32 protein-coding genes and 1 tRNA gene are annotated in these 45,535 nt (G+C 50.8%); 17 read left to right on the forward strand and 16 right to left on the reverse strand.

Going from position 1 to position 45,535, the window contains the following annotated elements; genetic code table 11:
• The first annotated feature begins 286 nt into the window (after nt 1-286).
• From phnX to AB1656_16840, 4 genes are all read left to right on the forward strand, one after another.
• Complete coding sequence (phnX, locus tag AB1656_16825; protein MEW6237050.1) at nt 287-1,117, forward strand: phosphonoacetaldehyde hydrolase; 831 nt, start codon at nt 287-289, stop codon at nt 1,115-1,117.
• A 181-nt stretch (nt 1,118-1,298) separates the two neighbouring features.
• Entirely contained in the window at nt 1,299-2,057 is a 759-nt protein-coding gene (locus AB1656_16830) for an HAD family hydrolase (GenBank protein ID MEW6237051.1), read from the forward strand.
• 135 nt (nt 2,058-2,192) lie between these two features.
• Entirely contained in the window at nt 2,193-3,122 is a 930-nt protein-coding gene (locus AB1656_16835) for an NAD(P)-dependent oxidoreductase (protein ID MEW6237052.1), read from the forward strand.
• Between the two features lie 236 nt (nt 3,123-3,358).
• On the forward strand, nt 3,359-4,354 hold the full coding sequence (locus tag AB1656_16840; GenBank protein MEW6237053.1) for a glycosyltransferase family 2 protein: 996 nt from the start codon (nt 3,359-3,361) through the stop codon (nt 4,352-4,354).
• 187 nt (nt 4,355-4,541) lie between these two features.
• Here AB1656_16840 and AB1656_16845 read toward each other — a convergent pair whose 3' ends face one another.
• A complete protein-coding gene (locus AB1656_16845) occupies nt 4,542-6,065 on the reverse strand; it encodes a hypothetical protein (protein MEW6237054.1) in 1,524 nt (507 codons plus the stop codon).
• Nucleotides 6,066-6,230: 165 nt separating this feature from the next.
• On the opposite strand from AB1656_16845, the gene AB1656_16850 reads away from it, so the two are divergent.
• The 3 genes from AB1656_16850 to AB1656_16860 all read left to right on the forward strand — a co-directional run bounded on the left by AB1656_16850 (nt 6,231) and on the right by AB1656_16860 (nt 9,331).
• The gene (locus AB1656_16850; protein MEW6237055.1) at nt 6,231-7,331 is read left to right on the forward strand and encodes a hypothetical protein; all 1,101 of its coding nucleotides are present in this window, start codon (nt 6,231-6,233) and stop codon (nt 7,329-7,331) included.
• Nucleotides 7,332-7,416: 85 nt separating this feature from the next.
• Nucleotides 7,417-7,908, forward strand: coding sequence for a response regulator (locus AB1656_16855; protein MEW6237056.1), 492 nt, complete (start codon nt 7,417-7,419; stop codon nt 7,906-7,908).
• Nucleotides 7,909-8,053: 145 nt separating this feature from the next.
• Nucleotides 8,054-9,331, forward strand: a complete 1,278-nt coding sequence (locus tag AB1656_16860) for a hypothetical protein (GenBank protein ID MEW6237057.1) — start codon at nt 8,054-8,056, stop codon at nt 9,329-9,331.
• Here AB1656_16860 and AB1656_16865 read toward each other — a convergent pair.
• The 7 genes from AB1656_16865 to AB1656_16895 all read right to left on the reverse strand — a co-directional run bounded on the left by AB1656_16865 (nt 9,319) and on the right by AB1656_16895 (nt 21,209).
• Nucleotides 9,319-9,555, reverse strand: coding sequence for a hypothetical protein (locus AB1656_16865; protein ID MEW6237058.1), 237 nt, complete (start codon nt 9,553-9,555; stop codon nt 9,319-9,321). The two genes, AB1656_16860 and AB1656_16865, sit on opposite strands and share 13 nt — an antisense overlap.
• 216 nt (nt 9,556-9,771) lie before the next feature.
• Entirely contained in the window at nt 9,772-10,614 is an 843-nt protein-coding gene (locus AB1656_16870) for a hypothetical protein (protein ID MEW6237059.1), read from the reverse strand.
• 665 nt (nt 10,615-11,279) lie between these two features.
• A complete protein-coding gene (locus AB1656_16875) occupies nt 11,280-12,707 on the reverse strand; it encodes a hypothetical protein (GenBank protein MEW6237060.1) in 1,428 nt (475 codons plus the stop codon).
• A gap of 294 nt (nt 12,708-13,001) precedes the next feature.
• On the reverse strand, nt 13,002-15,665 hold the full coding sequence (locus AB1656_16880) for a valine--tRNA ligase (protein MEW6237061.1): 2,664 nt from the start codon (nt 15,663-15,665) through the stop codon (nt 13,002-13,004).
• Between the two features lie 247 nt (nt 15,666-15,912).
• Entirely contained in the window at nt 15,913-16,104 is a 192-nt protein-coding gene (rpsU, locus tag AB1656_16885) for a 30S ribosomal protein S21 (protein ID MEW6237062.1), read from the reverse strand.
• A 147-nt stretch (nt 16,105-16,251) separates the two neighbouring features.
• A complete protein-coding gene (locus AB1656_16890; protein ID MEW6237063.1) occupies nt 16,252-18,366 on the reverse strand; it encodes a carboxypeptidase regulatory-like domain-containing protein in 2,115 nt (704 codons plus the stop codon).
• A gap of 341 nt (nt 18,367-18,707) precedes the next feature.
• Nucleotides 18,708-21,209, reverse strand: coding sequence for a DUF4962 domain-containing protein (locus tag AB1656_16895; GenBank protein ID MEW6237064.1), 2,502 nt, complete (start codon nt 21,207-21,209; stop codon nt 18,708-18,710).
• A gap of 497 nt (nt 21,210-21,706) precedes the next feature.
• On the opposite strand from AB1656_16895, the gene AB1656_16900 reads away from it, so the two are divergent.
• From AB1656_16900 to AB1656_16930, 7 genes are all read left to right on the forward strand, one after another.
• Nucleotides 21,707-23,245, forward strand: coding sequence for a hypothetical protein (locus AB1656_16900; GenBank protein ID MEW6237065.1), 1,539 nt, complete (start codon nt 21,707-21,709; stop codon nt 23,243-23,245).
• 111 nt (nt 23,246-23,356) lie between these two features.
• Nucleotides 23,357-23,935, forward strand: coding sequence for a prepilin-type N-terminal cleavage/methylation domain-containing protein (locus AB1656_16905; protein MEW6237066.1), 579 nt, complete (start codon nt 23,357-23,359; stop codon nt 23,933-23,935).
• Between the two features lie 119 nt (nt 23,936-24,054).
• Complete coding sequence (locus AB1656_16910) at nt 24,055-24,393, forward strand: hypothetical protein (protein MEW6237067.1); 339 nt, start codon at nt 24,055-24,057, stop codon at nt 24,391-24,393.
• 162 nt (nt 24,394-24,555) lie between these two features.
• Nucleotides 24,556-25,299 carry a ThuA domain-containing protein gene (locus tag AB1656_16915; GenBank protein MEW6237068.1) on the forward strand — a complete coding sequence of 248 codons (744 nt, stop codon included), beginning with the start codon at nt 24,556-24,558 and terminating at the stop codon, nt 25,297-25,299.
• Nucleotides 25,300-25,308: 9 nt separating this feature from the next.
• Nucleotides 25,309-27,141, forward strand: coding sequence for a hypothetical protein (locus AB1656_16920; GenBank protein MEW6237069.1), 1,833 nt, complete (start codon nt 25,309-25,311; stop codon nt 27,139-27,141).
• 69 nt (nt 27,142-27,210) lie between these two features.
• Nucleotides 27,211-28,950 carry a FapA family protein gene (locus tag AB1656_16925; protein ID MEW6237070.1) on the forward strand — a complete coding sequence of 580 codons (1,740 nt, stop codon included), beginning with the start codon at nt 27,211-27,213 and terminating at the stop codon, nt 28,948-28,950.
• Complete coding sequence (locus AB1656_16930) at nt 28,947-30,713, forward strand: tetratricopeptide repeat protein (protein MEW6237071.1); 1,767 nt, start codon at nt 28,947-28,949, stop codon at nt 30,711-30,713. Before AB1656_16925 ends, AB1656_16930 begins: the two co-directional genes overlap by 4 nt.
• 10 nt (nt 30,714-30,723) lie before the next feature.
• Here AB1656_16930 and guaB read toward each other — a convergent pair whose 3' ends face one another.
• On the reverse strand, nt 30,724-32,205 hold the full coding sequence (guaB, locus tag AB1656_16935) for an IMP dehydrogenase (protein MEW6237072.1): 1,482 nt from the start codon (nt 32,203-32,205) through the stop codon (nt 30,724-30,726).
• Between the two features lie 309 nt (nt 32,206-32,514).
• Nucleotides 32,515-34,764 carry a hypothetical protein gene (locus AB1656_16940; GenBank protein MEW6237073.1) on the reverse strand — a complete coding sequence of 750 codons (2,250 nt, stop codon included), beginning with the start codon at nt 34,762-34,764 and terminating at the stop codon, nt 32,515-32,517.
• A 683-nt stretch (nt 34,765-35,447) separates the two neighbouring features.
• On the opposite strand from AB1656_16940, the gene AB1656_16945 reads away from it, so the two are divergent.
• A complete protein-coding gene (locus AB1656_16945; protein ID MEW6237074.1) occupies nt 35,448-37,280 on the forward strand; it encodes a hypothetical protein in 1,833 nt (610 codons plus the stop codon).
• A 223-nt stretch (nt 37,281-37,503) separates the two neighbouring features.
• Here AB1656_16945 and AB1656_16950 read toward each other — a convergent pair whose 3' ends face one another.
• Nucleotides 37,504-38,748 carry an ATP-binding protein gene (locus AB1656_16950; protein ID MEW6237075.1) on the reverse strand — a complete coding sequence of 415 codons (1,245 nt, stop codon included), beginning with the start codon at nt 38,746-38,748 and terminating at the stop codon, nt 37,504-37,506.
• Nucleotides 38,749-39,100: 352 nt separating this feature from the next.
• Between AB1656_16950 and AB1656_16955 the strand changes: the two genes are divergently transcribed.
• Both AB1656_16955 and AB1656_16960 read left to right on the forward strand, forming a co-directional pair.
• Nucleotides 39,101-40,609: an AMP-binding protein gene (locus AB1656_16955; protein MEW6237076.1), complete on the forward strand. Its 1,509-nt coding sequence runs from the start codon at nt 39,101-39,103 to the stop codon at nt 40,607-40,609.
• Nucleotides 40,610-40,757: 148 nt separating this feature from the next.
• Nucleotides 40,758-40,831: transfer RNA gene (locus AB1656_16960), tRNA-Arg, on the forward strand.
• Between the two features lie 201 nt (nt 40,832-41,032).
• On the opposite strand, the gene AB1656_16965 is transcribed toward AB1656_16960, so the two are convergent.
• The 5 genes from AB1656_16965 to AB1656_16985 all read right to left on the reverse strand — a co-directional run bounded on the left by AB1656_16965 (nt 41,033) and on the right by AB1656_16985 (nt 45,308).
• Nucleotides 41,033-41,488, reverse strand: coding sequence for a terminase small subunit (locus AB1656_16965; protein MEW6237077.1), 456 nt, complete (start codon nt 41,486-41,488; stop codon nt 41,033-41,035).
• A 66-nt stretch (nt 41,489-41,554) separates the two neighbouring features.
• Complete coding sequence (locus AB1656_16970; GenBank protein ID MEW6237078.1) at nt 41,555-41,755, reverse strand: hypothetical protein; 201 nt, start codon at nt 41,753-41,755, stop codon at nt 41,555-41,557.
• Between the two features lie 56 nt (nt 41,756-41,811).
• Entirely contained in the window at nt 41,812-42,072 is a 261-nt protein-coding gene (locus AB1656_16975) for a hypothetical protein (GenBank protein ID MEW6237079.1), read from the reverse strand.
• Between the two features lie 361 nt (nt 42,073-42,433).
• Complete coding sequence (locus AB1656_16980) at nt 42,434-44,767, reverse strand: DUF3987 domain-containing protein (GenBank protein ID MEW6237080.1); 2,334 nt, start codon at nt 44,765-44,767, stop codon at nt 42,434-42,436.
• Between the two features lie 304 nt (nt 44,768-45,071).
• Nucleotides 45,072-45,308: a DNA-binding protein gene (locus AB1656_16985; protein MEW6237081.1), complete on the reverse strand. Its 237-nt coding sequence runs from the start codon at nt 45,306-45,308 to the stop codon at nt 45,072-45,074.
• Between the last annotated feature and the right edge of the window lie 227 nt (nt 45,309-45,535).

Below are 45,535 nucleotides of genomic sequence, written 5' to 3' on the forward strand. Positions count from 1 at the left end.
GAGGTTCGCGCAAAATATGGACTGCCAGAATTAGAGTTCATTGGACAGAAGCGTCTCTGACTCATCTTAAGGATATCCATAACTATAGAGCCTCTTGCAAAAACTCTATAATTCCTCCCCCAAGCCTGGGGGAGGTTAGGAGGGGGGTTGCCTTAAGTCTAACAAAATCAACCCCCCTCTAACTCCCCCCAAACTAGGGGGGAGAATTGAAAAGAAAATTAAACCATTTTTGCAAGAACCTCAAATGTAATGGTGATATATTCAATCAAATATAGAGGAGACCAGTATGGAATTTTATTTTCAACGTTCTTATCGCGGACCAGTAAAAGCCGTGTTATTGGACTGGGCGGGCACGACGATGGATTACGGCTGCTTCGCCCCTGCGGTGGTTTTCATCGAAGTGTACAAACGCGCGGGGATCGACATCACCATCGAACAGGCGCGCGAGCCGATGGGGGCGCATAAGCGAGTGCATATTAAGGAGATTTCGCAAATCGACGCCGTGGCTAAGAAATGGCGAGAGAAATACGGGCGGGCTTGCACGGAAGAGGACATCGACAAGATGTTTGCGGATTTCATTCCCTTGCAGTTGAAATGTCTGGCGGATTACGCGGACTTGATTCCGGGAACGCTGGAAGCCGTCGCGGATTTCCGGAAACGCGGTTTGAAAATCGGCTCTACCACTGGCTACACCCAAGAAATGATGGATTTGCTGCAAGCAGAAGCCAAGAAGCGCGGTTACGTACCCGACGCCACCGTTTGCGCGACGCAGGTTCCGGCTGGGCGCCCTTCTCCTTGGATGTGCGTCAAGAACGCGATGGATATGCAAATCTATCCTTTCGAATCCTGCGTCAAAGTGGGCGATACGATTCCGGACATTTACGAAGGGCTGAATGCAGGAATGTGGTCGATCGGATTGGCCATGACCGGCAACGAATTGGGATTGACGGAAGCCGAGATCAAAGCGTTGGATCCTAAAGTACTGGAAAGAAAACGGAAACGCGCCTACGATCGCATGGCGCAAGCAGGAGCGCATTACGTCGTCGATTCCATATCTGACGTTCCGCCGTTGATCGATGCGATCAATGCGCGATTGGCGCGCGGCGAACGCCCTTGAGGGGAAGCGTGGAAGAGGCTTCCAGCCTCTTGAGTGGAGATAGAAAGAGCCAAGATGGCTCTTCTACTTTTCAACCCCTGTCTTGCGCGGCGGGGGTTGTTTCTTTTGGGGAATGTGAGTACATATTTTCGTTATTCTTACCGATAAAAACATACTTGAAAAAACGCTGGAAAAGGAAACTATGAAGCCATCCATCAAAGCTATCACATTCGATCTTTGGGACACTGTCTTCGCTGACGACACGGACGAGCCGAAACGCATGCAGGCGGGAAGGCCGACAAAATTGATCGAACGCCGCAACCTGGTCCATCAATTCTTGCAAAAGCATGAACCGATATCGTGGGACTTAGTGAACGCCGCCTATAACGCAGCCGACGCCGCCTTCAGCAAAGTCTGGCATGAGATGTCCTATACCTGGACGGTGCGGGAACGGCTCTCCGTCGTATTGAAGGGAGTGAAGCGGGAATTGCCCGAAGCGGAATTGGCGGAACTAATCCGTTTGCATGAAGATATGGAATTGGAATTTCGCCCCGATTTTGCGCCGGGCGTCCATGACGCCATCGCCGAATTGAAGAAGAAATACAAACTGGGCGTAATTTCAGACGCCATATTCAGCCCCGGGCGGGCGCTGCGCCAGCTGTTGGAAGGGGGAAATCTGCTGCACTATTTCGACGCCTTCGTATTTTCGGACGAGGCTGGATGCTCGAAACCAAATCCCGCCATGTTCGAAAAAGCGGCGGCGGGATTGGGCGTACAGTTGAACGAAATCGTCCATATCGGCGACCGCGAGCAGAACGACGTTGACGGCCCCCACGCCGTAGGCGCCCGCGCCGTTTTGTTTACGGCCATCAAGGATCGGGGAAGCGCCAATAGCAAAGCAGACGCCGTCTGCGGCGATTACGCCGAATTGGCGAAGACTATCCAATCACTCAATCATTAAACGGTTGGGTGGCAAAGGCAAGACGCAGTGTTTGATTTTGAATTTTAGATTTTGGATTTTGAATTAAAAACGTTCTTTGGGAGGTTTTTTTAAAATTAAGAATTAAGAATTGAAAATTAAGAATTGATAAATCCAATGGCCATTTCCAATAGTACGAATCCAGACTTCCCATCTCCTTCGCCCCTGCGTATTCTCGTAACCGGGGCTTCCGGCTTCGTTGGGCTGCCTACCACGCAGGCGTTGATCCGCCGGGGGCATCGCGTCATCGCCGCCGCGCATATTCTTATGCCCGATCTTCCCGCCCATCCCCAATTGCAATGGATCAAATGGGACGCGACGGAAGAGCCTCTTCCTCAAATAGAATGGGACGGTTTGGATGCAATCTTGCATCTGGCTATCCCTTGCGGCCATTTCGCTTTTCCCGATGCAGTTCCCGCTCTCTTCGAAACTACGGTCGCTTCCGTGCATCGGCTTTATCAAGAAGCCTATAGGCGCGGCGTCCAGCGGGTATTGATCGCCTCCACCGGCGATGTTCTGGGTTCGCGGGAACAGCCGGCGGCGGAAGACGATTTTCTCTACCAGCCGGATACGTTTTACGGAACGGCGAAAGCCTGCGCCGAACTTTTCGCCCGTTTTTATCAATCCCATCTTACTTCTTCCATCCTGCGCTTCTATCATCCTTACGGTCCCGGCGGCGACCGCTTTCTTATCAACCAGATGATTCGTTGGATCGCGGAAGGGCGCGAGATCGCCGTCGAAGGCGCGGAGGGGATTCGGCTCAATCCGGTTTGGGTGGAGGATTTGGCGCAGGGCGTTTGTCTCGCCGTGGAAAAAGGAATGAGCGGCATATTTCATTTTGGCGGCCCGGATTATTTATCCCTGCGCCAATTGGCCGACATGATCGGATCGATCATGAATAAAAAACCGATTATAACGAGCAAAGATGTTCCCTGCATTCAAAGGCACGCGGGAGCGTTTGCGGAGACCTCCCGCCTTTTGGACTATCATCCCCAAACCTCGATCCGCGCCGGTTTGGAAAAATTGATCGAACTCAAGATGAAGTAACTCATGTTACGCAGGTAGGTTATTTTTCAAGGAATTTGCCGTTTTTACAATTCCTCTCCCAAGATTGGGAGAGGTTAGGTGAGGGTTGATTTGATTGAACTTAACACCCATCACCCTACCCCTCTCCCAGAGGTTGAGGGAATGGAAATGCGTAACGTGAGTAAAGTAATATGGGTAGATCAAAAGCAAAAACAACCTTGCCCTCGCCGCCCAGACGCCTTTAATAGAGGATAAAAATGCCCGAACTCACCGTCATCGTTCCCACGTATAACGAAGAAAAAAACCTGCCGGTTCTCTACGAGCGCTTGCAGCCGATTCTGGATTCGTTAAACCTGCCGTGGGAATGGCTGGTCGTCGACGATCATTCTTCCGATGGAACCTACGCCGCGATATCCGCGCTCGCCGGGAAGCATGACAACATCCGCGCCGTGCGCCTTTCCCGCAACTGCGGTTCGTTCGTCGCCATCCAGTGCGGATTCGAGCGCGCGCGGGGTCGCGCCGTCATCGTCTTGGCCGCCGATCTGCAAGACCCGCCGGAAACCATCCCGCGCCTGGTAGAGGAATGGAAGCAAGGCGCGCAAGTCGTTTGGGCCGCCCGCAACCGCCGGTTGGGCGAAAAATCCAGCACCATTCTTTTCTCGCGCCTCTATTATTGGATCATGCGCCGCTTCGTCGGCCTGCGCCAAATGCCCGCGATGGGCGCCGATTTCTTTCTGCTCGATCAATGCGTCGTGCGTGCGTTGCGCCGCGTGAAAGAGATCAACGTCAGCCTGCTGCCTTTGATCTCCTGGATCGGCTATCAACAAAAAACCATCTACTACGATAAGCAGCCTCGCCTGCATGGGCATTCGCATTGGAACTTGGAGAAAAAGTTGAAACTCCTGGTCGATTCCATCACCTCGTTCACCTACCTTCCCATCCGTCTCATGTCCTGCCTCGGATTTTTAATTTCGTTTCTCGGCATCCTTTACGCCGCCGTCATCATATTGAATCCCATAATCGGACGTCCCGTCCCCGGCTGGTCGTCTTTAATGGTCGTGATATTAGTGTTGGGAGGAATGCAAATGTTGATGATGGGCGTGTTGGGCGAATACCTCTGGCGCGCTTTGGACGAGGCGAGAGGCCGCCCCAAATATTTCATCGAAAGCGCCATCGACGCCGCCCTTCCCGAACCGGAAAAAACGCCGGGCGGCGAAGAGGGTAATTTGTCTGAATCACGATTCCCAGGATGAAAGGATTCTCAGGATAAGGAATTAGATTCTTGCAAAAATTGTATAATTTTCTTTTCAATTCTCCCCCCAAGCTTGGGGGGAGTTAGAGGGGGGTTGAATTTGTTAGACTTATCTCAACCCCCTCCTAACCTCCCCCAAGCTTGGGGGAGGAATAATATAGTTTTGCAAGAGGCTCAAGGAATTGGATTTAATTTCTTTTTGGAATCACAAAGACGTAATGTTCGACGAACAACGTTCGATAATTCCCATAGAGATTTTTAAAAAAATCCTTTTGGGATAAATACTCGAAATTTCCCTTGTCCGACCAAACCAAAACAGGTTTCGACTTTCTCGTCTCCTCCGTAATTTCCTTTAAAAAACGTTCTTCCTCCACAGACGCCGAGGGATCACCTTTCTCGTAAAGATGCTGGATCAAACTGGGCGGCCATAGCGTGAAGTATCGGCAAACGGGGCGGCGGTTTAGTTCCGTCAACACGGAAAAGCCCGGCTCCACCAGGCGCACGGCGTTGAAGACGGCGTCGCCGGGGCGGCTATAGGTTTCCAACACTTGGCGCGTCTCGCCGCTTATCGGCTGCCAGGAATAGCCCGGTAGCCGCAGCAGCCAATAGCCCGCTAGAAAGAGACAAAGCGCAGCGGGAGCGAGAAGCAGCGCGGAAACGATTCGTCGGCGCGCCGCGGAAGCGGAAAGCCATTGCGCTATCATCTCCACCAGCCCAACGGATAGCATCGCCGCGCCATATAAAGCTGGAATCAGGTGATAATGAAATCCCTTCTTCTGCTGCAAAAACATCGCCAGCGACGCGCCTGCGAATAGAGACAAGGCATAAACGGCGTTTTTATAGCGCGGCCGCCAACAATAAGCCGCCGTAAGGGTCGCGATAACGATGAAAGCAATCCCCAAGAATAGATAATCGCTCAACATATTGGCGTAGGTTACGTTATAGGCTTCGTAACCCTTTATCGTCAGCGGGATATAGCGATGAAAAAAACTATCGAACACGTCTTGCGGCAAGAACAGAAAATGCAGCGCATATGCCCCGGCGCAAGCAGCGGCAGTGAGATTCTGCGCTGTAATGAATTTGCGGCTGCGCAGCATAAAGAAGCCTTCGGTCATCGCCATCGCTAAAAGAAAATGCGGCTTGACGCAGGCGAAAATCGCGGCGGCGGCCGTCAAGGAATAACATAATGGCGGCGAAATTTTTCTGCCTTCGCTTTGAGCGAATCGAAAACAGAAATAAGGAAGATAAGCCAGGATGAAGAGATGTTCCCGCTGGCCAAAATCGCAGCGCAAGTAACTGTATAAGACGCTGGCGGCGAGCATGGCGGCGATCGCCTCTACGGTTCGCCGGGGTATGGCGTCGGAGGCGCGGAGAATGCGGCTTACGAGCGATGCCGATAAAGATACAAAGCCAAGAACGAGAATTTGAAACACGGGGAAAATGTGCAGGTGAAGAAGCTGCGCCGCGCCAGCCGGAACGATATTCAAATACATGATCAGCGGAGGATTGATATCCACGAAGTCGATATATGGCTTTTTCCCCTCGAGCAAATTCATGCCGCATTGCAAAAAGATGGCGCAGTCCTGATTCACGCGGTAAGGCAGACAGAGAATGCTGAGGAACAAAAGGAGGAGAATAAAATATCGCAGAGAAAGATAAAACGCGCCGATTTTATCCTTGGAATACAAATCGCGAAAACCGCCGAAGATCAAAGCGCCTCCCCTTTCCTATTGGGATTTATTATAATGATTCTTGTTAAACGGCTTGTTGTTTTCAAGAAAAACGAAAAGGGCGATTCGCCCATTTCGCAGGCCACCTTATCATTATTGAAGATAACGCGCTAGATGGACTTTGGAATCGAACGAGGAGGCGGAATCATGCGCCGGATCTTTTTCTGTTCATTCGTATCGTTCCTACTTATCTCTCCCGTCTGGACATCTCCCGTCTTTCAGAAAGGCATGTCCTACCCCGCGTGGAGTTGGAACGTCCTCTCATTGACGAAATCATCCCAATCCATCGCCGCCATGCGCGAAATCGGCGTGGAATGGGCGGCGCTCTGCGTCTTCTGGTTCCAGGACAACGAAAATTCCTCCGTTATTACGGAAGACCCGAACCGCTATTCCGCTTCGCGTCCCTCAACCGTCAAAGCGATCGCCGATCTCCATGCGGCGGGAATCAAAGTACTCCTCAAGCCGATGGTGGGTTTGCGCAACGGTGAATGGTGCGGAACGATAAAACCCAGCGACGCCTGGTTCGACGCCTACGAAGCCTATATCGCCGATTGGGCGAAATTCGCGGCAGACAACGGCGTGGAGATATTTTGCATCGGCTGCGAGTTCGTCGAAGCCGCCCGCTACAAAACCTGGGCGCCGTATTGGCGGCGCATCGCCGATTCCGTGCGCGCCGTCTATCCCGGACCTATCACCTACGCTTCCAATCACGGCAACGAACAAAACATTTACTGGTGGGACGCTGTGGACTATATCGGCATCGACGCTTATTACGCGCTCTCCAGCCAGGATAATCCCACGCTTGCGGAATTGACGTCGGCGTGGAAAAAACAAGCGGACAAGATCGAATCCTGGCGCAACCGCGTATGGCCGGATCGCCCGGTTCTCTTTACCGAGATCGGCTATCGCAGTTTCGACGGCGCTAGCCGCCAACCGTGGGACTGGCAGCAAGACGATCCCGCCAAAGTCGACCTGCAAGAACAAGTGGATTGCTACTCCGCCGCATTGGAGGTTCTGACGGCGCGGGATTGGTTCTATGGCTTTTATTGGTGGAATTGGGAGACCAATCCCAACGCGGGCGGCCCGAGCGATACGGGCTACACTCCCCAAAACAAGCCAGTTCAAGCTCTGCTATCCGATTGGTACCGCAACCGTTTGATGGGAGGCCGCTTCTCCGGTATTCCCTCGGAGTTTTTTTACGAGCCGGCGCAGAAGCAGCGGACGGGGGGAGGCAAGGGAAAGGGATAGGAAAGCCGGCAAAATTATAAGAAAATGACATCCATGTTCAATATAAAGGCGTATCCAAAAACGATAAGACGGAGGAGCTTGCAGCATGTCCAAAGCGATCCGGCTGCTTCTAGTCGATGACGAAACAAAATTTCTTCACACTCTAGCGAAACGGCTCGAAATGCGCGGATTCGAAGTTCATCAGGCGGAAAATGGACGGCTAGCCATCGAAGCCGCCCGTCAAAACCGTTTCGATCTGGCGTTGCTCGATTTAAAAATGTCCGGCATGTGGGGGGATGAGGTTTTAAAAATCCTGAAAAAAGAACAAAAGGATTTGGAGATCGTCATTCTAACCGGTCATGGTTCGCAGGGTTTCGCGGAGGAATGCGCCCGGCTCGGCGCTTTCCGCTATCTTCCTAAACCTTTCGAATTGGAGGAACTCCTTCTGGTTTTCAAAGACGCATATAAAACCAGATTAAAAAAGAAATACGCTTTGGATTCTCATCGGATTGAGCGGATCGAACAACTCGACGACAGCTCGCCGCCGATGGATATCCTCCAATCTCTTCATGAGATCGAATCTCATGATGAGGCGTAATTACGCTTCCATAAATCGTCGCGAAACGATAAACGACGAGAAAATCGTACGCCGTATCGTTTACATGGTATACCACTCATGGTAAATCCATAGGGAACAAAAAAACAATTTCGATGTCTTTGAAAGAGGGGAGGCGTCCAAAAGCATGATTCGATCATCCGGCGCAACCAAACAAGTATACGATTTACTTCTCACTAATAGCGAAAGAAGCCTAATTTTGGATAAGGCATCTCTTTCGGATGAGATGGACAAGAAAATCCGCTTCGCCGCGCCGTCGGACGGCCAAACCGTAATCCGGCTCCCTCTGGACGATCTCGACGAATTGGCGGGCTGCATCGCCATCGAGGCTAACCATTGCCAGGATAAACGGATAAAAAAACGCTGGGATAAAATTTTTTCTAAAATCCAGGATATTCTCGACGAGCAGTTCGCAGAAGAACATTCTCCTCCAAAAGGAGAACAATCGCTGAAAGACGAATTAGCCTATCAAGACCTGAGCCGTATTTTCCCGCCGGAGACGGCGAAAGCCATCGTCGATCTCCTTCGAAGCGGACAATGCAAAGATGAAGATGAATTCAAGCAAAGAGTCGGGGAAATCATCGATGCGCAAAACCGGAAGCCGTTGCCGGAAGCGGGCGGCCTTTCGCCCCACCAAGTCTATCTATTAATCCACGCCGATTGGGATTCGCCCGACGGCCCCATTCGATTCAACGACGATTTACGTTTGGAAGATCTGCAAGATGCGCCGATCTTCCAAGACGCCCGCCTATTGCTTTCAGCTATTCAAGAAGAAGGGGGAAACGTAAAAGCCACGTCGTCGGGAAATCTGAACCGGCAGTTCGTTTCCCAAATGCTCGAACGGTTGGATTTGCCGCCGGAATTTCTCGACGATCTCCATCGTTATAATAAAGTTATCAACGAGAGGGACGTTTTTCCGCTGCATATCCCAAGGCTTCTTCTCACTTTTTCGGGAATCTTAAGAAAAAGCAAATCTATCTTCAATATTACCCATAAAGGAAAGAAATATCTGGCGGACGATCAAGCGGGGAAACTTTACTTAAAGCTTTTTATAGCCCATTTCCATAAATTCAATTTAGCCTATCGCGATCGTTTGGCGCCCAACGAACCGCTGCAACATACGATCGCTTATTCCCTGTGGAGGATACCCCAAGAGGCGAAGGACTGGATCGATACGGACGAACTAGCGCCCAAGATCGTACTGCCCATCGTAAGAGAACATGCTCCCGTCTATGAATTTTTCGATCATTTTTACAGCCAAATCAGCAGCCGAATTCTATACTCTTTGAAAGATTTCGGCTTATTGGAAAGGCGGGAGATTCCTACGGACGATAAAAACATCTTTACGTACGATGTGCGAATGACGCCTCTTTACGATAAATTCATTCATTTTCATATCCCTTGATTCATGCGGAGACGCTTCGCCCAGGAGAATTCATCCGTGACCGACGCTGGATTGAAACGATCCGTCTTATTCGCCGCCGCCTGCGCCTGAGAATTCTCGTCCGCTGCGTTGAAGTATTTCGCCAGATCGTCCAGTGCCTTATTCACGGCCTCGGCGTCGTTGGATTTCTCCACGGCGTTGAGCGCCAAGTCGCGAAAATCGGGGGAGATGGGGGATTCGAACATTTACGCCGCTTTTGACCTTCTCCTACAAATTTGGAAAAACATTCTAATATTTTTCCCAGTTTTTATCTGTCGATAAAAAAGACCTTACACTTCTAAGTCGATACATCCGCACCTAGCCTACTAAAAAAACAATGGGGCGAGTTTTTCACCCCATCTTTTTCTTCTTAATTTAACAATTTCGATAACTCAACCTACTCGCCATTCTTCGTTCTAGGTTTATCTCTCCATCGGCCTCAATATGCTATTGGTACTATTGTTAATTCTCGGTCCCGGCGGAACGCCAGTTCCTGGACGACTTTCCATTGATTCCGGAGGAAGCGGCATTGGGGGAAAAACGATTTGAAAGTCGCAATTCTTCAATTCGGGATACTGCTTGATTAAATGTTCTTTCGAGTAATTGAACACCCATTTATTCAGATCCGTACTCCACTGCGCATTGCGATCTGGTTTCAGTTCGTCCGATAAAACAATATCCGCTAGTTTTCTCTCCTCAAGGATTACGCGATGCCCTTTTAGGCTTTTTTCTATCATGGCTTCTTTATCGTCGGGAAACATTCTTATCATCTCATCGATACGTTCCTGAGTGGATTGAGTCGCTAATATTTCTATGTAAGAATCTATCGATCCATATTCCGATAAAAAGTGTTCGGCCGCTTGTTTAGCCGTCATCGTTCCATGCAAAACATTTTCTGAAGCCGCTATCATCGCGATTCCAAATTTTTGAGTTTCATCAAGGAATTTAGGAGTTATAGTTGGACCGATTTCTTTGCGCAAATAATTTCTGATTTCATCAGTTGTAACGCGAATATTATGATTAGCGATTAAGTATCGTTTTACCTCTGTTAGTATACTTAGAATGAAATCTAAATCTAGCTTATACCCAGCATTATTATCATTTTGTTGTGTATATTCATAATGATGGATATTATCTTCGCTTTCTATGCGGTTCGGATCGTTTTGATCCGTTATCGGTTTATTGTTGTCTGTTATAAACAATACAATTACAACAACTAAAAGTAGGAGAACAAGGATTAATATAGTTTTCCTCTTTGTATTCATGGTTATCCCTTTAAAATTATAGATTAATTACGCAATCGGCTCCTGCGGTAGCGGCTGAGCCGATATGGCCATCAGCTAACCGAATGACAACCGAAACACTGTCAAAAAATACTTCACTGGGTAAAGGTCCGCATGCAAATATTGTCGGAACCCCAGATACTGAATATGTGCCTGGCGAACCAATCCCGCCTCCAGTATATTGCGGAATTGCCGATGGACCAAACCAACTAGTAAGAGTACCTGACGTACGTAAAGTTAAGTATACTCCCCATCCACATACTGCTTCCTGACCGGATGGCGATATTGATCCAAAACAGTTGTCGCTTTGTGGACGAAATTCAGCAAATCCATCGCTGCATCTATGATATTTTATTGAATAGCTTACTGAAAAAGATCTTAATCCAATTCCTTCTACAAAAAAATAAGCTGTTGCAGTGGTTTGACAGTTATTCGTATACTGAGTGCATGTGACAGTAGGCAATGGAGTAAACGTCGGTGTAGGCGTGGGATTCGCTCCCGTCGCATACGCCATCATACGAGGATTATCGTCAACCTGCATCATAAAAATCCAGGCAATCATTATTCCTAACAATATCACAACGGAAAAGAAGGAAATCACTTCCCGTTTGTCTTAAGATAATTTTGCTATAATATTCTTTTCTCTTCTATGGAGATTTCCGCGAATTGGCTAATAACTTAAGGATTTCGTCCTTCAGTTCAAGGGTAATTTCACGGCAGCGGATTACCGCGCCTTTGGCGTCTTTTGGTACTAGGTTCAGGACTTCGGAAATATAGTTGAGCGCGATATACGGCTGCTTTTTACTGAATGCGATTTCCGCCAAACTATGATATGTCCAAGGGCGGATTTCGGGAAATGGCGATTGTTCCAAAATTCTAAGCAGAATTTGTTCCGCTTCGTCGACTTTTTTATCGTGACTGGAGATGTAGCGCGCCCAGTTCATCGCGCAGTCGGCGCCTGCCAAAGTTTGAGGAAAGTAATTATCCATAACGATCTTGCAGATTTCAGCGGCTTTATCCAATTCTCCGCCCCAAGCAAAACTTTGATGGTGCATATCGTAGAGTCCGGCGATGTCGCTGTCAGAGAACTGCGCCTTGATCTCTTCGTTCATAATCATGTCGCTGTTTAGCAACTGCTTGGTTATTACTTGCGCCTTAGATAGGTCGTGATGCACATCCATTGCCAGATCGCGAACGGCTCGCATGGCGCGATGGTAAATATACTTCCAATCGCCGGCGTTGCGCTTCATGAATTCGGCGAAATCCTCCCCTGCCGCAATCGAATCGCCCATTCCAAACCTGTCATAGGTAAGATAGAGCGGAACATTGCGGTATTCGTCCAGGCTCTTGTCTTCCCGCGTCTCGCGTCCCTGCGCCAACTCGGCGTCAGCCTCTTGCAGCGCGTTTACGGCTTCGGCGTAACTCCCATCGTTCGCCAAACAGAGCGCTTGCGCGATCTTCTGCGCTTGCGGATGCTTGGCGGATGGTTGTAATTGAGGATAGACCAACTCCATCGCCTTTGCTCCGGCGTTGTCTTTCTTCATCATATTCAACAGCGTGATGAAGATGAAAAAGTCCTCCTGCTCGCCGCGGTAGAACGCATACGGCTCTTCGGCGACGACGCGGCGGTATTCGAGTGTGCAGGCGTCGGCCAGTTCTCCGCTTTCGATCAGGCTTTCGGAATAGCGCAGCAGTGCGTTTTTCCAATGGCGAGCGATGCCGTCGTTGAAGATGGCAATGGCTTCGCCGCCGCGTCCTAGCCGCTTGAGAAACTTGGCCTTGGTCAAGGATGCCTGGCTGAAGAGGTAGGAATTCGCGTCCACATTCCCCAGCAGCGCTTCTACCGACGCCAGCGCTTGGGAATTCTCGTCCGGCGTGTTGGAATATTTCACTAGATCGTCCAGCGCCTTATTTACGGCCTCGGCGTCGTTGGATTTTTCTACGGCGTTGCGCGCCCATTCGCGAAAATCGGCGGAAATGGGGCCTTCGTACATTTGCGCCGCTTTCGCTAATCCCCCATAGATCAAGAGAGGCAAAAGCGAACCGGCAAGCAGAAATCGTTGAACCATTCTCATGTCTAACGCCTCTTGTCCGAATAGGATATTATTTAGATAATAATAATGAAGAAAAAAAAAATAAAACAAGCCTTATCGGCAATATTATTAAAAATATTTTTAATAATAATTGGGAGAAATGATGGGGAAAAGAATAATGGCTACGCTTCGCTTTGAGCCTATTCTGCAATTTGTATATTCGGTAGAGTGAACTAATATGCGTCGAGGGAGTAAATAGGGTGGGCTACGCTTCACTTTTAGCCCACCCTACTTGCTTGCTACTTGCTTATGCAATCCTAAATCCGCGAAGAAAATTTATTCCACTTCCGCGAGCAGCGCCAGCTGCTTCGTCAGCCTTTCGCAATCCGATTTTTCTCTCTCGAATCGTTCGCGCTCCTGATCGACGACTTCTTTGGGCGCTTTATCGGCGAAATTGGCGTTGGAGAGTTTTTTCTCGCGGCTGGCGACGCTTTTATTCAACTGTTCGATCTGTTTCTTTAAGCGCTCCATCTCTTTCTGCTGCACTTCATCCGGCCAATGGACGCGGATTTCGCAGCCGTCTACGATACCGATGGACGACGCGGGATGGGGCTTGAGATCGCGGGACGCCGTAAGATCGGAATGGACTTTGCACAAGGGAACAATATGGGGATAGTAGTGGCGCAAGAAGCGCTCGTCTTCGCCGTTCTGCGTCTTGAACTCCACCTTAGCCACGGTCGAAGGCGGGAAATTCAACTCGCCGCGTATATTGCGAATCGTGTAAACCACTTGCTGAAACTTATTCGCTTCCGCTTCCAGCGCGGCGTCGATTTTCCGTTCGTCCGCTTGCGGATAGGCCGCGCAGGAGACGCTGATCGTTTCTTCTTTGGGGACGCCCAAACCTTTGAGGATTTGCCATAGTTCTTCGGTAATGAACGGCATGAACGGATGCAGCAGACGCAGTGCGTTTTCCAGAACCTGCAATGCTATACGCTTCACAACTCGCTTGGCTTCGGCGTCTTCGCCGTAAAGGCGGGGTTTAATCAACTCCAAGTACCAATCGCAGTACTCGTGCCATACGAATTGATACAGCGCTTCGGACGATTCGTTGAATTTATATTCCTCCATCCCCTTGCGGGCGGCGGCGGCGGCGCGCTGCAATCGTGAGAGAATCCAACGGTCCGCCCATTCCAGGCGTTCTTCCGGAATAGCGGAAGGAAGCGTTTCGCCCTCCTCCAAAGAGGCTAGGATGAGGCGGGCGGCGTTCCAGATTTTGTTGGTGAAATTGCGATAGCCTTCGATGCGCTCTTCCGCCAGGTTGATATTGCGTCCCTGGGCGGCCATGATGGCGAGGGTGAAGCGCACCGAATCGACGCCATACTTATCGATCACGTCGATGGGATCGATGGCGTTGCCCAGCGATTTGGACATCTTCTTACCTTGCGCGTCGCGTACTAAAGCGGTGATGTATACGTCGCTGAAGGGAACTTCTTTCATAATATACAATCCCATCATGATCATGCGCGCCACCCAAAAATAGATGATGTCGTGGGCGGTTACCAGCACGCTGGTGGGATAGAATTTTTCCAAATCGGGCGTTTTGTCCGGCCAGCCCATCGTGGAAAACGGCCACAATGCGGAAGAAAACCATGTGTCGAGCACGTCTTCGTCCTGGCGGATGTGCGGGCTGTCGCAATGGGAGCAAATCGTTGGATCTTTGCGGGAGACAGTGAGCTCGCCGCAATTGCCGCAATACCAGACTGGCAGACGATGCCCCCACCAAATCTGGCGCGAGACCGGCCAGTCGCGCACGTTTTCCACCCAAGAGAAGTACGTATTCTCCCACGACTTGGGGATAAACTTGGTGCGGCCTTCGCGCACGGCTTGCAGCGGTTTTTCCATTAATGGCTTCATTCTCACGAACCACTGTTCTGATAAATACGGCTCCACGACAGTGTCGCAGCGGTAGCAGCCGCCGATGCGGTGCTGGATTTCTTCGGTTTTTTCCAACAATCCCTGCATCTTCAAATCTTGAATGACGCGCTTGCGGGCTTCGTAGCGGTCGAGACCGGCATAAGGGCCGCCGTTGGCGTTGATGGTGGCGTCTTCGTTAAAAATATTGATTTCTTCCAAATGATGCCGTTTGCCGACTTCGAAGTCGTTGATGTCGTGACCGGGAGTAATCTTTAGCGCTCCTGTTCCAAACTCGCGGTCGACATAGGCGTCGGCGATAATGGGAATGACGCGCTTCAGCAAGGGAAGTTCAACTTTTTTGCCAATGAGAAAGCGATAGCGCTCGTCTTCGGGATGCACGGCCACGGCCGTATCGCCCAACAGGGTTTCGGGGCGGGTTGTCGCGATGGAAAGAGCGCCGGAACCGTCCGCCAATTTATACTTGATATAATAAAAAGCCCCGTTGGCGTCGGAATAATCCACTTCGTCGTCGGATAGGGTGGTATGGCAACGGGGGCACCAGTTGACGAGATACTTTCCCCGATAAAGATAGCCGTCTTCGTATAGGCGGACGAAAACCTCGCGCACGGCGCGGGAACAGCCTTCGTCCATCGTGAACCGCGCGCGGGACCAGTCGCAGGACGAACCGAGATATTTCAACTGATGGATAATGGCGTCGCCGTATTCCTGCTTCCAGGTCCAGATGCGCTCCAACAGTTTTTCCCGGCCCAAATCGTGCCGAGTCAATCCTTCCTTGGCCAGTTGCTTCTCCACGACGTTTTGGGTAGCGATGCCCGCATGATCGGTGCCTGGCATCCACAGGACTTCTTCTCCCTCCATCCGTTTCCAGCGGCAGACGATGTCTTGAAGCGAGTTATTCAACGCATGGCCGATATGGAGTTTTCCCGTTACGTTGGGAGGTGGAATGACGATAGAAAAGGCTTTCTTTCCGCTATGGGGATTCGCTTTGAATAAGCCGTTCTCTTCCCAAAACTTATACCATTTTTCCCGCGAAGCCGAAGCGTCGTACCGTTTTTCGATTTCCATAATCGCATTGATCCTTAAAAATCATTCTAATTTTTGACCGCTTGATAGGGATATGGCGGGCGCTAAGCAAGCAAGATCGTTCTTGAAAAGAGAGTATAACGGCGCTTGTCCTAATCCGCAAAGCCCCCTTCTCCCCGACTCGCCCACCCAAAAGAAAAAGGGAAGAACATCTGGCGTTCCTCCCTTTATTACGTTTCGGGAATCGTACCCCATTCCCTGATTCTCTAGTGAGGGCAGGCGAAAACGGTTAGAATCTCATTTTATTTTTCTTAAGCCGTTTGACAGCCTTAAGATGTTTTTTCCGCTTGCGAACGCTGGGTTTTTCGTAATAAGCGTTTTTGCGGATGTCTTGAGGAATGCTTTCTTTGATGCATTTCCGCTTGAAACGCTTCAGCGCCGTCTGAATATCTTCTTCATCTTTGACTTCGACTGCTACCAAGTTTATCACAACCTTTTCTTTTAAGATTTTAACTAATGGATAATGGCGTATGAACAGCCGCCTGCACTCATCCAGAGAAACTTAATTATAGTAATCCCAGTATAATCCGTCAATCCTGCTTAGGCGGCGTGGCGCCTTAAATCCAAATCACCGCCGCCGGGGTGACATAGGGCGATTCGGCCCATTGGCGTCCTGTCCCGCTCCCCCAGTCCGGAAAGATAGCGTATAGGGCGTATTGCTGAATCGCTGGCGGTCGATGGTTCTCAGGTTGTTGTCGAGTTGAACGTGATAGCTGGTATTCGGCTTTAAAATGACGTTCATGACGATCCGCGTTCCCGATCCGTTGGGGATGAATTGAAACAAAGGCTGGGAATCGGCGTTAGGCCGGAAGCGAAGCGCCCGCTCGAAACTTACGGGATCGACGGGGGAGTTGGTCTCAAGCATCATATTCTGCTCCAGGCCGAGAATGACGCCATTGGTTCCCTCTTCGGGGAAAGTGCGCACGATGAGCGGGCCGTCCGTGGTGAAGGAGAAAGTAAACGGCTGCGCTAGAGATACTTTTTTGGGCGTTTGCGCATTCATCGTCAGCGTGATGGTATAACGCGTCTTCAAGCGTATGGGCATAGGCGCGTCCTGATAGAGCCGTAGATGCAGGATGTCGGAATTGGAGATTTCGCTCTCGCGATCGAAAAAGGCGTCGAAAGAGACGGGAGGATCGATAAGAACGGCGCTTTTCACCGACTCGCCTTCCATCCGTTCGCTGAAACGGACGACGATGTCGATAAAACGATCGACAGGAATGCGGCGGGCGCCGTCGCGGGGAAACGTATCGACTACATAGGGCGGTTCGATGTCTCTTTTCAAAACCACGGGATCGAGTTGCATAGTCTTTCCCGCTAATACCAGAACGCCTTCCAGATATTCGTTCTTATACTCTCCCTTCGAGAAAATAATCGTATAAGCGCCGAAGGGGACTTCCGTAAATCGGTATTCGCCATCCTTTCCCGTAACGGCGGTGAAAGCGGTTCCCTGGATGGCGACCGTAATTCCCCCGTGATCCGACGCGTCTTCCAATAGCGCCGATCCTTCTATAATGCCTTTTCCCTTCTCTTCCGGCTCATTGGAAAGAGCGAGTACTAAATCCTCCGCTTGCGCAACTCTTGACGGCTGGATGCTCACGTTCGACAGCGTCCCGTCGGCATAGCCGGGGTGTTTCGCCGTCAGCGAATACTCTCCGGCGGGAATCCCCACGAACATATAACGCCCATTGGCGTCGGTGGATACGGAAAGAGAAATTCCCGTCAGCGCGACAATGGTATTGGAATGATCGGTTCCGCCGCTGAGGTACACCCTTCCCTGAAGAACGCCAATGCCAGCAGGAGAGAATTCCCGCTGCAAACTGACGAAGCCCACCGACTGCGCCGCCGTCGCTGGAGAAGGGACGGCGTTGAAAAGGGTTTCCGGCAAAAAGCCGGTGCAGGTTAGAATCAGGCTGCGGGCGACGGCGTCCATTCCCGTAATCTTAAATTCGCCGGAGGCGTCGGTGATGGCGTATTTTTCGGGTATATCTTCCAACGCCGCCTTGATTCCCGCATGGCTGGATTCGCCATCGAGAAACGCGACGCCTTTAATAACGTAATCTCCCAGCATCGGCGGTTCGGGAATGGGAGTGGGAAGAGAAACGGCAGACGATAAAACGATGGGTGGGACATGGGTTTCGGCGCCAGCGTTCACTTCCACGCCATCCTTATAAACCGGAAGTAGATTCTCCTTGACCGCCACTAATCTATATTTTGCCGGAGGGATATTCTCGATGTGATACAAACCGGTCGTATTGGTCGTAACCGAAAACGGAGTCCCTTCCAAAATGACCAAAATCCCCTCATGAATCGATTCGCCTTGCAGCGTAACGAAACCCGTGATCTGCCCTGCGGGAACGATTTTCTCCATGAGCGTCAACGAGCCGATGGAGACTTTAGACCTTGCGGGAATATCCACATTTCCCCGATGCTCGACATACCCCTCGTTTTCAATGAGGTAGGTATAGGCGCCCGGCGGGATTCCCGTTATGACGAAAGCGCCGGATTGGCCGGTTATGGCGCGGAATTGGGTTCCGGGAAGAATCACCTGCACGCCTTCACAGTCAGCGCGATTTTCCAACTGAACTACGCCCTCGAGCGATCCGGGCATAGGGCCGGAACAATGGCTCAGAGACGCAACCGCCAGGAGTAAGGGAAATATTAGGCGAATCGGACGTTTCATGGATCAACCACGGATGAAAATGTCTTTCCTTATCATAACGGAAGACGCATAGGAAAAGGAATAGTTTTAAAAAGAAATTCTTACTCCTATTTAAATCGTAAGATGGATCGCATCGTTCACCTCATCAACATAATAACTCATGTTACGCATGATGAAAAACAAGATGGAGATGTTTTCGTATCGTATTGAATCACGAAAACGCGAAATGAAAAAGAAAAAACACGAAAAAGAAATCCCTTCCTTAACCCGCCGTTGAAACGGCAGGCTATTACCGTTTGCCCCTTTAAAGGGGCATTTGTTAATAGCCCTGCCTTTCAAGGCTGGGATGATCTTTCGTTCACCTACTCTTTTTTCTCTTCTTTCAAATCGCTGGAAGAAACAAACAAGATTTCCCGGTCATATTTATCGAGTAATGTTTTTTCGAAAGCGCGGTAATATTTCGCTTCCACGGCCAGCGCGCTGCTTTCCCTTGCTTCTCCCTTTTTTTCTATTATCAGCAAAATTTTCGCGTCGTTTTCGATCTTCGACATAGTGTATTTTTCGCCGCCGGGATTCAAGACGAGGCCCAACCGGAAATCGATATCCGAAAAACCGTAAAGATGCTGATTTCCGCGCTGCATGGCGTCCAGCAGCATATTTTTTTCTTTTCCCGCCGGATAGGCTTTCATATAGGTTATGAAAGTCATTTCCTTTTGTTTTTCCGTCGTCTCCGCTTTCAAATGCCACTGTTTCAGATCCATTCCTATCGGAGGAGGATCGAATTCCGATGTTTGCGTAATCTTCAAATCGCTAGGCGTGGCAAAGGCGATGAGTACGGAACTTTCGCCGTTGTTGGCGACGATCTCCTTGGGATTTTTGATAAGAAATTCTTCCTTAGCATGGAGATAAAATTGAAATGTCGCCGGTTCCGGCGCTTCCAGTTCGTCTACCATAACGATCGCGTCCGGTTTGACAAAGAATACGCGCCGGACGAATTTATTCAGCCTGCCGCCATACGATTCCGTCGCGTCTCCCGCCAGGTAATCCACATCCTCGCCCAAACGTTCTTGGAAAATTTTCCCGCGCGCCCGCGAATTGTGTTTGATTTGTCCAACATCATCGACCGTTATGGAATTGTCCGATTTCGTCTCCCACATCCATTGCGTATGATGGGGGCTGCCATGCCAATCGCGATGTCCCGACCAGAGCAAAACCGGCTTGCCGAAGACGCTGAGGACAAACGAATTTTGGGCGTTGAATCCGTGGCTCTGTCTGCCGAAAGGACTGCTTTTGAAGAGAAAATGAACGTCCGATGCGGATTGCGCCAGGTTGGAATGCAGCGATGCGACGCCCACGCCGTGGAAAATTTTAGAAGAAGGGAGATCGTCCGGGGCTTTCGCCGTGACATTAGGAAGATTGGCGCGCAACAAAACCTGATAATCCGGCTTATCGCCGGACGACCGATCCCCAGCTTGTTCCGCATACCACATCCAATAAGGATTCCCCGTCTGCCGGGCCAAGGCGTTCATCAGGCGAGCGTCGGAAGCGGGAAAGTGCATATCGGAACCGTCGGAAAAGCCGCCGAACGATGATCCGGGAGGATTTACGTAGAGAGGAAAATCTCCCGCATGGCTAAAGTACGGCTTCTTGAATCCATCGATGCCAAATCCCGCCCGCAGAATATCCATCCACCAGGTGATCCGGTTGATGTAAGATCCCCAATATGCCGTTCCTTCATGCCATCCGCCGTCGTCGTCGTTCCATACGGGGTAGACGTTGAAGAAGATATCCATCGCGTATTGCAACCACTCTTGCGCTTCGGGAATATCGTCGATGAAAGCGATAGCCGTCTCGCCCATGAAATGCCAAGCGCGGTTGGCGTGGCTTTCGTAAGGGCGGACGGTTTGATGGCGGGAATCTCGTAGATAATGGTAAACCTCTTCCCCTCGGATTTTCATACACTGGACGATTTTCTCCCGATCCTGCGGCGTTAATGCGTTATAAGCCCATGTAAAAGCGCGGGGGATGCGGCTGAGGATGGGCATTCCGCATTCATCGTTATATCGGTAAGAAGTCGTCCCATTCGGCGGCCAGGAACAGACCGCCAGCATCCATTCCCGCGCTCGGACGCCATATTTCTCTTCCCCCGAAAGAAGATAGGCGAAGGCGAGGTTGGCGGCGTGTTCCACCGCCCTTACGGTAATGCCGGTATTCTTGCGCCATAGGTCGATATCCTCTTTGCTGTCGCTGAAGCGGCGGCCTTCGGGATATGGCGCAGGTTCATCGACGGTTATAGGCGTTTCCAACATCCGATCTGCTTGTTGGATAAAATCGTTCCATAACTGGGGTTTTTGGCTGGCGATGTTTTCCCGAAACGGCTTTGCTTCTTCGGGCCGCAGAAACAACTTGGGATGTTGCTTGGGCAGCCGCCGCAAAAGAGTAGTCAGAGCCGGTTGGGGTAACTCAACGGCGTCTTCCGCCAGAGTAAAAGAGCGTACTAAGCTCCATCCGGCGATGGTTCCATCTTCAGCGACATAGGCGTATCGCCAATACCATCGGCCTGGATCCAATGCCGCCGCGGGACAATGAACATTAAGCAGCAGGCTCGTTTTATCGTATTCCACAATAGAAAAATCATTGCGGCTGGAGCATTGCAGGATGTACGAAACCGCCTCCTTTTCGGGAAGCCAGACGAATCCCGGCGGATTCACTTTGACAACGGCGCCGTCTTCGGGGAAATAAGCGACTTCTCCCGCTTCCGGAGAGCGATTCGAGACAGCGGCGGTTTCGCTGGCCGAGGAAGCCGAAATTGCGCCTATAAAGCATAAAAAAATAGGAATCGAATGACGCAGCGTTCTTTTCATTCCCCTAAAACCTCCAACCCTTTACTCTGTGATGGAATCAAAGAGTAGAAGAGGCTTCCAGCTTCTTGATCGGCGAAAAAAAGAGCCAAAAAGAGCCAGGATGGCTCTTCTACTTTGAATAGGCTAATGGCATAACAGGGGCGTTGTCAACGAACTTAAGGCGTAAAACCAGCACGTTCTATGGAATTCCTCCATCCACCTCTATAAAAACCGTTTCCCTTGCCATAATAATCCAAATCAATAATGATCTTATAAGAGGCTCTTGCAAAATTAATAAAATCCGCTTTTAATTCTCCCCCCAAGTTTGGGGGGAGTTAGAGGGGGGTTGATTTTATTAGACTTAAAACAACCCCCTCCTGACCTCCCTCAGGCTTGGGGGAGGAATAATAGCGTTTTGCAAGAGGCTCATAATTCAATCCATTTTCGCCGACAATTCCTCATTATTCGCGGCAAGCGGCGGCTTAATGGTATTTGCGATTTGGAAAATTCCTTCGGCTATGCGAAATAACCATCCTATCCTGCGGAAAATTGCTTTATCAATCTTGTTGATGGGATTATTTGCCCTGACATGGTTTCTTCGTTCCTGGAATTTGGGCATAGGCGACGGTCAATTCTGCTGCAAGATGACTGTGGGCGAACAGATGTTCGCCATCTCTCTCTCCCGATCCACGCTTTCGCTAGTTCTTTACCGTTGGCTCTTCTTTATATTGAATTCCCTATGGGGATGGTGGGTGGAAGATTGCATCGCACTTTCTTCGTGCCTGGCGGGCGTTCTCTTTTTCTGGGCTTTGTTCCGGCTGGCGCGGGCGTCTACTTCTTCGATCTTCGAACAAACTGTATTGTTTCTTTTCCCCTCTACGTCTTTAATTTTTCAGATATTCTGCGGGCATATCGAATTCTACTCCTGGACCTGCGCGCTCTTGATGTTGAGCGCTTATTGGAGCTGGCGCTCGATTCACGACGGCATGAATCCCTTCTGGGCGAGCGCAGCGATAGCCTTGTCAGCGGGCTTTCATCTGAGCGGCGTTTTTTATTTTCCCGCTCTGCTGATAATCCCTTTTCTTTCCCGGCGGCAAGAGGGCGAGCGACTTTCTATCCGGCGGGACGAATGGGAACGAATCGCAGTTTATTTAGCGCTTTTCCTAGCGATCGCTCTATTCCATCGGCAATTCATGTATTACCGCATCGCCTTTCTTCTCGCCATTCCGATCTATTTCCGCTTTATTCCCCAATCCTGGAAAGATTACTTGAAGCCGGGGCTGCCCGTGCTTATACCGTGGCTGGCGCTTTACTCGTTGCGAGCGTTTTTCGGTTTGCGTTCGGAGCCGATATTCGAACATTTGCCGCCGGTTAACGGCCCTTACGATCCGGGAGTGTATCTTTACGAGTTCTTCTCGTGGGGGCATCTCCACGATAAGTTGATGTTTCATTTATGGCTGGCCCCATTCGGCGCAGCGTTATGGATTTATTTTCTGCTATTTTACCGGCGGGCGATTTTCCAGGATCGATGGCTTTCCTTTCTCGCCAATTTTTGCTTTTGGTCATTGGTGTGGAGCATCCTTTTTTACAACCAACTGAGGGATTGCGATTGGTATCTGGCATCCGTCAAAGCCGTTCCGCCCCGCGATTGGGATTTGTTCGCCACGATGTCGATTCCGCTCAACCTCTTCGCCGCTTTCGCCTGCGTCAGGCTTCTGAGGCCGATTCTACTGCGCGCGCTCATGCCATTGATGATCACCGTTCAACTATTTCTTTCGCTTCCCATCGTCATCGACGATTCGGGCCTATTGACGGATCGCGGCTATGTCGATTTGAAATTCGATACGGGCGACCGTCAGGCCAATGTCCATGTACGCCAGTTGAAAATCGGGGTAACGCCCGTCGAGCAGAAAAACATACGGGCGGGATGGGCGGAAATCATTGTCATTCCCGTGGAAAAAGGCTATTCCTCCTGGACGATCGCCAAGGACTTGCGTCCGGGAGAAGAATATTTATTCGAAAAGACGCTAGAAAAAATCAAATCGGCGCCTCATTGAAGTTCAATCGAGACGGCTATTTTTTCCGGTACTAACTAGGTATACTAACGCCATCCAAACAATGATTTCATATGTCATATCCATCCATTACTTGTCAAAGGATGATCTGTCATGCGTCTGTCTCGTCGGGAGGGTTTTACCTTAATCGAGTTGCTTATCGTTGTAGCCATCATCGGCATTCTGGCGGCGATCGCGGTCCCCAATTTTCTCAACGCTCAGTTGCGCGCCAAAATCGCCCGCATTCATGCGGATATGAAAGCAACTTCCACGGCCTTGGAACAATACATGCTGGATTGGAATTCGTACGTGGAAGACCACGATTGGCCTTCCGATGTTTCTCAACGCGGTTTGTTTCGTCTTACTACCCCTACGCCTTACTTATCCGCGCTTCCCGCCGATCCCTTTGAATCCCACTCCCTGCAAAATGCGGAAAAAAATCCTACTTTCGAATTCGGTTCGGGCAATGCAACCAGTTCCAGCAAAGCCTGGCCGAATCAAGCTTATCTCATCATTTCTACAGGCCCGGACTTGATGGAAGAAGTAACGAACAACGACCAATTTCCCTTTGGAACCATCATTCCCCAATACGATATGAGCAACGGCCTGAAAAGTTCCGGCGATATAGTGCGCATGGGAGGGCAATGGAATTCGGGAAATATCCGCATCGACGGAAAATGGCTGGTTCGGTAATCTTCGTCTTGAATGTGGTAGAGATAATCCTTCCCGATTTTTGGGGAGTACTTAAGATTTTTTTTTGAAATGCGAATAGCTTTTTTTAAATACTATGTTTTTTCTAGATTGCAAGATTAATGCTGGATTCCGAAAAAACTAAAGAACAACTCATCGAAGAACTAATTCATCTACGTCAAGAATTATCGGAAAACAAACGGGAAGAATTGGAACGGAAGAGAATCCGAGAAGAGCGGGAAAAACTCATCCTGGAACTGCGCGGAGCGTTGACTCAAGTGAGGACCTTGAGCGGGTTGCTTCCTATTTGCGCTTCCTGCAAAAAAATTCGAGACGAAAAGGGATATTGGAATCAACTCGAAAATTATATCCAAGACCATTCCGATGCGATCATCACCCACGGCATTTGCCCCGAATGCGCCGAAAAAATGTCTACGGAATATTCACGGCAATTTGCCTGATAAATCTCGTTGAAAAGCCGGCTCGCAGTCGATTCTATTCGTCCAATTCTAAATATACTCCATCCCGCTGACAAATCGGCTCTTTCCCTTGCCTATCTATAAGATTTCCGCACAATAAGCCTACGATGGTTCAATAAGAAATGGAATTGGGAGGATAAATCCATGCGAATCCAGAAAATATTTTTAGCTTGCTTAATCGGTTTAATAATCGCTTTCTTGACGATTCCCGCTATCGGGCAAGCCGCCGATAGACCGCCCGTAAAATGCCTGATGATGGGATTGGGAACGCATAACGAAGACAATCTGGTAGAAACGCTGGACTATATCAAGGAACATTATCCCAGCGTCGCGATTACCGCCACAGAAGATATTGAGGCGCTGCGGTACGAGAATTTGAAGAAATACGACGTATTGGCCATTAATAGAATTAAGGTGGATAACGGCAATCCGCCGGATTTCGTTAAAGATGGAATCGTCCGTTTTCTGCAGGAAGGCGGTGGATTGTTGGCCAATCATTTTTGCGTAGCCAACGTGCAGAATTGGCGCGACTCCATCGATATTCTCGGCGCGATGTGGGTTTCGGGAAAATCGACCCATAATCCCTACCACGAGTTTCGCGTGGATATCAAAGACGAATCCCATCCCATTCTCGAAGGGGTAAAACCGTTCACGACGAACGACGAACTGTATTTTAACCTTCTCATGCGTCCGGATATGAACGTCATCATGACCGCCTACGAAGAACGTTTTGGACGAACGGTGGCGGAGCCGATGCTGGCGACGCACTATTTTTTCAACGCCCGCTGCGTCTATTTCGCACTAGGCCATGACGCCGCATCATGCAAAGTTCCGGAATACCGCCAGATCATGGTTCAGGCGATCGAATGGGCCGCCTGCCGGCGTTAGATCTTACTCATGGAAACAATGACGGTTTCTCCCATTTCCCGCAGAAGGCTGTTGATCGGCGGCCTATCCGCATTTGGAGCATTAGGATTGTCCAATTCCGGATTAGCCGCCGATTCGGGAAAGTTGTCCGAAGACCGGCGCCGCTCCTTGATGCTCGCTTTGGAGGAAATGGAACCGCGATACGATCCGCAAGAGCGGATGGTAAAATCGTCCGTTTCCAAAGTGGGTTATCACACAACGCTATCTGAGGGAACGGTACACCCTACGCGGGAGTCATTGACCTACGCCGCCGCCCTTCTCGATTCTGGTAAGGAGAAATTCTATCGGCGGGCGGAGGACATTTTACGCCGGACGATTTCTCTCCAGGACCAAAATCACGCCAATAAGACTTATGGAATTTGGTCTTGGTATTTGGAAGAACCTTTGGATAAGATGTCGCCGCCTGATTGGAATTGGGCGGATTTCTGCGGCGTACAGTTGTTGGCGGCGTGGATCGGCCATCATGACCGTCTGAGCGGCGATCTTGCGGAACAGGTTCGCGAATCGATCCTCCACGCCGCCGAATCCATCAAGCGCCGGAACGTCAGCCTGGGATATACGAATATCGCCGTAATGGGAACCTACGTCGTCTTGGCTGCGGCGGAACAATTCGGCGTCAAGCCGTTGGAGGAATACGCTAGAGACCGGCTGCGGCGTCTTCACGCTTACATCCTCGAACAAGGAACGCTCGCGGAATACAACAGCCCCACTTATACTATCGTGGCGTTGGCGGAACTGTCGCGGATGCTTTTGCATTTGCGCAACGAGGAAGACCGCTCGCTGGTTAATGACATTCACAACTTGGCCTGGAAACACGCCGCCATCCGCTTCCATCCTCCAACGCGCCAATGGGCCGGACCCCATAGCCGCTGTTACAGCACGGACTTGCGGGAAAGGAAAAACTATCTCGCATTTCTGGAAGCGGCGACGGGAAACCAGCGGCTGATTTCCAAAGAAAATCCTTTGCCGCTAGGTTTGGATTATTACCGGTTGCCGATTCATTGCCCGCAAGAATCTATCGCCTATTACGCCAAACTGGACGAACCGCGAAATGTTATCGAAACCTTTGCGAAAGGAAAAACTCCCGTCATCGGGATGACTTATCTCCATCATCAATTTGCTTTCGGATCGGTCAATCATGGGGATTTTTGGAATCAACGGCGTCCGTTTTTGGCTTATTGGGGAACAGGGGAAAAACCGGCATACTTGCAGCTGCGCTTTTTGCATGACGGATACGATTTCTGTTCCGCGATTCCCTTTACGGCGCAGAAAAAAGGCGCCGCGCTGACTACGGTTTTATTGGCGACGAATTACGGCGACGCGCATCCCAGTTTGGATAAAGTGAAAAATGGGACGATCAAAGCCAAGGATTTGCGTTTGCGCTTCGAATTCGGCGCGGAAATCGGAGAATTGTCGCTTCCTGCTTCCATCGATCCCCAAAAGGAAATCGTCGCCGCCGACCGTAATATTCGGATTATAATAAAACCGCTTAGCGGACGTTTCGGCGATGAGGATTTTCGTTGGGAGACGGGCGGCAATGGCGAAAAACGCTGGATCGACGCCGTAGCTTGGTCGGGAGAAGAACGAAACGTCGATCTGTCGCGCCTGGGAGAAGCGCATTTGACTTTCGCTTTTCTAATCGCGCCCCAAGAGGAATCGGCGATTTCCTTCTCTTCCGCGCAAACCAAAGTGGCAAACGGCCGTTTGCAAGCCGCCTGGACAATCGGGGAAGAAACGCTCAATCTGGAATGCTTAGCGAAACCCGATGAGTTGAATGCCTTGCGCGACTCATTTTGGCGATAAATCCTAGGAAAGGATTTAGCTGCCCGTACAAACAATAATCGCGTCTATTTACGATTCGATGGATCGAAGATGAGCGAAATACAGGATTCTCAACAACACTTATCCGGCATTGTTACTCAGTTGAAAGAGGGACTCAACGCCGCCGCCGACGCCATCGAGAACACGGCGGATGGAAAGAATCTCGCCGCGGAATTGCGCCGCAGCCTTCCCTTATTGAAGCAAATGGAAGAGTGGGCGAAAACTCTGCCGCAAGAACGCACGCGCGCTACTCTTTTCTCCGTTATCGCCGCCTTGGACGATATGCTTTTGAAGGCGGTAGCCGAAGGACGGATATCGCCCGAAATTTACGGCGCCCATGAGGAAGAAACTTCCGCCCCATTTTTGACGGAAGCCATCATCGCCATTGGTCCGGAAATGGAAGTCAGCCATGACCGGATGAGCGTCAGCGCCTTTATTCCCAAAGAGTATATCAAGATTTGGACGCCGAAACTGGTAAGAGCCGGTTTGGAGAGACAGGGAATCGCCGTCGAAATCAGCGACAATAAAATTCAAAACCTGTTGAAAAAACCCGGCGTTATGCAAAAAACCGCCGTCGGCAAAGAACCCGTCTCCGGCGAGGACGCCGTCATTGTGGATGTCATCGGTTTGGAGAAATTGACGGGAAAGCCGTTTATCGACGAACGCGACCGCGCTAATTTGAAAGAGATCAACCGCATCATCGACGTCGCCCGCGATCAAGTCCTTCTGGAGAAAAAACCGGCGACTCCCGGCATTCCCGGCATGGATGTTTTCGGCGGGGAAATTCCCTGCATGGACGGCGCCGATGTTTCTTTTCCCGCGATCTCGAATACGATTCCAGCGGAGGAAGGCATGAAACTGGTTTCCACCGTAGACGGCTGCCTTTATAAAGAAGGCGACCGGATCGTCATCATGCCCGCCCTGGAAATCAAAGAAAACGTGGATTACGCCACAGGCAACGTCAACGCCTCGGTCTCCGTAACGGTGAAAAAAGACGTATTGACTGGCTTCAAGGTCGAATCGTCGCAGGATGTCGTGGTTCAGGGAACCGTCGAAGGAGCGAAAATCATCGCCGAAGGCAATCTCTTTCTGGAAGGAGGCGTTCAGGGAAAAGAGGAAGCCTACATTCAAACCCAAAAGAATATCCACGCCAAATTTCTCAACAGCGCCAGACATGTGGAATGTCAATTACTGACAGTGCAAGGCCCCGTGATACAAACGAAAATACGTTGCCGCCGCTTTTACGGCGAAGGAACGTCCGCGGAAATTATGGGCGGAACGATCGAAGCGGTGGACGATATTTGCGCGGAACAGATCGGCTCGGAAATCGGCGTCAAAACCGTCATCCGTCTCGGCCACGATGTCAACGATTTGGAAGAACGAATAGAAAAATTGAAGAAGGTCGTCCTTGCTATCCAGCAAAAATTAGAACTCTACAACAAATCGCTCGCATCCCTTGACCATTTGATGAAAAAAGGAAAAGAGTTGACGCCGCATCAGAAAGAGACGTATAGAAAATTGAATATCCAAATCGAGAAAGCCAAGGAATTGCTCGCCAGCAAGGAAGAAGAACGCGATAAGAAGGAATCGGAATCGGTGGACGCCAAAAACTGTCAACGCATGGTTCGAGCCAGAAAGAACATTTTCCCTGGCGCCGAATTTCATCTGTTCGATCGTTTTCTGGATATAAAAAAACCGACAGGGCCGGCATCCATTCAATTGGTTGGGGAATCGCTGGAGATTCTTCCTTACCAGGATCGAACGCTTGAAGAGGCGGGTGAGATAGAATGAACGATGAAATCTCCTCTCAAAACGGCGCAGCGCCCGAAGCATCCCCTTCCGAGCCAACTCCGGCGGAACGCAACGGAACCGGACAACGCGTCCAACAAAAAAGAGTCATCGACAAACTGCGCCAGAGCTCCGCTCGCAGGGATGTTCTCAAGAAAACGCGGATGTCTCTTGGCGAAGACAATTGCGCAGCGCGCGCTCAAGAATTCCAAGACGCGCTCATGGAAGGAGACGCTAATAAAATCGAGAACGAACGCTTGGAAATTAAACGCACGTTGGATCTGGAGCGAAAAACCAAGCGGATGTCCGCCGCCGCTATGAAATGCGCCAAGGTTTTTCTCGAACTGAGCGCCCACCTCGTCGAACAGAAACGCGCCGTCGAAGAAAAACAGCAGAGCCTCTCCGTCTATCAATCCGAAGAGAAGCGGAAAAATCTCAATTCCGCCGAACGGATCGAAGTCCACAACCTCGTCACTCAGTTGCGAACGCTGTTGCCAAATTACTTCGCTCTGCGCGATAAGACGTCGGGAATTTTTCAGACTTTATGCCGGATGCGAAGCAAGGAGCAAACGGAAGAATCCAGCTTGATGCGGTCCGCCGAAAACTATCTGCAATACGTCGAAGGGCCTCAGCGTGGCCATCTTGAAGTGCAGATCAAGGAAAAGATGAAGGACATGCCTTACGAACACCGCGTGGCCTCTCTCAAATCCTTCATCGAGAATCTCACGCGCCTCGCTCCCAGCATTATCCAAGCCGAAGTCGAACGGCTTCTCGAACTGGCGGAAGAATTTTACATCGAGGAGCATTACGACGACGCCGTCGCCGAACTGAATAAAGCGATGGAATACCGTCCCGCGCAGGAGGAGATTTATTCGCTGTTGGCAAAATGTTGGGCGCAAAAAGGCGAACGCGAACGGGAACTGGAGAATCTTGCCAAGGCCGTCGAATGCAATCCCCAAAACTTTCGGTTGGTTATGGCCTTAGCCGAAGCCCTCGAAGAAGACGGGAGAGATTTGGAAGCCATACCAATTTATCAAAAAGCTCTGGATATGCAGCCGGAGCAATTTTCTCTCACCGCTCATCTGGCGCGGTTGGCCTTCGACCGGCAATTATGGAAAACGGCTATTCCACTATTGCTAAAAATCATCAATAAAAAGACCGATTCCTTAAAGACGCTGCGGCGCTTGGGCATCGCCTTAATCCGAACCGGAGAATACGACCGGGGCGTCTCCATTTTGAAATCGGTTTTGCAGCGTGGAGAAAGAGACGGTCAAATCGATTTGAATTTGGGTCTCGCCTATCGCGCCAAAGGATTTTATAGCGATGCTCATCGTCATTTCCAAGCGGCATCCGCCGCTCTGCCCGAAGACTGCGAATCGGCCTATTGGCTGGCGGTTTCGCATTTCGACCGAGGCGATTTTCACGAGACCGAAACGATAATCCGCTCCATTATTCTACGTTGCTACGATCCGCCTCGGACAAGCCTTCTTTTATCCAAAGCGCTGCGGCGTTTGGGAAAAACGGAGGAAGCGGCGGCGATCCTACGGACTTTTATCGATCATGGAAACAAAGAAAGAGAGATTTTATTGGAATATGGACAGGTTTGCCTTCAAGCCGGAAAAGCGGACGAAGCCTACGAAAAATTGCAAACGCTCGTAAATCTCCATCCCTCCGACGAAGAAGTACGACTGGCATTCGGCCTGGCGTGCGTTCAATCGAAGCGCTTTCAGGAAGCGATCCGCTATATCGGCCCTATGGCGGGGTGATCGATCGGAATCAGCCCAAACGGTAATTCGGCGCTTCGCGGGTTATAAAAACGTCGTGGGGATGGCTCTCCTGCAAGCTGGCTTGGGTGATCTGGGTGAATTGTCCGTTTTCCTGCAAATCGCGGATGGCGCTGGCGCCGCTGTAGCCCATGCCCGCGCGAACGCCGCCGATCAATTGAAAGACGTGGCCGGATAGGCTTCCCTTATAGGGGACGCGCCCCTCGATTCCTTCCGGAACCAATTTTTGCACTTCCGTGACGTTGCCCTGGCCGTAACGTTCCTTGCTGCCTTTCTGCATGGCGGAAACGGATCCCATGCCGCGATAGAGTTTGAAGGTGCGGCCTTCGTAGATGATGGTTTCCCCCGGCGCTTCTTCCGTTCCGGCGAAGAGAGAGCCGATCATTACAACGTCGGCGCCCGCCGCGAGGGCTTTGACGATGTCGCCGGAATACTTGACGCCGCCGTCCGCAATCAGGACCGACTTGTATCCTTCCATGGCGCAAGCGCAATCGAAGATGGCGGAGATTTGCGGCACCCCCGCTCCGCTGATGACGCGCGTCGTGCAGATGGAACCCGGCCCCATGCCGACTTTCACGCCGTCCGCGCCCTTATCGCAAAGGAATTTCGCCCCATCCGCCGTCGCCACGTTGCCAGCCACGACGATGGCGCCGGGATATTCCTTTTTCACGCGCTCGATGGCCTGGCCTACGCGGGAAGTGAAGCCATGCGCCGTGTCGATAACGAGAGCGTCCGCGCCCATTTCCAACAAAGCCCCGGCGCGCTCCGTGGCGTCTTCCTCGCTTACGCCGATGGCGGCGGCCACCCGCAAGCGGCCCAAACGATCCTTGGCGGCGTTGGGATATCTTCGCTTCTTTTCGATGTCCTTGACTGTAATCAATCCCTTGAGCGCGCCTTGCGCATCCACGACGGGCAATTTTTCGATCCGGTTTTTATGCAGTACTTTTTCCGCTTCTTCCAACGTCGTTCCGATGGGGGCCGTGACCAAATTTTCTTTGGTCATGAATTCTTTCACCGCCCGGTTCGCATCCCCTCTATCGATGAAACGGAGATCGCGATTGGTGATGATGCCGACGAGGATGCCGTTTTCCGTGATGGGGATGCCGGAAATGCGAAAACGGGCCATTTGTTGCAGCGCTTCGGCGATGGTGGAATTCGGCTCCAACGTGACGGGATTGATAATCATGCCGCTTTCGGAGCGCTTCACATGATCCACTTCCGCCGCCTGCTCTTGAATAGACATATTTCGGTGAATGACGCCGATGCCGCCTTCCTGGGCGATAGCGATCGCCAGACGCGATTCCGTCACCGTATCCATCGCCGCCGAACACAAGGGTATGGAAAGTTTGATATCCCCGCCGAAGCGAGTGGATAAATCTACGTCGCTGGGCAATATCTCGGAATAGCCGGGCAGGAGGAGAACATCGTCGAAGGTGAGAGAAACGGAAATGAATTTTTGATCGCGTTTTAACATTTTTCAGCCATTTCTTGCGTTTTCTAATAATCCTTTATTTTTAAAAAGCGGACGCCGCTTCGGGAGTAAAGGCCTATCGCCTATTTCCTTTCGAGCAAGAATCGGAAATGTATAAAAAAGTATTATATCTGAAAATTCGGAAAAGGCGGCTAAAGCGCTCGATGATTCCAATTCTTTCCGCTTTTTCGCCAAGCGCCGCTTTTGATCTTTCCCAATATAAAATAAAGGTCCTTAAACAGATTCAGGCCGACGCATCCCGCCGACCTGAATCGAATCTTCTTTACTACGATACAGTGAAAACGAATTATATCATTCGGGACTCGTTATAGGAGTTACGCCCGTAATCGGCTGGATGCCCGTCGAAATTTCCAAATCATGCGCGAAGCCGCTGGGGAAGTACAACACGTTGCCCGGCAGACTGGGAACATCGCCCGCTTTATGAATCGTTCCAAACCGGTCGAGAACGTACATGCCGACGATCTTGCCGTCTTCGCCCGGTACTAACGTCAAATCGCGGGCGGCGTCAAAGCCCAAGTTGACGAAATTTTGTTCGATGCCAGGCTTGACGAAATTGTCCGCCGCTTTCTTGCCCGCCGCATTGACGATGAAGACTTCGCCCAGGCGCGTCAGCAAGCAGAAGCCGCCGCCGTTCGGCATTACTTCGATATCTACGGCGATGTCGTAGGCGTAGAAAGGCGGATTGGCGAAGTAGGGAGCGTTAACTGACGGGTCCATATTCCCGGTCTTGGAATCTTCCCAAGGCGCCGGAAGAGGATTGCCGCTCTCGTCTTCCATCATAGTATGCACTGCGCCATAACCGTCGAGAATCGCATAACCGTCCGTTACTTTCGCGGAAGGCGCATAGACGGGCTTGGAGACGTCGGAACGATTGGGATCGATTTTAATCGGCTGATAGAGACGATTGACATCAACGCCCAACGACGCCGCTTCATCGCTGCGTTTTTCGGAATCGGGAATCACCGCGCCGGTCAATTCCACGACCCGCGTCATCACTTCGAGATCGCGAGCGATGGGGAAGCCTTCGCCCCCGGAGAACAAGAAATAGGGCGCCAACCGGCTTTTCGCGTTGCCATCATTATCCAATCCGTCGTAATCCGTTTTGTAAACCGGTTTGAACTGGAAGAGATCGAAGAATTTATCTACGCCATCCGCATTGTCGGAAATCAGCTTCATAACTTCAGCGTTGTTCACGTAATGAACGCCGGCGAAAGCGTCCAGAATATAGTAACCTTGGAAGGCGTTCGTCATTGACCGCCAATCCACGGCGACTTCCATATCGCGGGCTACGCCGCCTTCTACTCCGGGAATGGAAACGTCAAAACCGAAGTAGGGCATAAAGGCCGGAGCGCTGGGATGTTCTTCGTTGTATTTCTTCATATCCGCCAAGTAATCCATCTTCGGCGCGCTTCCCGGCCCTTCGGCGGGCATAGAAGGCCCGGTGATCATTAACGGATGTACTCCCGCGTATTTGTCCAGCGTATAGATGCCCGTCAGTTCGTCTCGGCTATTGGCTACGACTTCCAAATCGCGGAAGGCGTCGAATCCCAAGTTAAACATATCGAATTGAGTGGGTACGCCATTTTGATCTACTTGAAACAGAGGAACCTCGGCGGGATCCAGCAGTTCCCCATGCGCCGTGCGAATGACGCCGTAAGTATCCATGCCGACTGCGCCGTTGATATCGGGAGAAGCGTTAAAATCGGAGACGTTTTTCGCGCCGTCGAACATACCGGCGGGCGTCTCAGCGCCTTGACCTGGCGCCCAGGCGTCGCCGAAATGCATCCGCACCCAATCGATTTCCATTTTCTGGGTGCTGCCGCCCGACGTGCGGCGGAAGGCGATTTCGCCGAATTCGCCCGTGGAAATGTCGTCCGTCCGATCGCTCTCGTAAACGAGAGTGCTGTTCACCCAACCTCTGATCAAGGAATGCTTATCGCCGGGAACATCGTCGATGATAACGAGGCGTATGATCACCCATTGATTGAAGCCGCCGGTGCGGACGTCTTTCACTCCGTTGCCGTTGCGGGAATCGTTGGTTTGTCCGAATTCCCAACCCGCGGCGCCTTCCGTATCGCTGACGGCGACATGGCCTAACGTCCAGTAATTTCCCGCTGAGTTGGTGATATCGATGACGGACTTTTGGGAATTGGTGCCGAGGTCCTTGATGCGAACCGCCAGGGTCATGCGCCCGTTCCACTTGCTGTAGATGTTTGTCCCGAACAGATAACCGCGCGCCCAGTTGCTTGCGCCCGGGGCGTTGGGATCGTCAGCGTTGTCGTCGAGGCGCGACCAAATGCCGCCGTCCTGGGCGTCGGCGCGGAATTTAATTTTTTCGTAGATCGGGCGGCCGTTGGTTTCCCCCGAACGCGGCTGCCAATCCGTTCCGCCTTCATCAACGATGGTTTGCGGCAACTTGCTTCCATCGTAGACAAAATCCCAGCTGCCGGTCTGGGCGAATGCGCCGGGAACCGCCAGCAGCGAGAAACATGCGATTCCACAAAAAATATATACGGGGAGCCTTGCTCTTTGACCGAACACAGTACCTACCCTCTCATTATTCTTTTTCATAGTAGTTAAATCTTTCTGGGTTCGATTATTTACAAAGTAATTGGTCATTTGAACCCCCTTTATTCTGGGTCAGAAGTATTCTCTAGTCCATTGAACGGGTTCGGAAAGCGCAAGAGCGCCCATATAAAATACTTTATTAATAGAAGAAAAATGCGCTAATGTCAAGAAAAAAAAAGGCTTTAGGACAATTTTCGTCAAAATAGAATTGACTTTGAATTCGCCTTCATCCCATGTCCTCAACCGAAAATCAAGCCGATAGGCTCTTTGTACAATATCACATTTTTCCGCATAAAGAAACGTCTGGAGCATTTCTTTTTGCAAAAGAATCCTCATTCCCATCGAAATTTTAGATATAAGAGCGAGTTAACGCTCGTTTTATCCAGAAAATTCCGTCTTTCGCAACGTCCGGCTTCGTCCCTTGGAGCGGTCTGTCTTTGCGGCGCCGACATCCGAATGGAGATAGACCTCGATTACTGTTTCGGCATCCGGCGATGCGCCGCCTTGATTCTATATCTTTTTCCAGGAAACTTTAGCATAATTCAGAAAAAATTTAAATATCCCATACTCTATAAATTACATTAACCCAAATTTCGCGGAAAGAAAGCGCGATCCTCGTTAAGACGCTGTTTCCATTATACAAACGGAGAAAAAAAATGATAGACCAGAATGCGCAGAAAGATATAGGAATCCAAGCGGCTTCCAACAATCGTCTTCCGGGAGCGGAGGAATCCGGCGTCCGCGCATCTCAACTTTGGTTAGTTTTTTTTTCCATCGCCCTGTTTTTCTATCTTTTTTTGTCCATCGGGAGCATCAACGCCAGATATGTAGATTATGGAGACGGCAATTACCTCTATCTATCTTGGCGGATGGCGGAAGGCGAGCGATTGTATCGCGATATTCCCAGCCCGCAACCGCCGCTGCATTTGTTTCTCGGCGCTCTCTTGGTGAAATTGGGAGACGGCGACGCCGGCATAGTGCGTTTGTGGCAAGCCGTACAACATTCGTTGACGGCGTGTTGCGTCCTCGCCATCGCGCTGCGGGCGTTCGCCAGCCTCGAAATCGCTTGTCTGGCGGGCGCCATCTATATCTTTCTTCCCGAAGGAGTCTGGTGGGCGGCAGGTTATCAATCGGAACCTTTGTTAATTTTATTACAGTGTTTCAATCTGCTTCTTCTTTTGAAAGCGTTTCAATTCGAGCGTCCCTCTCCGTCACTATACGCCGCCGCGTTCGTCTCCGTTCTATGTTGTTTTACGAATATGACGGCGCTTCCCTACGCGGCGCTGCAATGGTTCTTCGTTTGGCTTCTTTACCGCCAAGGCTTTTGGCGCTATACCCTTGCCTTGCTTGTTCCGGGATTTTTGTTGTTGTCGATCATGCTTGTCTACAGCGAAGGCCAATACCTTGAATACGTCTTCTTCCAGCAAGTGGGTACCTATCCGATGGAATCGCTTAAGGGAACTTTGAGTTATTTCCTCGGCAAATTGAATCAGGAAGGGGGGGATATTCTCTTTTACGAGGGGGGATTCGTTTTCGCCGCCCTGTCGGGCTTGTTTCTGTATTCCGGGGACGAACGTTGCGTTTATGCAAAACCATATATCTTATGGTGGGCGATTTTTTCACTCGGTTCCATCATTTTCGTAACGAAGGGCGGAACAGTGGAATACATCTTCACGATCGGCGAACCGGCGGCGGCGATTTTTTCCGCTTATTTTTTAGCGAATCTTTTCCTTGCTTCCGGCTTTCCCAACCGATGGAGAGAACTATTCGGCGATACTCTCGCGTTCGGCAAATTCGTTCTCGCCGTTTGCTTGTTTCTCCCGGCTGTGTTCATGAAGCCGCTGACGCTGTTGAATTGGACATTCTCCAACGCCGTTCGTCCCATGGAAATCGAAACGAAACAGGGCCGCGTCCAAGCTAACCGTTCCGTCATCTTCGAAATTCCCGGCGATGAGATGGAATGGACGGCGAAGTATATTAGAAAAATGTGCCCGGAAGATAAAACCATTATCTCGCCGCCATATTACGCTTTTTTGGCGAAAAGAAAAATAACGGAAAACGCTACCTGCCTCTTCATGATGGCCCATGCTTATTTCAACGAGTGGGCGCGGTTGAAGAAAACGCGCAACCTGACTTTGGATCTCCCGTCCTTGTCGGATATGAATTACGCCCTTCATCCCAGCATCCCCGCCTATAGCGAAGAATCTCTGCGCCATCTCGTGGCCATGTTCGATCAGGACGCTTCGCTGCGGCGGGAGTATCCCGTCATCGCGAAATTTTTGGAATTGCGGCGTCAGATCATGAGCAAAAAAGTCGCCTTGATTCTCAAAAACTCGAATCATTTCTATTTTCTTGTTCCTCCGTTGGACGAAGCGATTCGGAATTCGTGCCGAATCGCCGACGAACAACCCATCATCTCGTTCAACGGCGATCAGCCCCCCGCCCTTCTTCCGCGCGAAGAGCGAATTACGGCTTATGTTCCCAAGTGAATGATGAATGATGAATGATGAATGATGAAAAAAATCAATAAATCAAACAACGCGATCCATCCAACAATTTCTCACTCACCGGACATTTGCCCTAAACGGAAAATGCCCCTTTAAAGGGGCAAACGGCATTAGCCCGCCGTTTCAACGGCGGGGCGGCAGGTCTTTTCTTCCCGCAATCGCCGAGAGCATTTCCTCGGTAAGAAGGCTCATCATTCATCACTTATCATTCATCATTTTTTCCTTCACTGGCGGATTCCGCTTCCGCGTCCGAGATGGGAAATTGCAGGGTGAATGTCGTACCATGCTTGGGAATGCTTTTTGCGTCGATGCGCCCTCCCATTCCCTCGACGATGCTTTTGGAAATATACAATCCCAGTCCCGTCGATTCGTCCGATCCCCGCGTCGAATAGAAGGGTTCGAAGATATGCGTCAAGACTTCGTACGGCATTCCGGGACCGTCGTCCGTTAAAGAGATTTCCATTCTTTTTTCGCCCTCTTCTTCCATCGGAGAAGCGGCGATGCGGATGGAGCCTTCGCCCTCCAGAGCTTGGAAAGCATTCAATAGAATATTGGAAAAAACCTGGATCAGTTGATGCCGCTGCCCGAAAAGGAAGGGCAGATTTTCCGGCAGGTCCATCGAAACCTTCACGTTCTCCTGAGCGTATTTGACCAGGCGCAGCGACCGTTCCATTACGTCGCCGACATCGAGGAATTCCGCCCGCTCCCGGTCTTTGCGCAAAAAGCCTTCCAAATGCAGTTCTCGTAACAAGCTGAGAAAAAGTTCCGTCTCGTCCAGGATCGTTTTCTTGCTCTCGCCAGGCGGCAGCAATTCCGCCTCAGCCCGAATGTTGAGCACCGGCTTCTTCAAATCGTGCAAGAGATTGGCGGTAACTTGTCCTACCAAGGCCAGCCGTTCGAGATGAATCAATTCCCGCTGTTTTTCTTCCAACAAATACGTTGTTTTGCGCACCGCCTCGTCCTTGGCGCTTATCGTATAAAGCCCCAAACCAACGACTAGAACCAGCGCGATCATGCTGCCGCCTATGGCGATTTTAAATAGACGCCCCCGCCTCGCGTCGATGCGAATATACAAAATTCCCAAAGGTTCGTAATTATCGCCGACAATGCTTTTAGCGGCGTAATTTTCAGCGTCGAGAGGAGGCCAATCGGGATGGTCGATATCGAACGCCCAAGGATAGAGGGTGATTTCTCCGCCGTTGGGCGCGATTTTACGGATGATAATCCGGTTGATGTAAGGGTACTGCGCCTTAAGTTCCACAACCCTCCGCTCAATGCGTCCGGTGTCGATCTCCGTAACGTCTTTGCCTGCGAGGAAAGGCTGAAAATCGCGCGCCAAAATATCGGGCAAACTTTGGACCGCCTCCTCATGCGTCTTCGCCGCCCAAAGCAGAGCTACGAGAACGCCGATCAAAACCACGCCGAAAAAGAAATAAACGAAACGATTCACGACGAATTCGATTCCTGCAAAATTCGAGCCTTGCGCCGTCCGGAAGACGATAGAATTTTTCGAACGCATTCCATGGGAAGGAATGGATTCCGGCTATCTAACAATAGATGGAAAATGGAAAGATTCAACCGTAAAGAGAAGGCTGGCCGAGAGCAGAACCATTTGACGGTTCCTGGCGCAAAATGACGCAGACGGCGTGCAACAGAATCGAGAGATAATGCCGCTTCACCGCTTCCTGGATTCGTTTTGTTGGAAAATCCCGCCGCTTTCTTTATTTTGGCTTGCGTTCGCTTGCCGCTGTTGTATGGTAATCTATACTTTTTTATCCGTACTTGAAACTGGGGAATTTACAATGGAATTATATTCAACATTCATTAAATCGATCGAAAAGTACGCCGATTGTACGGCGTTGGAATGGGAAGACGGCCATTTAACTTTTCAAGAGTTAAAAGATGGCATTAACGCGGCAGGGCGCGCTTTAAAAAAGAGAAAAAACGGCGAACGCAGCAATATCTGTTTGGTCGCCCCCAATACGCCATATTTTTTTTATGGACTTATGGGCATCCTTAGCGCTGGGCATGTCGCCGTTCCCCTCAATCCCCTGCTCAATCCCGAAGAACTCGCCGCCTTGATCGCTCATGCGAAATCTTCCGTTTTGTTGTACGATCCACTCTTGTCGGAAAAAGTCCAGCAGGCCGCGTCTCAGATGAAAATAAAAATCGATTTGATTCCCCTCCCGCAGTTGTTGGAAAACAATTTCCCCATTACGGAGAATCTTCTTCCATCGATCCAACCGGACGACGCTTCGATGATCCTCTATACCTCCGGCACGACCGGCGATCCCAAAGGCGTCATACTCACTCACCGCAATATTTACGAAGATTGTCTCTTATTCACCACCGTAATCGATTTCAGTCCCGCCGATACCCTGCCTTTGATGCTGCCGTTGTTTCATACATTCGCCATGACCGTCATTCTGTTCGGAGCCCTGATGCGGGGTTCAAAAATTCGGCTCTACCCGCAATTCACGCCGCAAAAGATTCTCGAATGCATCGTCCAAGATTCCAGCGTCATACTGGTCGCCGTTCCGCCCATGTTTTACATGCTGGCTCGTTTCGCGCCGGACGGCATTGCTTCCCAACACCATATTCGAATGGCGGTATCCGGGGGCGGTCCATTGCCGATGGAGGCGTCGAATGCCTTCCAAGAGAAATTCAACCATGAAATCCTGGAAGGGTATGGCCTGACGGAGACGTCCCCCGTCGTATCGGTGAACCTCCCAGGGAAAAATAAGCCCGGAACCATCGGCCCTCCTCTTCCCGGCGTAGAAGTCCAAGTGCGCGACAATGATGGAAATACCCTCGGCTGCCATGAAGTCGGCGAACTCTGCGTGAGAGGCAAAATCGTCATGCAGGGGTATTATAGAAATCCCGAAGCCACCCAAGCGGTATTCTACGAGGATGGATGGTTCCGCACCGGCGATCTGGCCCGCATCGACGAAGAGGGATATATGCAAATTGTCGGCCGCGCCAAAGACCTTATCGTTTGCGGCGGCGAAAACATCTATCCCCGCGAAATCGAAGAGACGCTGCTTCGCCATCCCGCCGTCGCGGAAGCGGCAGTAGTAGGCCGTCCCCATCGATTGCGCTCGGAGACGCCCTTCGCCTTCATTGTCCTGAACGAAGACGCGAAAAGCGAAATTACGGAGTCCGAATTGCGCAAACACTGCCGCGCGCATCTTGCGGAATATAAAATTCCGGAAGGCTTTTCCTTCATCGAGGAAATGCCGAAAACCGCTACCCGCAAGATCCAAAAAGAGGAACTGAAAAAGATTTATTTTAATAAGAATCCTAAAAATTGAACGCCGTACGCCGAGAGGATAAGAAAAAGAGAAAGAAAATCTCCGAAGATTCGCATTCGATTTGGACAAGAAGCGTCCAAAATCCGCTTGCGCTTATTGCCTATAGAAAAGAAGAATATATAATACGAATTTCTTGGAAAGAAAAAACGCGCCGATGGCTCAATTGGATAGAGCACCTGACTACGGATCAGGAGGTTGCAGGTTCGAATCCTGCTCGGCGCATACTTGATTTTATTAGACTTACGCCGCATTAATTCCACTCGATAAAATTTCCCATGCTACCCCAGTGCTACCACTAGAGAGAAAACGGGGCGTTTTTTGGGCGGATCGCCGAACGGATCGCGAAACAAAAAAACAGCCCCGGAATGAATGATTCCAGGGCGTTCGGTTCGTTTCATATTTCTAAGGTTTTCATCCACCGGTTTATTCTTCGGCTTTGGCTTCCGCTTCCAGCCGCCTTTGATGCTCCGCCGCCGCCTTGCTCCATTCTTCGGGCGATACGGGCGAAGGAACAAGCAAGACTCCGCCGCGCTGTTCGGTTATCTCAAATTTCTTGACGAACATCCCTAAATGCTTACCCAAAAGTTCCAACGCTCGAATCTTGTCAGCCGCTTTGATTTTCCCAACCTTCGCAAAAGCGATAGTTCCTATTTCCTGGACGACTCTGTCCGCGTCGATTTCTGTCCGGGCGGAACGCTCCGCCAATGCCTTATCAATCGCTTTTTTGATTTCAGGTTTTTTCAAGTTTTCTTCGCCGATTGCCCCGGCTGTCCGGGGGGAGTATCCCGAACGGATCGCCGCTTGTGATGCGTTCAGGTCAAGCAAGTATTCCTTAACGAATCGCTCTTGCCGTGGGTTCAACTTTTTCGACGTTCTCATCGGATGCACCAGCTTATACACTTTTTCTAAAAACTTGCGCCCGCGTATGCGTTGTTAGGGATAATGTCATCGCCTCAAAAGCCCTAGAGATTTCTCCCCCCTATCCCCCGCCCCGCTGGATGTCGCCGCCGGTTCAACGTCAATCCAGAGTCTGCAATCATGGCAAAAGACGGACGAATGCGCCGGGGCATGGCAAAGGACGCGCCCGCATGACGGGCATTCCGCCGGAAACAACGGCTTCTCTATGAGGTCTTCGGCTTCGTTCATAATTGCTTTCCATGTCAAAAGTATATTCCTAAATCGCCTATAAGAGAACATTCTCGCTAGTCATAAGATTCATCGGCTTCTCTGGAATCTTGCGCCCTATGGCAAGGAAACGGCTTTCCCGCCGGTTTGCCTTGAGACGATTCAACAGCCGCGCCGATGGATTCCACGGCCACCGCCGCCGCGTCATCCGGGCCGTAATGCGTTTGACGTTGAATCCGTTCCATCGCCGAAAGAAAGCGGGCTACAGCCCAAACCGGCCAAGATGCAAGTCGCCGCCGAACCCATTCTTCCGGGACGCAGTCTCTCTTCCCGGCCACCGGGGGGGCTGATGCAGCTTCCTTGACGGATTCCCCCCTCTTTGCGTTTCTATAACCTTGGCGGGGCGGCTAATCGTGCTAATCGTGCTAATCGCTTCATAAGCAATTGATTTTTCTTGATTAAAAATTAGCCGCTCCTTGGCTAACGATGTGCTAATTTCTGGCTGTTCATCCGGCGTTAGCCCTGTTTTAGCACAAATTAGCCAAGCGTTAGCCGTTTGGCAAATTCCCGTAAGTGGTTGATTTATTGAATCTTGGGTTATACCGTTAGCACAATTAGCCATATTAGCCGCCCCGCCGCATTCGCGGGGCGTTATGTCATCCGGCGGATTGAAAACGAATTTTGTTGTTAAGGGGGCTATCATGCGGCTTTGACTCCCCCTTTTTGGCGGAATACTTTAATAGCGTTTTCGAGTTCTTTTCCGTAAATCGTGGGATCGATTTCATCCGATAGGATGGATGGATTGATTATCCAAGCGTCTTTGATATCTCCACCGCCCGTTACGGCTTGGAGTAGAAAACCGTGCGAAACCAGGATTGAAACGATTACCCGCGCCCGCCGTGCGAATCGGATCGCACGGGAACCGCCTTGATAAATGTCTTTCAAGCGGATCGCTTCGCCGGGGAGTTCGATGTTGCGAAATATCCATGCCATTGTGCGGCGGGCTAAATCAAGATCGGGATCGTCTTGCGCGCATTCGAAAAGCCGAATGGCTTCGTTTGTGTGATGGATTATGATGCGGATCGCAGATTCTAGGGTTTCATTTGTTATCATCTCTGCGTCAGGCTTATGAAAAACCTCGATAACCGCCGCTACCCGCAGAACATTTTCGGGGGCTTTATTCGCCATGCTCCGAATGCTTTGAAGGGGGCCGCCTTCCCCCATTGCGGTTTCGATGCGGTTGTGAAATCCAATCCATAGAGATTCCGCTTTTTGTTCAAGACGGATCGTCCAGGGCTGTAATTCTTCCGTCGTTTCTTCGCGGATCGGCCAGGACGATTCAAGCAAATCGCGAACGCGGGAACAATAACGCCGAAAAGCGGGATCGTCATGGATGTTTTTTCTCATCTCATCGGGATTAATTAAGCGCTCTCCAATGCGTGAAGCGGGAAACGCCGGAAGAAAGCGGGATAGAAAGCCTTGATCGCCTAACGTTGCGTTACTCAAAAATGCTTGGGCTATGCGCCTTTGCAGCATGAGATGGATAGAAAGCCGCCGCCCCGCCATATAATGCGCTCCGTCCTTGGCGCGGACGCGGGAAATAGTTCCCCCGCCCCATAATTCTGAAAGCCCAGCCGCCGTCTTTGTCTGGTTCTCATCACTCATGGCGTAACCGCCTAGAAACCGCCCGCCCTCATCGGAAAATAGGCCAAGGGCGGGAATGGCTTCCTCAAACAACCGACATAATCCCTCAAACGTTGGTTCGCTGAAAATCAAAAATGGTTTGCGGGGCGGGAGAGGTTCAGGGCCGATTTCGTTTAGGCTTTCCTTCCGCAAGAATCGCTCTTTATTTTTTGACGAAAGCGCTTCACTCCGGGCTTTTTCCCATATCGTCCTTTCGTCGTCAAATTCTTGACGCGCCCGCTTGTATTCTCTCATCCGTTCCTCTTGCCATCGCCGATGTTCGAATAGCGCCAAAGTGTCAACCGTCGATTTCCGTTCTCCGCTTTCGCCGATGGTCAGAAAGAAAAGCGATGAAGGACGTTTGTCTCCCCGGATCAAAACATCGACGAATGGTTGAACGCAAAGCGCCGCCGCCGCCAAGATCGAATTTCCAACGATAGCGGCGGGGGCTTGCGTGTAGCGTTGAACGGCTTGGGCGGCGGGGCTAAGGATGGGGCCAAGGGCTTCTAAGGGATACGTTTCCGGCGGCTCGGTTTCCCGTTCCAGGGGGATAGGGATTGTCGATTCTGCGCCGCCGGGGGCGGTTATGACGGGCATAGCCGATGCGGGCGGCGGTTCGTATTCCGGGGCGAGTTCCACTAACCGGCGCAACTCATCCGCCGTTCCGCCGGAAGCCAACCAGTCGGAAACATCGCCCTTTTCGGGAAGCCCCGGAAGAGGAACGATCTTGACGGATCGCGCCGCGCCGTGGAGAGACGCCGCCACATCCGCCACGCGTTTTTGACCGGGTTCGTCATTATCGGAAATAATGACAACATCGCGCCCGGCTAGTAGGCGCCGGGCGTCCTCTTGGACGAGATTCCATTTTCCCGCGCCTTGCGGGGCCGTCGTTGCGAGAAGGCCAAACGCCCGCAATGCGTCCGCGTCCTTCTCGCCCTCGACGATGAAAATGGGTTGACTCTTATCGGCTTGGATCAATTCGGGAAGCCGATAAAGAACGCGCCGGACGCCGTTCATGTCCCAGATATGGCCGCCGTTCCCGTCGGGCCGCCTCTGTTTAAACCCCTTCGGCTTAAACCGGCAAACTTCGAATAAGAGATTTCCCTTTTCATCTTGATAGGGATAGGCTTTAGTCTGGATCGGTTTTTCGCCCGTGGGCTTCACCGTTGACGCTGGAAACACCGGGCCGTGGTTCTTACCGCATTCGCATGAGCCGTCTAACCGATGAGGATAGGTTTGCCCGTTCGGATCGGGCTTGAGGTTTCCCGCGTATTCTTGCCTGCTACAGTGAGCAAAAAGACCATCGCCGGAAAGAAAGCCATGACAACGTTTCCCCTTGCCTCTAGGCATTTCATCGTATCCGCCGCATATAGGGCAGGGTGAATTTTTTGTAAATCTTCGCTTCTCGCCTTTTACGCAGGATGGATTGGATGGTACATTACTATTTGAAAAACTGTTATTTTGTGATATGCTTTGATTGTTCACTTGTAAATAACCTCAATTCCCGCCCGCATTGCTTGCCAGAGCGATACGGGCGATTTCGTTTTTAGCGGACGCCATCGCCGCCTTCGCCTTTGTTTCCGCCGGAAATTACAGAGATGGTAACATGCCAACGCAAAAAAAGGCGTTATCGCTTCTATGTCGAATGGGGCAATCATCGGCTTGAGCCTTCCGCCGCCGCGCCCGCGCCATCATCGGAAGTTGACGTTCGAAGCCGTTCATCTATCCATGCTTGCAGGTCAGACGCTTGATAGCGAATCGCCTTCGCCGAAATCTTCAAAAATCGCGTGCCGCCGCCGCGCCATCGCCAATTCCTTAGCGCCGATACGGTAAATCCCAGAAATGCCGCCGCTGCTCTTTCGTTCAATAACGGTTGGTTTGATGTTTCCATAATTCGTTTCACCTTCGTCCTTTGTCAAATTTGACAAAATTTTTAAAATGCGGAGCGTATTGTCGCTCTGAATGTCCGTTTGTCAATACTTTTTTTTAAAAAAATGTAGATTGATGGTAGGTGCTTGCGGATTTGTGGCGGAATTTAAGGTTTAATCGATGCCCGGCGAGCCGGATCGCCGGTCTTCCCAGGCCGCCCCGCGAAGGGCGGCTAGGGAAGGGCTAAGC

Source organism: Candidatus Omnitrophota bacterium (assembly GCA_040755155.1).
In the GTDB taxonomy this organism is placed as follows: Bacteria; Hinthialibacterota; Hinthialibacteria; order Hinthialibacterales; family Hinthialibacteraceae; genus JBFMBP01.

Coding starts and splice junctions, on each gene's coding strand:
- phnX (MEW6237050.1), top strand. CDS start 287: ATGGAATTTTATTTTCAACGTTCTTATCGCGGACCAGTAAAAGCCGTG.
- AB1656_16830 (MEW6237051.1), top strand. CDS start 1,299: ATGAAGCCATCCATCAAAGCTATCACATTCGATCTTTGGGACACTGTC.
- AB1656_16835 (MEW6237052.1), top strand. CDS start 2,193: ATGGCCATTTCCAATAGTACGAATCCAGACTTCCCATCTCCTTCGCCC.
- AB1656_16840 (MEW6237053.1), top strand. CDS start 3,359: ATGCCCGAACTCACCGTCATCGTTCCCACGTATAACGAAGAAAAAAAC.
- AB1656_16850 (MEW6237055.1), top strand. CDS start 6,231: ATGCGCCGGATCTTTTTCTGTTCATTCGTATCGTTCCTACTTATCTCT.
- AB1656_16855 (MEW6237056.1), top strand. CDS start 7,417: ATGTCCAAAGCGATCCGGCTGCTTCTAGTCGATGACGAAACAAAATTT.
- AB1656_16860 (MEW6237057.1), top strand. CDS start 8,054: ATGATTCGATCATCCGGCGCAACCAAACAAGTATACGATTTACTTCTC.
- AB1656_16865 (MEW6237058.1), bottom strand. CDS start 9,555: ATGTTCGAATCCCCCATCTCCCCCGATTTTCGCGACTTGGCGCTCAAC.
- AB1656_16870 (MEW6237059.1), bottom strand. CDS start 10,614: ATGAATACAAAGAGGAAAACTATATTAATCCTTGTTCTCCTACTTTTA.
- AB1656_16875 (MEW6237060.1), bottom strand. CDS start 12,707: ATGAGAATGGTTCAACGATTTCTGCTTGCCGGTTCGCTTTTGCCTCTC.
- AB1656_16880 (MEW6237061.1), bottom strand. CDS start 15,665: ATGGAAATCGAAAAACGGTACGACGCTTCGGCTTCGCGGGAAAAATGG.
- AB1656_16890 (MEW6237063.1), bottom strand. CDS start 18,366: ATGAAACGTCCGATTCGCCTAATATTTCCCTTACTCCTGGCGGTTGCG.
- AB1656_16895 (MEW6237064.1), bottom strand. CDS start 21,209: ATGAAAAGAACGCTGCGTCATTCGATTCCTATTTTTTTATGCTTTATA.
- AB1656_16900 (MEW6237065.1), top strand. CDS start 21,707: ATGCGAAATAACCATCCTATCCTGCGGAAAATTGCTTTATCAATCTTG.
- AB1656_16905 (MEW6237066.1), top strand. CDS start 23,357: ATGCGTCTGTCTCGTCGGGAGGGTTTTACCTTAATCGAGTTGCTTATC.
- AB1656_16910 (MEW6237067.1), top strand. CDS start 24,055: ATGCTGGATTCCGAAAAAACTAAAGAACAACTCATCGAAGAACTAATT.
- AB1656_16915 (MEW6237068.1), top strand. CDS start 24,556: ATGCGAATCCAGAAAATATTTTTAGCTTGCTTAATCGGTTTAATAATC.
- AB1656_16920 (MEW6237069.1), top strand. CDS start 25,309: ATGGAAACAATGACGGTTTCTCCCATTTCCCGCAGAAGGCTGTTGATC.
- AB1656_16925 (MEW6237070.1), top strand. CDS start 27,211: ATGAGCGAAATACAGGATTCTCAACAACACTTATCCGGCATTGTTACT.
- AB1656_16930 (MEW6237071.1), top strand. CDS start 28,947: ATGAACGATGAAATCTCCTCTCAAAACGGCGCAGCGCCCGAAGCATCC.
- guaB (MEW6237072.1), bottom strand. CDS start 32,205: ATGTTAAAACGCGATCAAAAATTCATTTCCGTTTCTCTCACCTTCGAC.
- AB1656_16945 (MEW6237074.1), top strand. CDS start 35,448: ATGATAGACCAGAATGCGCAGAAAGATATAGGAATCCAAGCGGCTTCC.
- AB1656_16955 (MEW6237076.1), top strand. CDS start 39,101: ATGGAATTATATTCAACATTCATTAAATCGATCGAAAAGTACGCCGAT.
- AB1656_16965 (MEW6237077.1), bottom strand. CDS start 41,488: ATGAGAACGTCGAAAAAGTTGAACCCACGGCAAGAGCGATTCGTTAAG.
- AB1656_16970 (MEW6237078.1), bottom strand. CDS start 41,755: ATGAACGAAGCCGAAGACCTCATAGAGAAGCCGTTGTTTCCGGCGGAA.
- AB1656_16980 (MEW6237080.1), bottom strand. CDS start 44,767: ATGCCTAGAGGCAAGGGGAAACGTTGTCATGGCTTTCTTTCCGGCGAT.
- AB1656_16985 (MEW6237081.1), bottom strand. CDS start 45,308: ATGGAAACATCAAACCAACCGTTATTGAACGAAAGAGCAGCGGCGGCA.